Genomic DNA, 57,671 nt, shown 5'->3' on the forward strand with positions numbered 1-57,671 from the left:
TATTTTTCTTTCAAAATGTGTTTTCTTGAAATGTTACTTTAGTGAACTATTATAGTTTACTATCATCATTTCATTTTGTCAAGTGTTTTGTAAAACTTTTTTTATTTTCGTTTTACATGCATTACTTTGTTTTAAGTAATTTAAAAAGCACTTAACTCAAAGTGCTTTTATATAATATCAATATAAAAGCTAATTGTCAAGTGCTTTATAAATTTACTTTATATTATTTTAAGAATGCGTGGTATGCTTTGCTTGTCATGTAGCAGTCAGCTTTTGATAATAATTCTACTGGTGCATGCATTGATAGCATAGCTGTTCCGATGTCAACTACTTCTGCTCCTTGGTTTGCAAGTATGAAGGCTATTGTTCCTCCACCACCTTGGTCTATTTTACCAAGTTCAGTTGTTTGCCACATTACTTTTTCTTCTTTGAATAATTGTCTTAATTCATTTAAGAATTCTGGGTTGGCATCATTTGAGCTGAACTTTCCACCGTGTCCTGTGAATTTTGCCAATGAAATTCCACATCCACTTAAAGCTGTATTAGAATCTTCTGTTGCATCAGCATACAATGGATCGATCGCTGCTGTTACATCTGCTGATAACACTTTTGAATTAGCCATAATTCTTCTCATTGTTAAATCACTGTAATTTTCATGTTGGTTATTAGATATTTCTGCAATCATGTTTCCCATGTATGGTGCATTCATTGATGTATTACCAACTGAACCTATTTCTTCTTTATCTACGAATAAAGCTACTGCTGTTCTCTTAGGATTTTCAACTTTAAGAATTGCTTCTAATGTTGCGTAAGCACATACTCTGTCGTCATGACCGTGAGATGCAATCATAGCACCGTCAAATCCAACGTCTCTTGCTTTAGTAGCTGGTACAATTTCTAATTCTGCTACTTGGAAATCAGATTCTGTTATTCCATATTTTTCGTTCAAGTATTTTAAAATACATTTTTTGATTGGGTTTTCTTTTTCATCTTTAAAATTATAGCTATCATGACCTGCTATTATAGCTAATTTTTCACCTTCAATTGCTTGACCCAATGTTTTTGAGTTCAAATCTTTAGATAAGTGAGCTAATAGTTCAGTGATGTAGAAAACTGGTTCGTCTTCTTTTTCGCCGATTTTGATTTCAACTCTTTTGCCTTCATTTGTAAAGATTACTCCATGCATTGCCAATGGGATTGTAGTCCATTGATGTTTTTTGATTCCGCCGTAGTAATGTGTCTTCATCATTAAGATGTTTTTATCTTCTGAAAATGGTACAGCTCTAACATCTAATCTTGGGCAATCTAAGTGTGATCCAACTATATTAAGTCCTTCATTTATATCATCACCAATAACTACTAATACGCATGATTTGTCCTTATTATTTATATAAATTTTATCGCCTTTTTTGATTTGTCCTTTTAACGCTTCATTCAATTCAACAAATCCGTGTTCTTTTGCTTGATTAACTATAAATTCTGTAGCTTCTCTTTCAGTTTTGCAACTATCTAAGAAGTTTTTGTATCTTTCGCCATAAGCGTAGATTTCGTCGTGTTCTTTTTCATCTACAACTTCCCAGATACTTTTCTTTTCGTAATTCAATTCCATAAAATCACTCCATTTCTGTAACTTTTTCTATAGGTTGTCCTATAATTTTAGATCCATTAATTTTAAAATCAAATGGATTTTTTGTGACAAAATATTTTGTGTCACATATATTTTGATAGTTCCCGCAAATCTCATAAATATCTTCACTTAGTAAATCTGCAGGATCTACAAATGTAATATTATCTCCTGTATATTGTTTAAGGTATTCAATTAGAACAGGATAATGTGTACATCCCAAAATTATGGTGTCTGCGCCAAAATCTACAATAGGTTTCAAATATTCTTCGACTTTTTTTAAAATCTTTTCTTTATCTTTGCAGTTTTCTTCAACAAATCCTACAAAATCAAAACACGCAGATTGGCAAACTTCAATGCCTTTTTGTTCTAATAATTTTTTATATAAACCATTGTCTACTGTAGCTTTAGTTGCTATTACTCCTACTTTTTTATTAGAAGTAGTTTTTAAAGCAGATTTAACACCGTATTCAACAACTCCAATTATATCAAAATTTGCAATTGATTTCATATAATCCAATGCAATTGATGTTAACGTATTACAAGCTACGACAAGTAAATCTATCTGTTGTTCATTGAAAAACCTCACAATATTCTCAGAAATCTTAAGCATTTGTTCTCTGGTTTTAGAACCGTAAGGGACATTTGCACTATCAGCAAAATATATATATTCCTTATTAGGCATAATCTTCTTAACTTTTTTGAATACAGTAAGCCCGCCCAAACCAGAATCCACGAATCCTATTTTGTTATAAGGTTTTTGTTTTGAATACATACTTATATTTGTCCTTTAATTTATTGTAGCAATTTTCAAAGTCGTTATAGTTTTCAAAAATACCAAAAACAGTTGGTCCTGATCCACTCATAAGTGCCAAATTCGCTCCCAATTCATATAACTGTTCTTTTATAATTGAGATTTCTTCTACTAATTTTTCTGATACACTTTCCATCGTGTTAAATGCTTCCCTATAAAAAGTTTCATAATCACGACTATCAATAGCAACGGAAACTTTACCAAGACCACCATTTGACTCTTTCAAATTATCATACACATCTTTCGAAGATATGCTCATTCCATTATTTACAATTATTATATTTTTATTAGAAAAATCAGATAATCTGACAAACTCATTTCCTATTCCCTTTGCTCTGACACATTTTTTGTTAGTAAAATAAAAAGTATCCGCCCCTGTCAATCTACAGATTTCTTTGATTTCTTGATCAGAAAGATTAAGTGATAAATCATCATTCACATACATCAAAAACTCACATGCATTGGAACTTCCTCCAGCAAGACCTGCTGATATAGGAATTTGTTTGTCGACGAACACATCATAACCACAGTTTATTTCTCTGAACTTTTTTAAATTCTCAAATAATTTACATATCAAATTAGTTTTATCAGTTGGAAAATCAGGATTATTGGAGCTTAAATTCAATTCGTAAGTACTATTACGATTTATATCCATAATATCGTGAAGATCTATCAGATTCATAACTGTATCGATATTATGATATCCATCTTCCCTTAAACCAAGAACATCCAATGACAGATTTATCTTGGCATAGCTATTAACCTTCATCAAATACTCTTAAATCTTCTAATTTTTCAAAAAATACTATCTTTTCGCCATCAGTTATCATAGGAACACCTACTTTGTTATCCTTAACAATTGATTCAAATTCTTTTCTATTATCTCTATAAGTAAAAAATTCTTTGAGATTTTTCATAGAATCTGTAATATTGATTTCTTCATAATCAATATTGGCATTTTTTAAAATTTCGATTACATCTACGCAATCTGGGCATTTTTCTGACATATATAATTTTAACTTCATATTACACCTCTATTAATAAATTATACTATTGTTTAAATGTTAAATCAAACTAAAAAAACGACCTTCCGGTCGTTTTTTAACATAATTCTAACTTTACTGTTGATGTAAGTATATCTGAGTAAGTATATGATATTGTTCTTTCTGAATCATATTCGTTAGTTATTTTTATTGTAAATAAACTTGGGAACACTTGGCTGATAGTTCCTTTGTTTGTTACAATTTTATTTCGTCCTTTATCTGCCTCGACAATAACATCTTTTCCAATATTACTTCGCACCTGACTTCTAATCATGTTCAAATCGTTAATTTCCTTCACGTTATTCCTCCTAACAGATCGTCGTTAGTAGTATTATATCACTCTATCACTCTAAAGTCAAATTAAATAAAATATTTTACAGTAATATTAAAAATATGTCAATAGTTTTTGTTAATTTTTTCTAATTAGATCCCCAAAGCAATGTGTGCCATTTCAAAATAGATCAACAAACTCAATGCATCTACAACCGTAGTAATCAACGGTCCCGCCATAATCGCTGGATCTAATTTTAACTTTTTGGCAATAATTGGCAACATCCCACCGATTAATTTTGCAGTCACTATTGTAAATATCAAAGTCAAAGATACAACCAATCCGATAGGAACTGATACTTTATCGACAACCATAGTTTTTATGAAACAAACAATACTCATGACTACTGAGACTACTAACGCTACTCTAAATTCTTTAAAAAATACTTTTAGCCAATCTTTTGTGCTGATTTCTCCTGTAGCAAGTCCACGTATAATCAGCGTTGATGATTGTGAACCAGAGTTTCCACCCGTATCCATTATCATAGGAATAAATGCTGTAAGTATTATCGCTTGTCCCAATAATGATTCGTAGTGAGTCATTATTGAACCTGTAAATGTAGCAGAAACCATAAGTATCAAAAGCCAGGCAATACGTTTTTTTGCCAAATTAAACACGCCTTGATCCAAATAATCATCTTCATCTGGACTCATACCTGCCATGATTTGAAAGTCTTCTGTAGCCTCTTGTTCCATAACTTCCATGATATCGTCAACTGTTATGATACCAGTAAGTCTTTTTTCGTTATCTACGACAGGAAGAACAACGAATCCGTATTTTTTGAATACATCTGCTACTGTTTCTTGGTCATCATCAGTGTGAACGTAAATAACATCTTCGTCCATCAAGTCTTCAATCAACGTTTCTGGTTCATTAGTTACAATTGTTCTCAAAGAAACAAACCCAAGTAGTGTTTTCTTTTCGTTTGTTACAAAACATGTATAGACGGTCTGCTTGTCCACCCCTGTTTTCTTAATGACTTCAAGAGCTTTCCTTACAGTATAATAAGATCTCAATTCAATATATTCTATTGTCATCAAAGATCCCGCTGAATCTTCTGGATAATTTAAGAATTGATTAATCAAATTTCTTTCGCTTTTGTCGGTATGTCTTAGAACTTTTTTCACAATTCCTGCCGGCATTTCTTCGATTAAGTCAATCATATCGTCAAAATATAGTTCGTCTACTATGAATTTAACTTCTTTATCACTGAATGCTTCCAAAAGCCTTGTTCGATGATCCTTTTCCATATGAGAAAACACATCGATACAATCATCTTTGTTCAATAACCTGAACACAAGCATTGCACTTTTTAAATCCAATGATTCAATATAATCTGTAATATCTACCGGGTTGTATTTTTGAATTTGATTTTTAAGTTTTAAATAATCTTTGTCTTCTAGATATTTGTTAAGCAAATCCATATCTATTTCATGACGTTCAAATTTTTCATCCATCATATTCCTCACCACCTATATTTCTATTTCATATTAAATTATAACATAGATCATAAATAATTTTACTTGAATGAACTGAAAGCTTATATTATAATAAGAATATAAATGATGAAAGGGTGATTTTATGGAAATTACTAAAGATATGTTAATCGGAGATATTATTAGAAACAATCCAGATTCTGTAGAAGTTTTGTTTAGAAACGGATTATCTTGTATAGGTTGTCCAGCCAGCCAAATGGAAAGCTTAGAAGAAGCTTGTATGGTTCACGGACTAGATGTAAACTATCTATTAGAACAATTAAACCAAAACTAATATTATACCCGCTGATTAAAGCGGGTTTTTACATAAAAAAACTACCTGTCGATTGACAAGTAGTTTTTGTTTTTTATAATCCTAAAGCTTCTTTTAATTTAGCTTGATCAAATCCAACTATTTCTTCATCACCTATGATTGTAACAGGAACTCCCATGTGACCTTTTTTCATAAGTTCTTTTCTAGCTTCTTGATCTTGTGATATATTTTTTTCTGTATATTTTACGTTGTTTTCATCCATATAATCTTTTGCAGCGTGGCAATATTGACATCCATCACTTGTATAAATTACTACGTCTTTCATAAAAATACCTCCTTAAAAGTCTGTATTTTATATATACCCTTATTTGAAAATCCTAATCAATATCATTCAACTTCTTTACAATATTTTTGTAATCTTCCAATGACAAATTCTCAGCTCTCAAATTCTCTTTTAAACCTAACTCTTGAAGAATGGACTTTAATTTCTCCTTGTCAACATTCACAAACCCACTAGTAAAACTGTTTACTATTGTTTTTCTTCTTTTGCTAAAACCCGATCTGATTAATTGACGAAGAAGTTCTTGGTCGATGTCTTCATCTAATTTTTTAAGCTTCATATTTACAACTGCACTGTCTACTTTTGGCTGTGGCATGAACACAGTTTTTGGAGCATTAAGTATTATTTTAGCATCGCTATTTTGTTTTACAAACAAACTCAATGATGCGTAATCCTTACTTCCCACATCAGCTACCATTCTATTTGCCACTTCTTTTTGAACCATAACAGTGATTGATTCAATAATATCTCTGTAATTAAACAAATGCTCAATAATTGGTGTTGTGATGTAATAAGGAAGATTCGCAACCACTTTGAATTTTTTATCTCCATGATTAAGTTCATTCAAATCTACCTTCAACACATCTTCGTTTATTATTTTAAAATTATCTCTATCTCCAACAGTGTATTTCAAAACATCCATAAGTCTTGAATCTATTTCTATCGAATACAAAAAATTGCATTTGTCGACAAGTCTTTCTGTTAATGTTCCAAAACCAGGGCCAATCTCAATAACGTAATCATCTTCTGTGATATCAGAATAGTCGATAATATTTTCAATCAAATTTCCATCGATTAGAAAATTTTGCCCCAAAGCCTTTGAGAACTTAAATCCAAATTTGTCCAATATTTCTTTAATGTAGGAAGGTTGATGTAGTCTATAACTCATCTTTTAATAGCCTCCTCTAATTTTTCTCTTGAAATATTGTAATTATTTAGCATTCTAAGAAAGGCTTTTGCATTGCCGTAACCAATATTTAAAATTTTACCGACTTTTATTCTAAGCGATTTGGATCCTTCTCCTACTAATCCATAGTAAATCATATCATCCATCGTGTATTCATTCTTAGAATCAATCATTGAAGGATGAGCGTTTTCTATGGCTATTATAATGTCTTCTTCTTTTGCATTTTCAATTCCGATATCCTCATCTTTGATACACAAATCTTGTGCTATAAATGCGTTTTTAGCGTTTGGAATAAAATCATTAATTCTTTTTCTGATTTTATTTCCTGCATAGTCTGGATCCGTTAGGATTATTATCCCTCTATCTTGGTCGATTTTTTTGAGTCTTTTGAGTAATTTGTCGCTAAAATAAATCCCACCAGTGCAAATCACTTCACAATCTAATGCTCTCTTGACTCTTTGCTCATCGTCTCTTCCTTCTACAACTATTATTTCTTTTATCATAATTTACCATCCAAAAATATCATCAGCATTATTGCAAATGATTTGTGCCGCTTCTTTTTCCGACATTTTTTTCAACAAACTAACCTCTTGTAAAACCAAATTCACATATTTAGGTTCATTTCTTTTCCCACGATATGGATGAGGCGTCAGATAAGGAGAATCCGTTTCTACTAAAATTTTATTGATAGGTAATCTCTCACAAGTTTCCTTGACATTTCTAGCATTCTTAAAAGTTACAACTCCACTAAATGAAATATAATATCCCAAATCAATAAATTTCATTGCCATTTCATAACTTCCAGAATAAGAGTGCATTATTCCTCTAACATTAGGATATTTCTTCAAGATATCGTATGTGTCTTGGATTGCATCTCTTGTATGAATAATTACAGGCAAGTTTTTTCTTTCGGCGATTTGCATTTGCTTTTCAAATAGATATTTTTGCTTGTCCTTGTCGTGTTCATAATGATAATCTAGCCCAATTTCTCCGATTGCTTTGCATTTTGGATTATCAGCCAACTCTTCTATCCTAGAAATATCTTCATCCGTAAATCTGCTATCTTCTTCAGGGTGAATCCCCACAGCATTGTACAAGAAATCATATTTTCCTGACAATTCTATGGCTTTAATGGAGTTTTCTACATTGTCACTTGGAAGCATAGCTTTTACAACAGAATTAGATTTTAGGTTTTCAATTATTTTATCCCTATCAAAATCAAATTTTTCATCTGTCAAGTGACAATGTGTATCGTATATTACATAATCTCCCATTAGGATACAGTCGCTCCATCTTCAAATTCCGAATCAAGTAAGCTTACCATAGTCAATTTATCGCCCTTACTTGCCGCAAGAAGCATACCTTGAGATTCTACTCCTCTCAATTTTACAGGCTTCAAATTGTACACTACAATAACCTTTTTGCCTATCAAATCATCTGGTTCGTACCAGTTTTTGATACCAGAAACTATTTGTCTTGTTTCTTCTCCGATTTTAACCTTGAAAACCAAAAGTTTATCGGCATCTGGATGTTGCTTTGCTTCTACAATTTGTCCAACCCTCAAATCAAGCTTGTCAAAATCATCTATAATGATTTCTTCTTTTGTCTTAGCTTTCTTTGATTTTTTCTTAGATTCTTTAGGAGCTTCTTCTTTGTTATTGTCTCTTAGTTCAGAAACTTTTTTACCAGTTCTTTCTTCGATTAATTTGTCGTTAACTTCGTTCAATCGTTCAGTTTCTTTCTTGATGTCTAATCTATTGAACAAGTTTTCTCCTCTTTGAACCTTAGTTCCAGCGATAGTTTTACCAAACACTTTTCCATCTTCCCATTTGATTTCAGAAATACCGATTTGTTCTTTGATTTTTTCGCTAGTTTCTGTGATAAATGGAGAAGTTAATATACAAATAACTCTTATTGCATCCATCAAATTATACAGAACAGTTTTCAATCTTTCTGGGTCTTCTTTAATCAAAATCCATGGAGTTGTTTCATCAATATATTTATTAGCCCTTCTAACAACTTTCCAAATTTCTTCAAGTGCATTTGAAAAATCAAGTTCTTCCAATAACTCTTCAACTTTTCCTTGGCATCCTTCGACCACAGATATTAAACTCTTGTCAATATCGTTGTTGTCATTTGGTTGTGGGATAACACCATCAAAATATTTTTCAACCATTGAAACTGATCTACTTACAAGATTGCCCAAATCATTTACCAAATCTGAATTAAATCTGTTCATAAATCTTTCTGTCGTAAAGTTACCATCATTACCAAAAGTAAAATCTCTTAAAATGTAGTATTTCAAAGCATCTACACCGTACAAATCAATGATTGGCTCTGGATAGTATACATTTCCCTTTGATTTACTCATCTTATCTTCATTAAATAAAATCCATCCATGAGCGAAAACTCTCTTTGGCAATGGAAGATCCAACGCCATCAACAACGCTGGCCAAATAATTGTGTGGAATCTTACAATTTCTTTTCCAACCAAGTGAATATCGCACGGCCAGAATTTATTAAATAATTCTTCATCTTGTCCATATCCAATCCCTGTCAAATAACAGCTAAGCGCATCAATCCACACGTAAATAATATGCTTATCATCAAATGGAACCTTAACTCCCCAGTCAAAGCTTGTACGAGATACTGATAAATCTTCCAATTCACCACTTAAAAAGTTATTCACCATTTCGTTCTTACGAGATTCTGGCTTCAAGAAATCTGGGTTGTCTTTGTACAATTGTAATATTCTATCTTTGTATTTTGATAATCTGAAAAAGTACGATTCTTCTTCGTGATAGTGAACATCACGTCCACAATCTGGACACTTTCCATCCTTTAGTTGTGATTCTGTCCAAAAAGCTTCACAATCGACACAATAATGTCCCTTGTAAGTAGACTTGTAAATATCTCCCTTATCGTATAATTTTTGAAAAATTTCTTGAACATTTTTTTCGTGAGCCTTGTCTGTACTTCTGACAAAACTATCTATGTCTATGTCTAGCTTTTTCCACAAATCCTTGGCACTTTGTACAATTGGATCAATATAATTTAATGGATTATCACCCATATTTTTTTCTTTTGCTTTTTCATACAACTTTTGACCGTGTTCATCAGTACCTGTAGTCAAGAACACATCGTAGCCTTGGATTTTTTTGAATTTCTTCAAAGTGTCCGCAATGATTGTTGTGTAAGTATGACCCAAATGTAAATTACTACTTGGATAATAAATCGGAGTAGTAATATAATATGATTTCTTTTCTTCTGACATAATTTCCCTCCTAAATAAAACTACAATAAAATAAAAAATCCCTTATATGACATACATCATATAAGGGCGAAAATCCGCGTTACCACCTTAATTTTAGAATATAAAATATTCTCTCATTGTTTGGCACTTTAATGCCTAGCATTTGATAACGGATGCTCCCGGAAAAATTTAAAAGCATAAGCTATTCAACTTTTCAAACTCAAAGACCATATTCTGCAATAATCTAATATCCTATTCCACCAAACTAAGACTCTCTTTAAAAAAATTATTACATACTCATCTCATCATAGTCATTTTATCAATATATTTAAATAATATCATAATCAAATGATTTGTCAAGCAACCAAAAAAGAGAGGCTATTATACATAACCTCTCCATAATTTATCGACTATTTTAATTCGATAGTAGCTCCAACTTCTTCAAGTTTAGCTTTTAATTCTTCAGCTTCTTCTTTAGAAGCGCCTTCTTTAATTGCTTTAGGAGCTTCGTCTACGATAGCTTTAGCATCTTTTAATCCTAATCCAGTTAAGTCTTTAACTGCTTTGATAACTTTCATCTTAGCGTCACCAACTGATGCTAAAATTACATCAAATTCTGATTTTTCTTCTTCTGCTGCTCCACCTGCTGCTGGTGCTGCACCTGCTGCTGCTACAGGAGCTGCTGCTGATACTCCAAATTTTTCTTCTGCTTTTTCTACTAATTCATTTAATTCAAGAACAGTTAAGCCTTCAACTGCTTCTAAGATTTCATCTATTGACATTTTTTACCTCCAAATTTTATTTTAATTAATTATTCTTCTACTGTTTCAGTAGTTTCGTTTGATTCAGCTTCTTCTGAACCTTCTTTTTTTGATTTAGCAATAGCATCTGCTAAATATACAAATTTTGATACTGGAGCTTTGAAGCTTCCAAGCATTTTTGTAAGAAGAACTTCTCTTGAAGGGATAGATGCGATTTTCTTCACACCTTCAACATCTAAGAATTTGTCTCCTAAATAACCTGCTTTAATTTCTAAATTTTCGTGATCTGCTGCGAATTCTTTAGCTATTCTAGCTGCAGCGATTGGATCATCCATACTGAATGCAACCGCGTTAGGACCAGATAAGTAATCTAAGAATCCATCAAATCCCAATTCTTTAAAAGCAAAATTCATCATTGTGTTTTTGTATACTTTGAATAATACATTTTCATTTCTGAATTTTTCTCTTAATTCTGTTGCTTCGCTAACATCTAATCCTCTATAATCAACGATAACCATTGATTTAGCATCATTAATGTGTCCTTTAATTTCATCAACAACAGCTTTCTTTTGATTTAAAACGTGTTCTTTCATTATTTCACCTCCATGAAAAAGGCTACACTAAAAAAGTCTTTCCATCCAAAGACAGAAAGACTGATAAACTCATATCTTATGCTCCTCTGTAGGATGATTAAACTTTAATAGTCCCTACTGTCTTCGGTAGCCCAAATTAATTACTTGATTATTATATCATATTCTATGAATATGTCAACACTTTTTTATTATTTTTCTTCAATAATACAGATGTTTTTATCTTTCAATTTCTTTTTCTTATATCTGTACAATAATTCATAGATTGTTGCAAATATCGGAACAAAAATAAGCATTCCAACAATACCGCTTAATGCTGCACCTATAGTAACTGCAACTAGCACCCAAATAGATGGTAGCCCTACAGACGATCCCACAATTCTAGGATAAGTTACATTGCCATCAAATTGTTGAAGAACAATTATAAAAATCACAAACATAATAGCTTTTGAAAAAGATTCGATTAAAATAATCAAAGCTCCCAATGCAGCTCCTAGTATAGCTCCAACCAATGGAATTAATGCTCCAAAACCAATTAGCACACTAACAGTTGCAGCGTTTGGCATCTTCAACAAATACATTCCTATAAAGCACATAAATCCAAGCATAAACGCTTCGATAAATTGACCTTTAAAAAAGGAATAAAATTTTTCGTAAGCCACCTTAAAGAAAATTAAAATCTTGTTTGCAGTTTTTCCACTGAAGAAAACATACGCCAATTCTGTAAATTGTCTTCTCAAAGTTTCTTTTGAAAATAATAAATAAATAGCAAATGTGAACGACACTACAAAACTAAGTACAACAGAAAACACTGTGCTAATTCCAAAAAACACATTGTTCAATATATCCAATCCATTTTTGGTTAAGTAAGGTTTCAATTTTACAACCAAATCATGAGTATTTGTGATAGCGTATGTGTCGTAAATTTTATCTAATTGTTTTGCAACCTCTGGATATTTTCTTAGCTTTTCAACCAATACCGGAATTCCTTGGATTAGTGATTTAATAGCTTCAAAAAAATTAGGAATTATAAGTATCACTACAAATGCTATTATTGCACTAACTATTACTAAACTTATTAACAGGGATATTGCTCTTTTTAGACCCGGTTTCGAAGTCCATTTTTTTAAAACTTTATTCTCAATAAAATTCATAGGCATATTTAGGACAAAAGCTAATGCCGCACCAATAATAAATGGGGATATAATCGCCATAAAAGTGCCCAATGCATTTCCTATTGATTTCCCATTGAACAAAAGATATGCCAAAATGACAGGAACAATTAATATTATTATCCCTATTTGAATTTTCTTTTTATCTTCTTTTAATAATTTCATTTTTCCCTCTGTATTTAAGAAAAGCCACCTTAACGGTGGCTAATAAATTCTTGTTTATATTATTCTTTCGCAAATTGTAATGGATTAACCTTGATTCCAGGGCCCATTGTTGAAGCAATTGTTAAAGATCTAATATATTTACCTTTTGATGAAGCTGGTTTTGCTTTCAATATTGCTTGCATTAACGCATTGATGTTTTCAGCAATTTTTTCTTCTCCGAAAGAAACTTTACCAACTGGAACGTGAATAATATTGCTCTTGTCAGTTCTATATTCAACTTTACCAGCTTTGATTTCTTTGATTGCACTTGTAACATCCATAGTTACTGTACCAGCTTTAGGGTTTGGCATTAAACCTTGAGGTCCTAAGATTCTACCAATTCTACCTACTACACCCATCATGTCTGGAGTAGCTACTGCAACATCAAATCCTAACCAACCTTCTTTTTGGATTTTTTCTGCTAAATCTTCTGCTCCTACAAAATCTGCTCCTGCAGCTTTTGCTTCTTCAGCTTTTTCACCTTTTGCAAATACAGCTACCTTTTGGTCTTTACCTGTACCATGAGGAAGTACGATAGTACCACGAACTTGTTGGTCAGCGTGTCTACTATCTACACCTAATTTTGCGTGTAATTCTACTGATTCGTCAAATTTAGCTTTAGCAGTTTCAACAACTAATTTACTTGCTTCGTCTAATTTATATTCAACTGTTCTATCAATTAATTTTGCACTTTCTTGATATTTTTTACCTTTTTTTGCCATATAATCCTCCTTGTGGTTCTAACGAACTAAATCTCCCACTATTCTTCTACTGTAACTCCCATACTTCTTGCTGTACCTTTAATCATACTCATAGCAGATTCTAAGTTTGCTGCATTTAAGTCAGGCATTTTAATTTCAGCAATTTTCTTAACTTGTTCTTTAGTTAATTGTCCAACTTTAGTTTTATTAGGTTCTCCTGAAGCAGAATTTAATCCTAATTCTTTTTTAATAAGAACTGGTGCTGGTGGAGTTTTTGTTATAAATGTGAATGATCTGTCTTGGTATACAGTCATAACAACTGGAATAATCATTCCCATTTGGTCTTGAGTTTTTGCGTTAAACTCTTTTGTAAATTGCATTATATTAACACCGTGAGGTCCAAGTGCTGTACCTACTGGTGGTGCAGGTGTTGCTTTACCTGCAGGAATTTGTAACTTTACTATTGCTTGTACTTTTTTAGCCATATTAGTTCCTCCTTAAACTATTGTGGTTATCGGGGCTAACCTCCCACATCGATCTATATGAAATTAATTAAATAACTTATATTCAAATTTATATTTTTTCGATATCATCAAAGCTAATTTCAACAGATGTGTCTCTGCCGAACAAGGAAATTAAAACTTTACAGATAGCTTTTTCAGTATTTATTTCTTCAATAATACCTACTTGATCGCTAAATGCTCCAGAAACAATATTCACATTGTCTCCCACATTAACATCAATTTCTTTTTTAGAGTAAGATTGATTTTTAAGAGCGAATTTTTTGATTTCCTTTTCACTAACTGCTACAGGTTTGGATTCTGGTCCTACAAATCCTGTAACACCTCTGGTATTTCTAACTAAATACCATGAGACATCGGTAATTGTCATCTTAACGAAAACATAACCGGGGAAGATCTTTCTTTCTTTTAACTTTTTAGCTCCACCGACCTCTGAAACATATTCTTCAGTAGGTACTACTACTTCAAATATATCGTCGATATAACCACGATTTTCTACCATTTTTTCAATATTAACTTTTACTTTACCTTCGTGTCCAGAGTAAGTATGTACTACATACCATTTTCCCTCTTTGGCACGTTCCTTAAAATCTTCAGTTGCATTTTCAATAAATGTGTTATTTTTTTCGGTCATTGTGGATACTGTTCCTTTCTAAATAAATAGTCCAATTAAACGTTGGAACACAGTATCTAATCCGTATACGATTAATGCAACTATAAAGGAAATTATAACTACTACTATTGAGTATTCTAAAGTTTCCTTTGGTGTCGGCCAGACAATTTTATTCCATTCAGTCTTCACGCCTTTCAAAAATCCTTGATTTTTTTGGGCTGATTTTTGATTAGAATTTTGCGTATTTTTCGCTGCCATAAGCTCCTCCTATCTTGTTTCCTTGTGTAGAGTGTGCTTTTTACAGAATTTACAATACTTGTTAGTTTCCACTCTATCAGGGTGAAGTTTTTTATTCTTTTTAGTAGTGTAATTTCTGCTCTTGCATTCAGTACATTCTAAAATTACTTTATCTCTCATATTAGACCTCCTCTATTAGTATGGACAAAATCCACCGTACTACTTTATCATAAACGCCTTTAAAAGTCAATAAATACTAAACTCTTGACAAATATTCTCCAGTTCTTGTATCTATTTTAATTTTATCTCCTTCATTTACAAATAAAGGTACGTTAACTGTAGCACCTGTTTCTACAGTAGCTGGTTTTGTAGCTCCTGTTGCAGTGTTACCTTTAATACCAGGTTCTGTTTGAGTGATTTCTAACTCAACAAAGTTTGGTGGAGAAACTTGGAATGCTTTACCTTTGAAAAATTTGATTGTTGCCATATCATTTTCCTTTATATAAAGAATAGCTTCTTCAACACTAGCTTTATCAATTGGTAATTGTTCATAAGATTCTGGGTCCATGAAATAATATAAAGTTCCATCGTTGTATAAGTATTGCATTTCTCTTGTTTCAATTCTAGCTTCTTCATATTTTTCGTTAGGATTGAATGTCATGTCTCTGTTTGAACCAGTCATAACTGATCTGATTTTTGTTCTTACAAAAGCTGCACCTTTTCCTGGTTTAACGTGTTGGAAATCTATAATTTGCCATACATCTCCATCCATTTCAAAAGTTGTGCCTTTTCTAAAATCTCCTGCTTGTATCATATATACCTCCTACAATTATCTATCATATATTATACATTACTAATTAATTATGAACAACTATTTTCTCGCACATTCTGATGCATCGCCTTGTAAAATTTTCAAAGCGTGATCTAACGTATCAATTATGTATTCCAAACTTTCTTCAACAGCCTTAGGACTACCCGGCATATTTATTATAAGGGAGTTTTTTCTAATAACTGAAACAGCTCTTGAAAGCATTGCTCTTTTTGTAATCGTCATCGAATAATTTCTAATCGCTTCACTAATTCCCAAACAAAGTTTTTCTGAAACTTCTAATGTAGCCTCAGGAGTTACATCTCTTTTTGAAAATCCAGTTCCACCCGTAGTCAAAATCAACTCAATATTTTCATTGGAATACTCGATTAATTTTTCTTTTATAAGTTCTTTTTCATCTGCTACAATATCATATTTTTCTAATTTATAGCCGTTTTTTTCGATAATTTCTATAATTTTTTTACCACTTAAATCTTCTCTTTTGCCTTGAGAGCCCTTGTCTGATACTGTAAGCACTGCTACTTTATACATATTAAAACCTCTTTGTGTCAATATATTTGCTTGACCTTGATATTATATAAAAATACTAGCCCATTGTCAATATTAAAATGCGTCAATATAGTGATTTAATTTGAAATTATCCAAATAAATTTCTATCACATCAAATCTAGGCTGATAATCGTACAAATCATTTTTGTCGATATAAATTTCTGTCGTTTTTCTTATTCTGTCTTGTTTCCCAAAAGTTACAAAATCAGAAGGAGCACCGAACTTGTCATCAGTCCTTGCTTTTACTTCAACTATTACCAAATAATTTTCGTAAGTGCAAACTATGTCTAGTTCCCCAATTTTCTCGGAATAATTTCTGTCAATAATTTCGTAACCTTTTTCTATTAAATATTCACAAGCGTAATCTTCGGCAAATTTACCTCGGTTTTTTTCCATTTTCATATAATTTCCTCAAAAAAGTTTTTCTGTGAAGCGGACACTCTCCATATTTAAGTATCATTTCTCTGTGAAGTTTAGTTCCATATCCCTTGTGTTTTTCAAAACCGTATTGTGGATAGATAGTAGCCATATCCTTCATGTACTCATCTCTTATAACCTTTGCTACAATTGATGCACAAGAAATCGGATACAATTTTTCGTCACCTTTGACAAATGACATTTGTTTAATATCTGTGTCAATAATTTCTGCATCAATTACAATCAAATCAGGTTTTATGAATTTATTGTCCTTTGTTTTCAAACTTTCTACAGCTCTTTTCATGGATAATCTCGTGGCTTGCTTGATGTTAATCTCATCAATCACACTTTGATCCACAAAATTTACACTGTATGCCAAAGCTTGATTCAAAATCATATCCTTGAATTTAATTCTCTTTTTTTCAGAAAGCTTTTTTGAGTCGGTGACTCCTTCTATTATCTCACAATTTTTAGGCATAATAATTGCACATGTCACAACAGGACCTGCTAATGGTCCTCTTCCAACTTCATCTACGCCACAAATTAATTCTTCCTCAAATTCGTTATAATCAATCGCAAACATCTTCTAATGAAATTCTTCCTAACTTTGTTTTTCTAAATTCATCTATTACTATTGATGAAACTTTAGAATAGTCAATATTTTTTCCTTTTAACAAACAGCCACGTCTTATAGCAATATCATCCATTATTTCGATTGTTTCCTTGCTTTGTGTATCAATCGAATATCTTTTTTCTAAAATTTGTGGATCAATACTCATTAGTTTCTCAATGAGTTTATACGCTAAGTTTTCTTCATCCAAAATTTCATCTTTGATAGCTCCAGTAAACGCCAAGTTTAAGCCTATTTCATTATCTTCGAATTTTGGCCACAAAACACCTGGTGTATCCAACAATTCCATCTTACCTTTTATTCTAATCCACTGATTAGTCCTTGTAACACCTGGAGTGTTTCCTGTTTTAGCAGATTGTCTATTGGATAATTTGTTGATTATAGTAGATTTTCCAACATTTGGAATACCTACTATCATCATTCTAATAATTTCTGATTTTATGTTTTTGTCTTTTCTATTAGCAAGTACATCTTCTAAAATCTTTTTAGCTGTTGGCTCAATTTTATCCAAATTTTTACCGTTTTTGCTATCAATTGGAAGTGCTGTTATATTTTTCTTTGCAAAATAATTAATCCAGTTTTGTGTGATTTTAGGATCTGCCATGTCCATCTTGTTCAACAAAATCAATTGCGGCTTATTCTTTAAGATATCTTCTATAACTGGATTCATGGATGATTTTACAATTCTGCTATCCACAAGAACCAAAACTATGTCGACAAGTTTCATGTTTTCTTTTATCTTGTCGATAGCTTTTTTCATGTGCCCTGGATACCAGTTTATATTATTAATGTCCATGTTATTTCCTTTCCATCTAAAAAAAGTACTGAGAAAACCTCAGCACTCAATTTAGAATTTTTGTTTTTCTTTAACTTTAGCAGCTTTACCTTCTCTGTGTCTTAAGTAGAATAATTTTGATCTTCTTACTTTACCTTCTCTAACTAATCTTACGTTAGTTACTCTTGGTGAGTTGATTAAGAAAGTTCTTTCTACTCCTACACCGTAAGCTAATCTTCTTACTGTGAAAGTTCTTCTAAGTCCAGTTCCTTGCATTTTAATTACAGTTCCTTCATAAACTTGAACTCTTTCTTTGTTACCTTCTTTTATAAGGTAGTCTACTTTTACAGTATCGCCAACATGAAAGTCGAACTTATTTTCTCTTAATTGTTCATCTTCTAATGTTTTTATAATATCCATTATGATCCTCCTTGGTTTTTTTCTTTCAGATATTTCTGATATATATCTTCTCTTTTAAGTTTAGTGTTGTTTAGTCTTGATTTTTCTCGCCACTGTTCGATTTTTTCGTGATTTCCTGATAATAAAACTTCAGGAACTTCATATCCGTTAAATACTCTGGGTCTTGTGTAGGAATCTTCCTGTAGCAATAAATTGTAGTGCGAATCTGTTTTATAACTTTCATCATTTCCCAAAACATCGTTAATCATTCGGCTTACACAATCTATAAGAACCATAGCTCCTAATTCTCCACCAGTCATCACATAATCTCCAATAGAAATCTCCTCATCACAATAATGATTGATGATTCTACTATCGACACCTTCGTAATGGCCACAAAGAATGACTATTTCTTTTTCTTTTGAAAGTTCTATACACTTTTGTTGATTAAGAACTTTCCCTTGAGGAGACATAAACACAACTTTTGATTTGTTTTTGTTCACATCTTCCAAGCAGTCATAAATTGGTTGGCAAGTCATAAGCATCCCAGCTCCGCCACCATATATCTCATCGTCTACCTTTTTGTGTTTATTTTTAGTGTAATCCCTAATATTAACCACTTCAAGTTCAATGAGATTGTTTTGGACTGCTTTTCCTATGACGCCGTATGATTTTAAGTAATCAAAACTTTCTGGAAATAATGTGAGAATTATAAATTTCATCACATACCCTCAATTATAACTACATCGATTAATCCATTTTCTAAATCTATTTTTTTAATGAACTCTTTTACAGCAGGTATCATAAATTCTTTTTCATCATTTTTTATTACATATACATCATTACTATAAACGCTCAAAACTTCAACCAAATCTCCGATGTATTCACCATTACTATAAGCTTTCAATCCTATCAAATCGTCAATGTAAAAGCTTCCATCTTTCAATTCGTATCTGTCTTTTTCATCTATATATAAAAACTGTTTTTTGAATTCAAGAACTTCATTAATATCGTTAAATTCTTCAAAATCGATGTACAAAAAACCCTTGTACATTCTGTAATTTTGAATATTGACCTTAACTTTTTTATCTCCAAGATAATAACAAATATCTTCGTCAAATCTTTCGATATTATCAGTCAACGGTCTCATTTTAAGACATCCTTTAATACCGTGAGTATTGAGCACTTCTGCTACAGCTATATATTCCATTATTGCAAAATATCTACGACAACTTTTTCGCCACTCTTAATAGCCGCTGCCTTAGTAATAGTTCTAATTGCCTTGGCAATCTTCCCTTCTTTTCCTATAATTTTCCCCAAATCTTTGGAATCTGCTTTAATTTCTATAATAACCGTATGTTTGTCTTGTCTTGATGTTACTTCAACTGCTTCTTTATTATCAACTAACGCAGTAGCAATTGTTTTAACTAATTTTTCCATGACAACTCCCAACTTGTATTATTATTTTGCTTCGTAAACTCCATTATTTTTGAATAATCTGTCTACTGTATCTGTAGGTTTTGCACCATTTTTAATCCATTGTTGAACTTTTTCGCTATCAACTTTAACAGTTTTTTCTTCAACTAATGGGTTGTAATATCCGATTTCTTCGATGAATTTACCATCACGAGGACATCTTGAATCTGCGACAACTATTCTATAAAATGGTTTCTTCTTTGCTCCCATTCTTTTCAATCTAATTTTTACTGACATAATTTACCTCCATAACTTATTATCTAAAAAAAGGCATTTTCATTTTACCTTTTTTACCAAATTTCTTTTGTAGCGCTCCCATATTTTTCATCATAACTTTCATTTCTTTAAATTGTTTCAAAAGTTTATTAACCGCTACTTGATCTTGACCGCATCCTTTAGCAATTCTTTTTCTTCTAGATATGCTAATGATATCTGGATTTTCTCTTTCTTGTTTGGTCATAGATTTGATAATCGCTTCAATCTTGTCAAATTCTTTATTGTCGAAATTAACTTGTTTAAGCATTTTGCTATCTACGCCCGGAATCATTGCAAGAATATCTTGCATAGGTCCCATTTTTTTGATTTGCTGCATTTGGTCAAGAAAATCATTAAAGTCAAAACTTTGAGCTTTAATCTTTTCTTCTAATTCTTTTGCCTTCTTCTCGTCAAATTGATTTTGTGCTTTTTCGATAAGGCTAAGAACATCTCCCATACCCAAGATACGAGATGCCATTCTGTCCGGATGGAACGGCTCTAAATCTCCAAGTTTTTCTCCGACACCTATAAATTTAATAGGCTTATCAGCTACTTGTCTGATTGATAAAGCAGCACCACCTCTTGCATCACCGTCTAACTTAGTAAGGATAATTCCTGTAATATCCAAATCCTCGTTAAACTTAGCTGCAACATTCACTGCATCTTGTCCAGTCATCGCATCTACAACTAACAAAATATCTGAAGGATTCACTTCTTGTTTAATATTTTTCAGCTCATCCATCAAAGTATCGTCAATATGAAGACGACCGGCAGTATCTATAATTACATAATCAATGTTCTTTTTCTTAGCTTCTTCGATTGCTTTTTTTGAAATTTCAACGGGATTTGTTTGTCCCATTTCAAATACTTCTACCCCAACTTTTCCACCAACAACTTGAAGTTGTTTAATGGCAGCAGGTCTATAAATATCACACGCTACAAGTAAGACGCTTTTGTTTTTGTTTTTCAAATTCAATGCAAGTTTTCCGGCATGAGTTGTTTTACCTGCCCCTTGCAAACCACAAAGCATAATTACCGTAGGTTTCATTGGTGAAACGTTAAGTTTTTCTTCTTTTTCACCCATCATTTTAGTTAATTCTTCATTAACTATTTTGATGACTTGTTGACCTGGAGTAAGACTTTCTAAAACAGAAGAATCGATAGCACGTTCTTTTACTTGAGATATAAAATCTTTAACAACTTTATAGTTAACGTCCGCTTCCAATAAAGCAAGTTTAACTTCTCTCATTGCAACATCTATATCTTTTTCTGTTAGCTTTCCTCTATTGGTCAATTTTGACAAGGCATTTTGTAATTTATCGGACAAATTTTCAAATATCATTTTCCACATCCTCTAAATCATTTAAGAAATTTTCTATATCTATAATGATATTTTCAATTTCTTTGCTTTTGATTTCTGGTGACAAAGAGAAAAGATCATTTCTGATTTTTCTAAGAAATTGATGACTCTTTTTTGATTTTTCGATCAAGCCAAGTTTTTGTTCGTATTCATAGAGCTTGTTTTCAGCTCTTTTCAAACTATCACTTACAGCTTGTTTTGAAATATCACAAATTTGAGCGATTTCATTTAATGACAAATCCTCATTGTAGTATTTGTCAATTACATCGTATTCTCTTTTCGTAAGCAATTTACCATAATAATCAAACATCATGGTAATATTTAATAATTTTTCCATTCAATCACCGTCAACCTTTTTACTTGACTTGTATATTATATAAACTTAAAATCCATTTGTCAAGCATTTTAATCAAAAAAAGAAGTGCTTTTTTGCACTTCTAATTTGTTTTTCATTAATAAAATTCTTTTTTCAAACTTCTACTGAATAATTTGTCGATTTCTTCTTCGCATTTTGAATTTTCGTACAAAACTTTGTACACTGCATTGTTAATCGGTAAATCCAAATTCATTTTGTCCGCTTGTAATTTAATAGCTTTTACAGTGTAGTATCCTTCAGCTAATTTATCGTATTTTTCTGATTTCGCATACATTTCTCCAAACATTCTGTTGTGAGAGTATTGTGAGAACACTGTAGCCTCATAATCTCCCAAGTGACAAAGTCCGTACGCGCTGAGCTCTTTACCTCCCGAAGCTTTAATAAACCTTGCAACTTCTCTACAACCTCTGCTCATTAAAGCTCCCTTCAAAGAACTTATTTTCATTCCATCCAACATTCCCGCAGCAATTCCAATTACGTTTTTATAAGCTGCGCCGATTTCATTTCCAATCAAATCTTGGCCATAATAAAATCTAATCAAATCTGAACTGTAATTTTCAATCAACAATTCTTTCACATCTTCATCTTCCGAATCAATTACCATACAATTTGGAACATTGCGGTAAAATTCTTGTGGATGACCTGGACCGATCCAAGCTGCAACTTTGTTAGATCCATCCATAATTTCTTTGCAGACTTCTGATAATCTTTTGCCAGTAGAAATCTCAATTCCCTTCATATTAGTAACGATAATTTTATTCTTAATTCCAATAGACTTAAGTTCTTCACACACATTTCTAAAACCTTGTGCATTTATACTAACATGAATAACATCACATTCTTTTGCTCTTGTGATATCATCGGTTAATTCTAAATCATCTTGCAAAGTAATAATTCCATTGCTACGACTTTTCTTAAAGTTTTCGAAATCTTCAGTTCCATTCAAACCATACAACAAAACTTCATGACCAATTTTTTTCAAATACCAAGCGATGAAACTTCCCCATCTGCCAGGCCCTATAACCATAATTTTCATCATATACCTCTTTATTTCTTCTTATTAGATTTCTTATTATTTTCTTTATTAATAGCTCTCATTCTAATCATATTCATCCACAAAAGTGTGTTGTAAATTAAAAATGTAAAATATGTTAAGAACACATATACCTTATTAGGATGGTAATAAATCAACATAAAACCTATTAACAAAACGATAAAACTTCCGTATTCGAATTTTGTTCTTTTTCTTTCAAGACTTTTTGGTAAAATCATTTTATTTTGCGACGCATAAACTGCCCACGCAAGTAAAATTAACAACGATATTATGTTGTGGCCTCTAAGCAAAGTAGATACGAAAACCACCATCAAAACATTTGATATAGCCAATATAACATTGTCTGCATTTTTAGTATTATTTTTCATCATATCACCTAGATAAATTATAACATATTACCAAATTTAAAATAATGTAAAACTTTTAGTTAGTAATAAAAAATCCTGTTATCAAATACTTGATAACAAGATTTTGTCAACATAAATTTATTTCTTTGCTTTTTGTTCCTTGTCTTCTTGTTTCTTTTTTTCGATGTAGGCTTGTTGTTTTTGTTTAATCAAATACTCAGCTGCAATTCCTGGCATAGTCATGGCAATCGGATCCAAGATTTCTTTCAATTCATCTTCTGTTAGGATTTTTTCATCCAATACGATATTTCTAACTGTGATTCCTGTACTCAATGCACGTTTTGCGATTTCAGCAGATTTTTTGTATCCGATATGAGGAACAAGTGCTGTAACTATTCCTACAGATTTTTCGACGTCGTTTGAAAGTTTTTGTCTGTTTGGTTTGATACCAATTATGCAGTTTTCTCTGAAAGTTTTCACTGCATTAGTCAATATAGATATAGATTCAAATAAACTATCGAACAAAACCGGTTCGAATGCGTTAAGTTCCAATTGCCCGTGTTCTGCACACATTGTAATTGTATTATCGTTACCAATAATCCTGAATACAACTTGGTTAACAACTTCTGGAATTACAGGATTTACTTTTCCTGGCATAATTGATGAACCATTTTGTCTAGCTGGAAGTTCAATATCTCCTACCATTGTTTTTGGTCCTGAACTCATTAATCTCAAATCACTTGCCATTTTTGACAAACTTACGGCTGTTGATTTTACTGCTGAAGATATTTCTACAAGACCATCAAGGTTATTAGTTCCATCTATTAAATCTTCTGCTTGATGCAAATCAAATCCTGTTAATTCTGCTAGAATAGGAACTATATTTGTGAAGTAAACTTTGTCTACATTTACTCCTGTACCAATCGCAGTTGCTCCCATATTTATCGATTCAATTTGATCTGATGATCTTCTAATTCTTTTTATATCTCTTTTGATTACTGAATAATATGCATGGAATTCTTGTCCCAGTCTAATTGGAACTGCATCTTGAAGTTGAGTACGTCCCATTTTAAGTACATCATCAAATTCCACAGATTTATTTAACAAAGAAATCTCTAATTGCTTTAATTCATTTAAAGCTTTTATTAGTAGTCTTAAGGTTGCAATCTTGCCCGCAGTTGGAAAAACATCGTTTGTAGATTGACTCATATTAACGTGATCGTTTGGATGAACATATTCATAAGTTCCCAATCCGCCGCCAAGTTTTTCGTTGGCAATGTTTGCAATAACTTCATTGGCATTCATGTTAGCAGTTGTACCAGCTCCACCTTGAATTGGATCAGTCAAAAATTGATCGTGATATTCTCCTTGAAGAATTTTGTCGCATGCGTAAACGATTGCGTTTTTGACATCTTCTCTCATGATTCCTGCTCTGTGATTTGCTATAGCACAAGCTTTTTTAACTATTGTCAATCCATAAATTAATTCTTCATGTAAAGTTCTTCCTGTTATTGGGAAATTTTCCATTCCTCTTAAAGATTGCACACCGTAATATGCATCTTTTGGAACTTGCTTTTCACCAACACTATCAGACTCTAATCTGTAATCCATATTAACCCCCAAAAAACGTTTATTTATTACATTACAAATTGATATTAACACTTTTAAAATCCATTGTCAAAAATTTATAAAAATTGATTTTAAAAATAAAAATCAGCCGATATTTCAAAGTCCGAAAAACTTTTTATCGACTGATAATAAATTTATTTTTTAATTTTATAATCCCAATTCATCTTGTCTCTTACGAAGTTTTGTAATTATATGATCTTCATCCAAATTAACCATATCGTAAGTAATCAATGTGTCTTTTGGTATATCAACTTTTGCTGTTGTTTTTTCTGTTATGATTGGCATTGGTAACAAATTATTTTCCATTTGGTGTTTGTGGGATGTAATTTTACCGAAACAATCGTGTCCACCAATACCTTCGATTCTTTGACCTTTTTTGATATCTCTTTTTGCAACTGTAATTGTATCGGAAACCTGTCCATATTTTGGATAAATTGTAGGCTCTTTTTCTACGATTGCATCGTAAATTGTAAGAGGAGTTTCCAAACTTGTCAAATGATATGGTCTGTACAAAGTATAGTTAGGTCCTTTACCCATTGACAAATATTCCATTAAATCGTGAACTTCGTTAGTATCGTGAGTTACAATAGCAAAAACTCCAGGCGCAACCCCAAATGCAAAATCAACTATATTGTAATTATTTAAAATTCCGCCTTGTTCTTTTAATTTGAATTCATCGGCGATATCGTGAATATTTGTTGTAATTCCATGGCAACCCAAAACATCCGGAGTAAATCCCAACGCATTTGCCACAGCAGTAAGTTCGATCATAGTATTAGTTCCATCTACAAATGATGTCAACATTTTTGGAACCAATCCTTTTGACAAAGCTTCTTCTCTTAAAATATCTTCATTAGTGTAATTGTCCAATGGATTATTCTTGCCTTTACCTACAGCTAATAATTTAAATCCCAATCCAAGCGCAAAATCTGACAATTGAATTATAGCGCCTGGTTCATCTCCTGCAGATCCTGTGTACACAACACCTTTTTTCTTCGCCATTTCATTTAAAATTGGTCCCACAACAGCGTCACATTCTACATTTAATAAAATAGTATGCTTTTCGTGTTCAATACTTTCAACTGCAAGTTGTGTTCCAAATGGAGGATTTCCTGTCGCATCGATTACTCCATCAATCATATCTAATTTGTAACTCAAAGTATAATCATCACTTACTACAAACGAATTATTTTTAATAGCATTTTCTGCAACCTTCAAATCGGTTGTTTTGATAATATCCACATCTTTTACACCTGCTTTTCTCAAAGCAGTTACGCACTTGTCGACGTGTCTATCTATAATAACAGAAGGTCTCATTCCTTTGATTCTACTCAACTGACTCACAAGACCCGATCCCATTTTGCCACAACCAACCAAACCTACTCTAACTTTTTGACCGTGGTTATCTAAGTCAACAAGTTTTCTTTGCATTTTATTCATTTAGTTCTCCTTTTTAATTATAGACATCGCACAAGAATATGCAGACGAAAAAGCCCATTGAAGATTGTATCCACCACAATCTCCGTCGACATCCATAATTTCACCAATAATATACAGATTTTTAATTTTTTTTGATTCCATAGTAGAAGGATTGATTTCATCTGTGTCGACTCCTCCGCAAGTTATCTGACCAGAATCTTCATCCTTGTATCCACTAACACTAAATTCCAAATTTTTAAGAGTGTGTGCTAATTTGTAGATTTCTTCCTTACTAAGTTCACACACATTAATATCATATTCGATATTCGCTTGATTCAAAACTTCTTCAATCAAATTATCGTTAATCAAACCGACCAACAACTCATTTATTTTCTTATAATAATTTAAAGATATTATGTAGATTAAATGCTCATACAATTTGTTTTCATCCAAATCTACAGTGTCAATTCTTATTTTGACATCTAATCCCTTGTTTTTAGCTCTGATTGCCTCTCCTGATAATTGCAAAATAGTTGGTCCACTAATTCCATAATCAGTGAACAAAACATCATGATAAAATTCGAAAACTTCCCTATCATCTACAACTAACTTTGCATTAGCCTTGAACTTCGTACCGCTCATTTTCTTGAAACTATCTCCATTAAGTCTCAATTGCACAATTCCTGGATGAGTTTTCACGATATTATGTCCCAATTTCTCCATCAGAATGTATCCGTTTCCATCAGAGCCACTTTTTTTGTAAGCCTTCGACCCACAAGCTATTATCAAATAATCAAACTTGTAAATCGAATCATTGGATTTTACTTCAAAAACATCGCCGTCTTTTCTTACATCATCAACAAAACTATCGTAGATGAATTCTACCTCCAAATGATTTGCCAAGCACATCATTTGTTTCACTATTGATGAAGCTTGCAAACTTTTTGGGAAAATTTTTCCATTTTCAAGCTCAACTTCAGGAATTCCCATATCATTGAAAAATTCTATAACATCATAATTATCAAACTTTTTAATAGCACTTATTGTGAATTTTGGATTTTCGCCATGATAATTCTTGTAAGATACATTTCTGTTAGTAAAATTGCACCTACCATTACCAGTTGCATAAATTTTCTTCAAAGCGTTGGCGTTTCTTTCAATAACAGTCGTGTCTATGTAATTTTGTTTTAAAATTAATGCCGCAAAAACCCCACTAGCTCCTGCTCCAATAATTCCTACTCTCATATTCCCCTCAATTCCCTAAATCGTAATAAATTTGTAACTTATTAAGTTTAATTCTATGATATTATAATGATAAGAATAAATGGTTGTTCATCCTCCTAATATGAACTTGCCAATGTTATTTAAGTAGCAAATCTATCCCAAAGATTTGCTACTTTTTTTATTACGATATTTATTCTATCACAAATTATGTAAATTTTTAAAAATGACGATTAATTGTAATAATTTTTGATTTTGACAAACAAAAAGCTCCCACAAATGTGAGAGCAAAATTTCAGTTGTTCAAATGTTCAAAATTTTATTGGAATTTTTCATCCAAGAATTTTATAATATCCATTGATTCATACATTGGTTTGCCATCAATAAAAAGACAAGGTACTTGGTCTTGTCCACCTTTTTCGATGAGATATTTTTCATTAGCTTCGTCAGCTTTGATGTCTACTAATTCAACATCCTTAATTCCTTTTTTTTCTATAAATCTTAAAACCTTCTTGCAGAATGGGCAAGTTTCTTTGTAATACAATTTTAAATCCATAATAATCTCCTTTTCGTCTAATTCTTTGATACAATATATATACCCGAACGAAAAATATATAAACATGAACAAAAGGAGTTTTTATGATAACATATAAAATAGATGTGTACATACCAGAAGATTACATAGATTTGTTAATAAAAAAACTAGGTGATGAAAAAATTATAACCATAGGAAATTACGATTATTGTTATACTACATCGAAAATAAAAGGTCATTTTATGCCCAATGATTTAGCAAATAATTTTTCTGGAGAAAAAAATATTATCAACGAAGTTGACGAAATCAAATTAGAATTTCGCACGACAGAAAATAATATCAAAAAATGTATACAAATTATCGAAGATATTCATCCGTATGAAGAATGCGTGTATGATATTTTCGAAATAAAAAATTTTAAATAATAATAGGAGATGCAATGGGAAAAATTAAAACTATTTGTGGAATTTGTCCAGGTCAATGCCATGTAGAATGCGACATGGACGCTAGAAGGATAAAATCCATTAAAAAATCAGATGAAAAACCTTCCGCTCTTTGTTTGAGAGGATTGTATTCAGACGAAATCCTAAACTCAGAAGACAGATTGACTGATCCGTTGATCCGAACTGGTGAAAAAGGAACACTAGAATTCAAAAAAGCTTCATGGGACGAAGCAATGGAACTTATTAAAGAAAAATGTTCTAAAATAATTGAAGACTACGGCGCAAAATCAATCGCAAGTCATTTTGGTAGAGGTGCATTTGACACAACTACGAACGATTTTATTTCAATTCAAATGCCTAACGCTGATAACGGAGGATTCTTGTCTCCAATTGGAAGTCCGAACAACGGATCAGTTGGCTCATTATGTTTTGTATCGTTCGGTGTATTTGCTCCTCAAACAGTTTTTGGATTAAGTGCACCAAATCTAGTTTGCGATTTGCAAAACACTGAAATGCTTTGTGTGTGGGGTGCTAATCCTAAAACAGATTCCCCTCCATTTTTCTACAATAATATGGTAAAAAGAAAAAATGAAGGAATGAAAATCATAGCCGTTGACCATTATAATTCAGATATTATCGAATATGCTGATTACAAATACATCGTCAATAGCGGAACTGATATGGTACTAATCCTCGGAATACTAAATTACTTAAAAGATAAACTTGACCAAGATTTCATCGGAAAATACACTTACGGATACGATGAGTTCAAGGAATATTTTACACAATTTGATTTGGAAAAAACATCAGAAATCACAGGACTTGAAGTTGATAAGATAAAAGAGTTGGCAAATTTACTCTTTGACAACACAGTTGCTCTTAAATCATACACAGGACTCGAATATTCACACTGCGGAGTTCAAACAATACGTTCATTGTATATTTTATGGAGCTTATTGGGAAACTTAGATGTCAAGGGCGGACTTTTGATTAATAAGAACAAACCAATTAAAAGGGTACAAAACCCACCAAACAACGCACAAAATATCGAAAAAATCGGTTCAAAAGAATTCCCTCTTTTTGATAAATTACTCGGTCAACCACAATTTACGAAACTTCCACAAGCAATATTAGAATCCGATCCGTATCCAATAAAAGGATTAATTAATTTGGGTTCATGTATGTCTGTAAATTATCCAAACAGTCAACTTTTCAGAAAGGCATTAAAAAGCTTGGATTTCTTTGTAACTTGTGACAGATTTATGACAGAAGATGCATACTTTGCAGATGTCATCCTCCCTGCGACAACTTATTACGAAGAAGACCGCTACGCAATATATCCCGACCACATCGAAATCAAAGAAAAATTAGTCGAACCTTTGGGCAATTCTCTTCCAAATATTTTTATTTTGAAAAAAATTGCAGATGCATTAGGATTTGGTGAATATTATCCAGAAAATTTCGATGAATTATTAGATAAATCTTTTTATCACACACCAGAAATTTTAAAAGAATTGAAAGAAAATGGTGTATATCATTTCGACAAAAAACCTGAAGTGTCTTATGAAAAATACGATTCATTTAATACAGAAACTGGCAAGATAGAAATTCATTCAAAACTTTTAGAAAAGTATGGATTCTCACCTATTCCTGTTTATGACGACGGATTTGAAAATGAGCACGAAAAATCAGAAAAATTATCCAAATATCCATTTACTATGAACACAGGCGCAAGAATTCATACTACATTTAGAACACAACACTTAAATATCAATGGATTATTGGAACACCAAGAATATCCACAAGTTATAATGAATGAAGATGATGCGAAAGAATCGGGAATTGAAAATATGGATTTAGTTGAAGTCTACAACGATAGAGCAAGTGTAATCCTCCAAGCAGTTACTAATAATATGTCAAATCGTCACGATTTGGAAATAAATGTCGGCGGTGGTTCATTTATTCAAGATGACAAATGGAAAGATGCGAATATTAATATGTTAATCGACAACGAAATCTTTGATCCAATTTCAGGATTCCCAGTCTTCAAAAGACAATACTGTAATATTAGAAAAGTAAAATAAAAGAAAAAACCTTCTGAGGCTTGAATTTAAGCTACAGAAGGTATTTTTTTAGAAAAATTTTAAACAAACAAATGCTGTTAGAACTGCTAATATAATTGTTAGTCCAACATTTTCTTTCAAATAAGCTATAATAATCGCTACGATCGAAGCTACAATTGTAGGAATTAACATTTCACTTGAAGCTGTCAGAATTCCTCTTATAACCATAATACTTAATGATGTATATGGTATTATGTTTAAAAATTCGGCGGTTTGTCTAGAAAGTTGTTTTCCTTTTAAATATTTAAGAGGTATTATCTTAGGAACAGCTGTAACTAAGCTACATAATAAAATTAAAATTATATTATACATTTTGACCTCTTTTCATAATTACTTTCAATCCGATGTATGATGATAATAAAATTGCTAAGATTATATCCCATCCAGATGGTATAAATTTTAAATAAAAAATAATTGCATAAGTTACAACGCCTATCAAACTAACTACCAAACCATTGGAACTTTTCTTAATAGATGGTACTACAAGTGCGATAAACATCGCAGTAAGTCCTACTTCTAATGATGTTTGGACTGATTTTGGCATTAATTGTCCTATCAAATATCCAACCGGCGTAAATATTCCCCAAGCCAAATAAGGTCCTAATTCTACGGCCAACGCAAATTCTGTGTTGAGCTTTTCTTTATTAAAACTCATTACCGAAAATGCTTCATCTGTCAACATAAATCCTATTACAGGAAGTGCTTTCGGATTTATTTTTTGTGTATGAATCCCCAAAGAAGTCGACATTATGAACAATCTCAAATTTAATAAAAATACCGACAACACGATGGAAAACATACCTACTCCAGCACCCAATAATTCAACTGCCATGAATTGTGCTGCTCCAGAATAGAAAACAAAAGAAAACAAAGTCGAATCCAACATGCTAATGTTTTGACCTTTGCACAACAAACCAAAAGCCATCGCTATAGGAATATATCCCAACATAATTGGAGACGAAAATTTGATTGCTTCTTTAATTCTATTTGAATCCATTAAATTTTCCTCCATTCCATTTTTATTACAAACATTTAAACGTAAGAAATCATAATCTACAAGAATTGCAGATTATGATTATTTTATTTCTCTTCTATCCAAAATAGCTTTGTACAAGCTCATTTCGTCATAATATTCCAAATTAGCTCCCAATGGTACTCCCATCGCAATTCTGGAAACTTTTACGTTATATTCTTCATTTTTAAGAACTTCTATTATGAAGTTAGTTGTCAAATCTCCGTTAGTTGTTGGTGATAATGCTAGGATAACTTCCTTTACATAATCTTTTTTACATCTCAAAAACAAATTTGCCAAATTCAAATCCTGCGGAGCAATATTATCTCTTGGAGATAATAATCCTCCTAATACGTGATATTTCCCATTGTATTCGCCAGTTTTTTCAATTGATATTACATTCATTGAATCTTCAACTACAGTTATGACACTGTTATCTCTTTTTTGATCGGAACAAATATCACACAATTTTTTATCAGTAAGATTTCCACAATTAGCACATGGTCTAATATTAGTCTTCACATTTACAATACTTTCTACAAGCTCATCGACTTTCTTAGGATCCATATCTATAATTCTATAAGCTAATCTTTTCGCACTTTTTCTGCCAATAGTTGGCAAATTGGACAAGTTTTTAATCAATTCGTCCATTGCTTTAGGGTATAGTGACAAAATTATCCCCCCTTATTTAGAATCCTGGAATATTAATTCCTCCAGTGATTTTACCAAGTTCAGACTCACTCATGTCCAATACTTTTTTGATAGCGTCATTAACAGCTACCATAACCATATCTTGAAGCATTTCAACATCGCCATCTTTTACCAAATCTTCATCTATTTTAATAGAAACTATTTCTTTTTTTCCGTTTGCTACAACTTCAATAGCTCCGCCGCCACTAGTTGCAGTAACTTCAGTTTCTTCTAATCTTTTTTGAGTTTCTTCCATTTGTCTTTGCATTTTTTGCATTTGTTTCATCATGTTACCCATGTTTCCCATACCAGGCATTCCGCCTCTAAATTTATTTCCCATAATTCCTCCTATTTTTCGATTATTTGGAAATTATTTCCAAACAAATTTTGTAATTTTTTAACATTTTCATTTGCTTTTTTCTCTGCTTCATCATCAATTTGTAAATCTAAAACCTTGAAATCGTAATGAGGTTTTAGTAATTGTTCGATAACTTTTTTGTGAGGAAGCAAAGTGTACATATACAACTGGTTAGTTTTCAAAATCAACTTATCATTATCCAAACTAGCTTTAATATCATTAGCTAATTCTTTTGGAATTTTGTCGAAGTCTCTTAAAACTTCTCTTAGTTTTACAAATGAATCCTCATTTTTGACAATTTCGTCTTCATCCGTGTCGTCGATTTTTTCATCAGTCTTTATTATATCATTTTTATTGGATAATTCATCTGATTTTTCTGCTTTTTCTGAAGATTTTTGTGAAATTTCTATGTTTTTAGCGATTTTTTCATCAAATTCGACTAATTTTTGTGAAGAATTGATTTTTATCCCATTTTGTTCAATATTTTTGAGCTTATCTTCCAAAGTATTCACTCTGGCAATCAAATCATCGTAATCAATGTAATCTATTAGGCGCATAGCCAAAATTTCAAGAAGAGCTTTTTGATTGTCTGCCTGTTTAAGTTTTTTCTGATGCTCTATTATAATTGACATACTTTCGACTATTTGCCTATTCGTAATCAATTCAGATTGCGCATTATACTCAACATTGTATTGAGTGTTGTTCTGTCTGATGTTGTCAAGGCCATTTTTTGATAGCAACAAGTTTCTAAAATGGTTTAACAATTCATCCATAACATTTTCTACAGGCTTGTTGTGTGATATTGTATACAAATTATTCAAAACTTCACTGGCATCTTTTTTTATGATGCTATTTACAAGCTTGAAAATTCCTGTATTGTCGACAATCCCAAGTATATCATTTATATCTTGTTTTGTTATATTTTCTTTTTCAATGCTTAAGACTTGATCTAAAATAGATAACGCATCTCTCATTGCACCATCAGCTTTGTTTGCAATAAGTTCAATCGCATCATCGTCCATTTTTCTGTTCAAATCATTCAGAATATATTTGATATTGTCTGAAATATCCTTAGCATTAATCATCTTGAACTCATAGCGTTGACATCTTGATAAAATTGTTTGAGGAATTTTATCAATTTCTGTCGTAGCTAATATGAACACCAAATGTTTTGGTGGCTCTTCCATGATTTTAAGTAAAGCGTTAAATCCTTCATTAGTAATCATGTGTGCTTCGTCTATAATATAAACTTTGTACTTTAATTTTGTAGGTGGATAAATTACTTTATCTCGCAGTTCTCTAATATCGTCAATTCTTCTGTTACTAGCAGCATCCATTTCTACGATATCTAATGTGGATTCTTCCAAAGAACTCATACAATTCTCACATTTATTGCAAGGATTTCCATCTTGTAAATTCAAACAGTTGATAGCTCTTGCAAAGATTTTCGCACAACTAGTTTTACCTGTTCCTCTTGAACCAGAAAAAATATACGCGTGAGAAATATTTTTCGTTTCGATTTGATTTTTTAAAATATCAGTTATATGTTTTTGACCGTAAACTTTATCAAAAGTATCTGGTCTATATTTTCTGTAAATAGCTTGCATAAATACCTCGTTTCATTTTTCAAACTACGAGTAATTTTTTGAAATTTTTCATTCAAAAATATCCTAAATCTCTTAATATTATAACATATTTGATATTTCTTGAAATCATAGTAAAATAGTATTAGAAATTTTATTTTTAAAATTTTTGAAGGGGGATTTAATGATGAAAAATATTGACCCATTTTTATTGACAATGTTAGGGTTAATAGTTCCTGGTCTTCTAACCGGAGTAGGAGCAATCCCTGTTTTTTTCACAAGAAATGTAAGCCAAGGTAAGTTAGATGTATTTTTAGGGGCAGCTGCAGGCGTCATGCTTTCTGCAACTTGTTTTTCGTTAATTTTACCTAGTATTGAAGAAAACGGTGGAGGCTTTAGAGGAGTTATAATCTCTTCACTAGGAATTTTAGCGGGAGCTGTGTTTTTGGATATAATCGACAAATACTCTCCGCATGAGCATTTATTAGACAAAAGAGTTGAAGGAAATCCTTCAGATTCTTTGAAAAAAATATGGTTGTTTGTAATTGCGATTACAATTCACAATTTCCCAGAAGGTATGGCAACTGGAGTTGGATTTGGTGGAGATTCAATAGCAAATGGTCTTCCAATCGCAATAGGAATTGGTCTACAAAATATGCCTGAAGGTTTGGCTGTAGCTTTGTCTTTGGTTAGAGAAAATTACACAGTCAAAAAAGCATTCTTAATTGCATTATTTACAGGATTAGTAGAACCAATCGGTGCGTTTTTGGGTTACGGACTTGTAACTTGGTTCTCGCCTATTTTAGGATTTATTTTGGCTTTTGCCGGAGGCGCGATGCTTTTTGTCATTAGCGACGAAATTATTCCTGAAACTCACAGCAACGGATATGAACGCCAAGCAACTTATGGAATTGTAATTGGATTTATTATAATGATGATTTTGGATGTTGCTCTTGGCTAAATAAAAAAAGCGGCTACTAATTAAAGTAGTCGCTAATTTTTTTATTATAACGCTTGAATAGCTGCCATAGTTACATAGTTGTATGGTTGGTTGTAATGTGGCAAGAAGAATATATCAGTTAGAGCTAGTTTGTCGATTGTAACGTGTTCTTGAATTGCCAAGCTGAACATGTGAATCATCATTGAAATATCATATTCACTCATTATTTGACAACCTTTGATTTCACGTGATTTTTTATCGTAAACAATTCTGATAGTAACTTCTTTGTTATTTTCTTCCATAAATGGTGGCTTTTGTAAATCTGTGAAATCAGTGTATTCAACTTCCATTCCTAATTTTTCAGCATTTCTAACTGTCAAACCTGTTGATACCATGCACAAATCGTAAATCTTAATTCCGTTTGATCCTTGCACACCATTTGATTCTAATTTTGTTCCACAAACATTGTGACCAGCAACTATACCACTTCTTACAGCATTTGTAGCTAATGCAACGTATTCAAATTTTCCTGTTGCGTTGTTGAAAATAACTGTTGAATCTCCAACTGCAAATACATTTTCATCAGAAGTTTGTTGATGTTTGTCAGTGATTATTGCTTTTTTATCGTTTAATTTCAAATGATCTTTTGCAAGTGAACTGTTTGGTTTGAATCCTATAGACATTATTACCATGTCACAATCGTATTCACCTTTATCAGTTATAACCTTATTTACTTTTCCATCAGTTCCTTCTAGTTTTACAACTTCTTCATTAAATACTAAATTTACACCGTGATTCTTTAGGTTATCTTCCATTTTTTTGCAGAATTTATCATCGTAATAGCCTCTTAACACTGTATCTCCGTGTTCAATCAATGTAGATTCTTTTCCTAATCTCTTGAAAGCTTCTGCAAGTTCTGTTCCTATGTAGCCAGCTCCTACTACTACAACTTTTTTGATTTCTTCGTGATTTATCTTGTCGATGACTGATTGTGCATCTTGGAAAATTTTAACTTTTTGAACATTTTCCAAATCCATTCCTTCGATGTCTGGTAAAATTGGTTGAGATCCTGTAGCTAATACCAATTTGTCGTAAGATTCTTGAATTTCTTTTCCGTCTTTGTCCTTTGCATATACAATTTTTTTGTCGTAGTCAATGTTGTCTACTTTTGTTTCCATGTGAACCGTAGCACCTTTTTGTTCGAAAACTTCTTTGCTACAATAAAATAATTTTTCTGGACCTTTAATTTGTTTTCCAATCCACAATGCCATTCCACAACCTAAGAAAGAAATATTGGAATTTTGATCAAAAATTACTAATTCTTCATCTTTGTAATTATCCAATATTGTGTTCGCACAAGCTGTACCTGCATGGTTAGCTCCAATTAAAACTATTTTACTCATTATGTTTCCTCCTTTGTTTATTTCCTACTAATATTGTAGGATTAATAAGTAAAAAAATATTTGTTTGTTATTTAACAAATCTTTACGCTTATAATTATATCAAATTTGTAATCATTTTTCAATAGGCAAACTATTTCTTTTTTTCAAAGTTCATATATAATAGTATTATGGAGGTAGAAAATTGAACAATTTAAAATACTTGAAATTACTTGCAAAAGAATTTCCTACGATTGAACAGGCTGCTAACAAAATAATAAGTTTGACTTCTTTGTCTGTGTTGCCAAAAGGTACAGAGTATTTTTTATCTGATTTACATGGACAATACGATAGTTTCAATAGAATTATTAAAAGTGCTTCTGGTAATACCAGAATTAAAATTGACCTTGAATTCAAAGACAAATTATCTGAATCAAGAAAAAATCAGTTGGCCAATTTAATTTACGATCCTAAAACAATTATCAATATTACAAAGGAAAACGATGAATATACAGAAACATGGATTAGAGATACGATTTTTTATCTGATAAAAATAGCAAAAAGGGTTGCCAGTAAATATTCCAGACAAAAAGTCAGAAATCAAACTCCTTTTTACTACAGAGATTTGATAGATGAAATGCTTAACATTCAATACGAATCTTTGAATAAGAAAGAATATTTTAATCAACTTTTAGATAGCATCATCAAAATAGAAGTTAGTGAAGATTTTATAATAACTTTGTGTGAATTAATTCAAGATTTGAACATTGACTGGCTGCACATTGTCGGAGATATTTTCGACAGAGGAAAAAGACCGGACATTATTATGGATACTCTTATTGCTAAAAAAGATGTAGATATTCAATACGGTAACCACGATGTTACATGGATTGGAGCTTATCTTGGTAGTTATGTGAATGCCTGTAACGTAGTTAGAAATGCAATAAGTTACAATAATTTCCAATCTTTGGAAGATGGTTACGGAATTAATTTGAGATTATTGTCGACATTGGCAGATGAGTCATATTACGATGATCCATGTGAAAGATTCAAAGTTAGAATCTTAGATGATAATAAACACTCAGAAACTGATTTGCTTCACGCAGCAAGAATGCACAAGGCTATTTCTATAATTCAATTCAAATTAGAAAACCAACTTTTTAAGAGGAATCCAGAATTTGAACAATTAGACAGATTATATCTTGAACGAATTGATTTTAAAAATGGAATTTACAAGGATGCAAATGGCAAGCCTCATGCACTCTTGGATATTAAATTCCCTACAATTGATCCTGAAAATCCTCTCGAATTAACACCAAGTGAACAAGAAGTTATCGAATGCATTTCAAAATCATTCAGAACAAGTCACAGATTAAAAGAGCACATGGATTTTTTGTTCTCATACGGTTCAGTGTACAAAATCGCAAACAGCAATTTGCTTTTCCATGGATGTATCCCTATGAATAAGGACGGTAGTTTCGAAGAATTCACATATCAAAGCAATACCTACAGTGGTAAATCACTTTTGGATTTCTTCGAAGGAATTATAAATTCAGCGAAAAACATGGATGATAATGACCCAGACAGACAAACAGCGTTGGACTTTTTCTGGTATATGTGGTGTGGCCCAAAATCTCCTATGTTTGGAAAAAGTAAAATATCAACATTTGAAAACTTCTTCATAACTGACAAAGATGTTAGAAAAGAAGTAAGTAATCCTTATTTTAGTTTAAGTAAGATTGAAAAATACGCAGACAAAATATTTGAAGAATTCAATATGAATCCTGAAACATCTCACATAATTAATGGACACGTTCCTGTTAAAAGCATCAATGGAGAAAAACCAGTATCAGCTAATGGAAAAACTTATGTAATAGATGGCGGAATATCAGAGGCTTACCAAAAGAAAACAGGTATTGCCGGTTATACGTTGACATTTAACTCGCATCACCTAGCAATAGCAAAACACAAGAATTTCAAAGTGATGGAATCAGTTCACGGCGCATACACTCCAGAAGTTACAATAACAGAAGAATTTCCAAAAAGAATGCTTATAAAAGATACAGATGAAGGAGAAGAAATCCTAGAACTTATCGAAGATTTGGAAAGTTTAATTGAAGCGTACAGAAGTGGTACAATTCAACAAAATTCAAACTAATACCAATTAAAAAAACTAATCTTGGAAAATCCAAGATTAGTTTTTCTTATAATACACCGAATTTATTAAATGGAAAATATCTCAAAAAAGCTCTACCAACTATCGCCTTTTTCTTTATCGGACCGAATATTCTGCTATCGTTTGATTCTCTAGGGAGTCTGTTATCCCCCAATACAAAATACTCATCTTCTCCTAGTTCCCATTTTGTTTTACTTCCTGAAACAAGAGTCGTTTGACTACTTGTATAATTTTCATTCAATTGTTCATTATTAACATATACTTTATTGTTTTTTAATTCAACAGTATCTCCCGGTAATGCTACAATTCTTTTGATGTAATCACGACCAGATTTATCCGGTGCGTGAAGTTCTATAATATTACCTCGTTTTAATTTGTTCTTAAAAATCCCCATTCTGTTGACGAAAATTCGATCTCCATTCTCAATTGTAGGATTCATGCTATTTCCTTCAACATGAGTTGTACTAATTACAAAATTTCTAAGCAATAACGCCAACACAATGGCAATTCCTATTACAAATAACCACTCAAAAAAAGATTTTGCTTTTTCTGTCATATCTAAGATTCCCTTTCTAATATTTACTAATTTGATTATAATACTAATCAGTAAATGTGTAAAGGTTGCTAATTTATTATCGTAATATAAAATTATTTGTAAAAATTATGAATTAAAAACTTCTCTGTCTAATTCTCCCTCGCTTGCCGCAACTATAACTGCAGAAGAACCTGCTGCTGTAACATTTGTAGCAGTTCTACCCATATCTGCAAGCATAGAAATAGGGCTCATCAATACAACCATTTCAACAGGAAGACCCATTGCTGCGAATACTGCTGTAGTGGTAATTGTTGCAGTTCCCGGAACTCCAACTGTACCCAATGATACTGCTAACGCTACTAATATTAGCATTACATATTGTCCAAATGAATAGTGAATTCCCATAACATTAATTGTCAAAATCGCAGATAACACAGGCCAAAATCCTGCACAACCAGGCATACCAACAGTTGAACCGGTTGATGCAACAAATGTTGCTATCTTTTCAGAAACGCCTAATTTATCTTTTAAATTTTCAGTATTTGCTGGAATACATCCAACGGAAGATTGTGTAGAGAATGCAATCAGTTGAACTGGCCAGAATTTCTTGAAGAATTTGATAGGATTTACTTTTGCAAAAATCGCTAAAAGTGCACCAGTTATGATATATGAGTGAAAAATTGATGCAACATAAGTCAATATCAACACAACAATCAAAGGCATCATACTAGCCATATCAGTTCTGCTAACTGCGTTCGCCATCAAAGCTAATACAGCATATGGAGTAAAGTCTATAATCATTCCTGTAAATCTAAAAATAACTGCTGCAGCTGAGTCGATAAAACTTAAAAATGGTTTCGCTTTTTCTCCCTCTCCTCTTTCTTCTAATTGCAATATAGCTAATCCCAAAAGAACAGAAAATACAATTATAGGAACTACTTTTGCTTCTGCTGCATTTCCCAAAACATTATCTGGGAAGAAATTTACAAAAGTTTCTGCAAAAGTTGGAACTTCCTTAGCCTTCGCATCTGCTGCCAAAGTTAATGAACTTCCTTGTCCAATTTTAAATGCAACCCCTAAAATCAAACCTATAAGTGACCCTAAAACATTGTGTAAACTTAAAATTCCAATTGTTTTTGTTCCTATTTTCTTCATTTTTTCTATACTTTCCAAAGAAACTACAGTACTAACAATTGATGTAAACAGTAATGGAATTACAATTGCAAATAATAAATTAGCATATATAGATCCAAATACTTTTACATATTCTGTGTTTCCTTTGAAAATAAATCCTACTATAATACCTAGAATTGCAGCTACAATTGTTCTTGTACCGAAATTCATTTTCTTCTTAGCCATGAACATCAATAAAGCAAACAATACTAAAGTAACTGCTAATGCTACAAATTTCATCTAAACACCCCTTTTTTATTTTATAGTTATATATTATAGTTTATTGAGCACAATTTTCAAATTCAATTTTAACTTTTGTAAATTTTATTTAATTCACTATGGACATTATTCAGCAATTTTGATTTTTTACTAATTTTTTTCGAAACAATTTTTATATCGGAAAATACATTTCCCTAATATTACTAGTGAAAATCGTTTGATATTTTGTGAAAATATTATTAAATTTTTATTATCGAATTGTATATATAAATTGTTTAATTTTTGTAATATTTTCTCACAAAAAATCAGAGGCTATTAACCTCTGACCTAAATTCTATTCATACATTTTTAATAAAACATCTTCAGCTTTTATTGGAAGAGTATCAAAAGTGCAACCAAGTGCATTCAATATCGCTCCATTAATCGCTGGTGCAGGTGTGTTTGAAACTATTTCTCCAATTGATTTTGCTCCGAATGGACCTGTCGGCTCATAACTTTCACAAAAATCAACATGGATATTTCCGATGTCTTTTCTTGAAGGCAAATTATACGAAATAAATGAATGTTCTTTTAATCTTCCTTCATCATCCCACAACGAGTCTTCGTACAATGCATATCCTATCGATTGACCAATTCCGCCTTCGACTTGAACTGTAGCCAATTTAGTATTCATAACAGTTCCGCAATCGACAACTGCTGCATAATCTTCTACTTTGATTTCTCCTGTTAATTTGTCGATACTTATTTTTGCAAATCCAGCCATATATGGTGGTGGTGACGTTTTTGAATCGAAATTTCCTACTCCGATTAATTGCATACCATTTGGACCAGTTGACAAATCTCTCGCCAAATCTTTAATTGCAATTAATTTCTTATTTTGCAAATAAACTGCTTGATCTCTGATTTCTAACCATTCAACAGAAGTTTCAAATCTCATTGCAACACGTTTTTTGATTTTGTTTAACAAATTTTCGCAGGCACGAACAACTGCTCCACCAGTTATATACACACCACTTGATGCGTAACTTCCTGGATCAAATGGAGTTATATCAGTGTCCGCAATTATTGGAATAATATTGTCCATTCCGCATTGCAACACTTCATTTGCCAAATTCACCATGATTGAATCAGTTCCTTGTCCAACATCTGTAGGACTCATCAACAATGTATAATCACCTTGTTCATTTAATCTAACTTCAACTGTTGAAGTATCAACGTTTTGAATTCCACTTCCTTGTTGTGCAATAGCCATTCCAACTGAAATTATTTTGTCTTTTTCTTCTTTGAATGGATAATATTTATCCCATTCAATCATTTCTCTTGCCTTTTCAATGCATTCATTTAATTTGCAACTTTTGACATCTATTCCGTAAGCCAGAGTTTTTTCTCCTTCACGAACAGTGTTTTTAAGTCTTAGTTCAACTGGATCCATATTTAATTCTTTGGCTAATTTGTTTACCATGGATTCCAATGCAAATGTTCCTTGAACTGCACCGTAACCACGAAAAGCTCCACCAGGAAGTTTATTCGTGTATACAACTTGTCCGAAAAATCTCGCAGCTCTCATTCTACTGTATAGTGGAAGTGTTTTGTTACCAACTAAATTCAAAGTGGTAAACGCGTGATATCCGTAAGCTCCTTGATCGGATAACGCATAAATGTCACACGCTTCAATCGTCCCATCTTTTTTGGCACCTATTTTAACTTTCACTTTCATTTGATGACGTGAGTTTGAAGCTTCAAAAGTTTCTTCTCTGTCAAATACAAGAATCGATGGTTTTCCTGTTTTTAAAGTTACAAATCCTGGATAAATTTCTGTGACACTTGTTTGTTTTCCACCGAATCCCCCGCCTACTCTTGGTTTTATAATTCTTATTCTTGAATCACTTATTCCCAAAGCAACGGATAATTGTCTTTTGATGTGAAATGGAACTTGTGTAGATGTAATGCAACACAATCTATCGAATTGATCCATGTAACAATAAGATCTGTATGTTTCCATCATGCAATGCGCTTGTGCCTTTGTTGTAAAAGTATCCTCCAATACGACATCACATTCACTCATTACCTTGTCGACATCTTCTCCCCAAGATTCTTTCTTTTCACCAACCAAATTCCTTTTCGTATCGTAACCAAAAACTTTCGTTGGTCCATTAAAGAATACATCTTCTTCATGTACAACAATTTCGTTGTCGATAGCTTTTGTGTAATCAAGTAATGGTTCTTTAACATCGTATTTGATTTTAATTTTCTTGATAGCCTGATTACACACTTTTTCGTTAATTCCGACTACAATTGCCACAGGCTCTCTCATATATCTAATTTTTTTTGACAAAATCGACATATCATAAGGGCTAGGTTCTGGATAAGATTGTCCTGCCAAAGTGAATTTATTGTCGAAAACATCTTCATAAGTGTACACTGCCACAATTCCATCCATCGCTTCTGCTCTTGATTTGTCTATTTCTAATATTTCGCATCTTGCATACGGACTTCTCATAAGCTTAATTATCAGCGCATTAGGATCTTTCAAATCCTCTGTATAGACAGGTTTTCCAGTAACTAATGAGCTTGAATCTATTTTTTTGAAATCTTTATTTATCTTCATCATCAATCTCCAAATATTTCTTAATAGCTCTCATTTGAGAAGCATAACCTGTACATCTACATAAATTACCCATCAAATAATCTTCGATTTCTTCATCTGTAGGATTTTTGATAGTTTTCTTCAAACTCAAAACATTCATAATGAACCCCGGTGAACAAAAACCGCATTGTTCCCCACCTTCTTCAGTCAAAAGTTCTCCAAATTTTCTTTGGCTTTCAGATATTTCTTCCAAAGTTGTAATCTTTTTGCCTTCACATCTTAACGCCAAAACAGAACAAGAAAGTACTGGAACATCATCCATCCACACAGTACAAAGACCACAATTTGATGTTGTACAACCACACTTCACCGATTTATAACCCAAATCGCGAAGCACATTGTACAAAGTAGTATCGCAATCAACACTAGCTAAATGGTTTTTATTATTAACATTTAATTCTATAATCATTGCAATTCACCTAACGCTTTTTCCAATAATCCAACAAATAAAAGTTTCCTGTATTTTTTCTTCGCTTTATTATTTGACCCTATATATTCATCGATTAATTCCAATGTTTTTTCCCTGTCAAATCCTGTAGCATTAATTTCATCAGAAACATCTCTCATAACCATTGCTTTTTGAGGTCTCGCGCCAAATACTACCTTGTACTTCTCATCTATTTTAGAAACTGCTACAATAGCAATTGGAAAATCCTTGCAACAAATTCTTTGAACAATTTGAGTGCAGTGGACATCTTTATTAGGAATCATAACTTCAACTAATAAGTCCTTCTTTATATCAGAATTCAAAAATTCTTCAACACTCATTACACTATTATTGTACAATCTAACCTTTGCATCAAGTAATAATAAAATAGGCAAAAAATCAGAAAATGCATATCGTGAAAACACGCTTGCTCCAACTTGGGCAGTGTTTCTTAGTTGAGTTGACACAATTCTTTTCAAAGATTTAGGAATAATTCCATCGCAAAATTTTTTTAAGAAATCATTGTATTCCAAATCTCTGTATGTAGTAGTTGCTCCGATTTTTATTTCATCGTCTTCAACATTTATGTAATTTAAATCCAATTTTGACAAATCAATCCCTACATTGTAAGAACGACAGCCTGCTTTAAGAAAATGACATCCACCCAAAATTTTATTCATTTTTGATTTCATCAATAACTCATAAGCTTCATCCAATGTTTCTGGACTTTTGAAATCTCTTAATGTAAACATAACCACTCCTTAATTTTAATCAGTCTTTATTATATCACAAAAATAGTCGGCTATCTTTTGACAACCGACTAGCACATGTTATTCCAATCCTTTTAAAAATTTTTCTGCTAATTTGTGATAAGTGAAGTTTTCTTCAATGGCTTTTCTACCATTTTTGCCCATTTGATTTAATGTTTCTTCATCTAAATCCACAAACTTTTCTATTCCTTTTTTCAATTCTTCCAAGTTTTCAGACTCAACATTTATCCCACAATTATAATCTACAATATAATTATTAGGAGCATTAATTGCATAGATAATTGGCTTTGCACCCATCATGGAGTCAAATAATTTGTTCATACATACTCCATATCTGAACATATCATTATCCATCGCAGCAACATAAGTGGCATCAATGTAATTGAACAAATCTGGAATTGATGTCTTAGGTATGGAATCCAAGAAATAAATACTATCTTCGTATTTGGAGTATTTTTCCATCAATTCTTTCTTGTAAATTCCACCACCTATGAACACTGCTGCCACGTTCTCATTGTCAATAGCAGCTTTTGCCAAATTATCTAAACAATATGATTTGGTGTGACTTCCAAAAAAGCATATAACTTTCTTGCCTTCACTGTGGATTTTGTCGAAAATTTTGACATAATCTTCTGGAATTTTATCGTATTTTTCCCATTCAGATTCCACTATACCATTAGAAACGTGGAAAAATTTTTCAGCCTTCATTCCATGCTTAATCAAATAGTCCTTTGCTGCTGGAAGCAATGAGCACACATAATCCGAGTTCTTGCAAAAAGAATTCTCTCCTATTTGCATCATCACTACAAATGGATGATATTTGGGCATATTACCAACTTCTATCAATGTTATTGGCCACATATCGTGAATTTCGTGTACCAATTTTATATCCTTCTTGATTTTTTTCATCTTTTGACCAGCAAATGTATCCAATGGATAAGTTGAAGAAGTTATTACAACATCAGGATTTTCATTTTCGACAATTTCCTTAGCATTTTTTTTGAGTGTAGACACGAATCTGAACATACTCATAGCTCTTTTTACGCCATTTCCATCGTATTCTCCAGTTTTTATCCACATGTATTTTATGCCGTCGATAATTTTTGTTTGAAAATCTTCTGTAACTTCAGGATTTTTTCTTCTCAAATGCGAATAATCTCCCGCGATTATTGTCACATTATGACCCATTTTTACCCATTCATTAGCCAAATAATATGTTCTAAACTCCATCCCCATTTCTGGAGAACCAGCATAATGGTTAATATATAAAATATTCATTAATTTTCCTCTGATTGATTAAAGTAATTTTTGATACATTCGATAATTTTTCTGCTAGAATGACCATCGCCAAAAGGATAATCGTAGTTTTCGAAATCAACCTTTTCATTTAATAATTTCAAAATCTCATCCTTATTCGGTTTGGATAATTGATTTCTCTTTTCAGTCATAGTTTCTGGCCACACAATATGATCAAAAATAGTCACACATTGTTTTCTAGCAAAGTAAGCTTCTCTTTGTAATCCACCGGAATCAGTCACAATTTTTTTTGCGTGATTAACCAAGTACACACTCATCATGTATCCCACTGGCTTGCAGAAAATTATATTTGTATAGTTGTGTTTTTTAGAAAGCTCTTGTACCATTTTTTGGTTTCTAGGATGCACCGGATATATACATTTTTCGTCCAATTCTTCCATAGCAGCAAGTATTTCTGACAAAGGCTTTATAGATGCAGTATTTTCTGCTCTATGACAAGTTAAGTAGTAAAAACTTTCTGGAAGATCTACTTCTTCTCCATCCAAATCAATCATTTTTTCAGGAATTTCATCGCCAACTTGATTAGAATATTCCAAGAAAGCATCGTACATTGGATCTCCAACTAAAGTAGCTCGATCTTCCAATCCTTCTTTTTTCAAAAAATCAAGCGCAGATTCAGTACAACAGCATAAAACTTTAGAAGAATGATCAGTCATAATTCTGTTCACTTCTTCTGGATTATCAAGTGTACCCAATCTATTACCAGCCTCAACATGGCAAATCGGAATATGAAGCTTGACAGCTGACAATGCTCCTGCCAATGTGGAATTCGTATCTCCATATAATAAAACCATGTCTGGTTGTTCTTTAATCAATATTTTTTCGATTTCAATTAACATTTTACCAGTCATTTCGCCGTGGGTTCCCCCAGAAATTCCAAGATTATAATCTGGATAAGGAATATTCATTTCTTCAAAGAAAACTTCGGACATATTATAGTCAAAATGTTGACCAGTATGTATCATTACTTCATAATAATTTTTCCTTAACTCTTTTGATACCATGGCCGCTTTTATAAATTGTGGCCTAGCACCAACTACCGTAACAATTTTCAATTTTTTCTCCTATTTTTATTTTTATATTTATTAGTCTAAAATATTTAAATTTAAACATTTAATCTACTTCTAACAATTAATTATATCATATGTAATTTGTCAATTTCAATTGAGAAAATCTAAGATAAATCAACAATAAAAAAAGCCTCATTTAAAATTTTAAATGAAGCTATTTCTAGTTAGATTATAAAAATATTTTTAAATATTTTTAGCTTGTTCTTTTCTAGCAATTGATGGCAATATTAGTCCCAATCCCAACAAGACAACTGGAGTCAAAATGTTAAGCATCAATTTGAAATTCCATTGACTTGTGAATGGTTCTCCTTCTTTTGGAATCATACCTAATATACATGCAAATGCTGTGAATACAAAACACCAACCAGCGATAAATTTACCGAATGATTTTGATTTTGTAAATCTATATTCTACACCTTGTTTTTCATTTAGATAGTGTTTCAAAGCAAAATATGCTGCAAATACCCACATATAACGCATTGGCATTACTATAGAGTTCAAATCCAACAACCAGTTGTACAATTCATTAGAGTTTCCAATTCCCAAAGCTGGAATAATTATCAAAATACTAACCAAAATGGTAGTTAATTTGTATCCACCAACAGGAACTTTCTTGTCGTTGATTTTTCTCAAGAAGTTTGGAACGTATTTTGCATCTGCTTCACTCAATAAAAGTTTAAGCGGTGCATCGATACTCATAACCAAAGCTGCAGCTTGTCCAGCAAAATTTGTCAACGCGTAAATAATAACAAGTGATGAACCTATTCCATAATATTGTCCCAATTTTTCAAATGCGTAGTAAGCACCATTCATTTTTAAGTCGTTTGCAACATTTGTTGTATCGAACATCATCCCCATTGCAACTGAACCTAAAATCGCAGATACAGTTACCATCAAAGCCATAATTAACATAGCTTTTGGGAAGTTTTTTCCTGCATCTTGTGTATCATTTACATAAGGTGAAATCTTTTCACAACCACCTACGGCAAACACTAACATGGAAATTGTCGTCAAATAATGCAAATTAAAATTAGGCAGATAAGTCTTTATGCTTGTCATATTTGGAGATGCAACTTCTACTCCTCTTAATGCAGGAGCTGCCAACATTAATAAAATAAATAAAATACCCATCACAAAACTTGCAGTACCGGCAATTGAACCTAAAACTTTTATAGATTTAATACCATTTGCAGCTAAAAGCACAAATAATAAAAATATTATTAGTACTAATGCTTGTAGTACAATTGGATTTAATGATTTTACCATTTTAGGATTTCTAAAAATTGCCCATGAACCTGCAACCATTAAGTTTTGTGGTTTTTGTGCTAAATATGGGATATGTACTACCCAATAAGTCCAGCCGGACAAATAAGCTAGTAATGGTCCCATTGTTTGTTTTATCCAATAGCTAAGTCCTGATTGTCCTTCTTTGAAAGTTGAACCAAGTTCTCCAACCATCAATGAATAAGGAATAAAATACAAAGCCATTATGAATATCCAACTTGTAATAACTGCCAAACCTTGGTTGGCGTAGTTATTAACAACATTTCCAAAACCCCATACAACTGTGAATCCCATCCAAATTAGATTGGTCACTGTAAGAGATTTTTTCTTTTGATCGTCAATTAAAACATCGTTTTTCATATTTCCCTCCTAATTAGATTATAGCAAAATTTATTTTCATTTAAAACATTTTTCAATAAAAAAATAGCTTCCAGATTTACTAGAAGCTACTTGATATTTTATTTTGAATAATTTTCTATTATTTTCAAAACCAAATCCGATGCTTTTTTCATTTGGTCGATAGATAATAATTCGTGCTTTCCGTGGAATGCATATCCGCCAGTGAAAATGTTCGGACATGGAAGTCCTTTGTATGATAATTGTGCTCCATCAGTACCACCTCTGATTGGTTGAACCAATGGTTTAACTCCTACATCTTCCATTGATTTATAAGCCAAATCCACAATTTCCATTACAGGTTCTATTTTTTCTTTCATGTTGTAATAGCTATCTTTCATGTCAAGTTCAATAGCGTTGTTGTATTTCACATTCAAAAATTCAACTAATTTTTCCAAATAAGATTTCTTTTCTTCGAATTTTTTCTTGTCGTGATCTCTGATTATGAATTTCATAACTGTGTTTTCAACAGTTCCTTCAAATGATGTCAACAAATAAAAACCTTCGTAATGTTCAGTGTGTTCTGGTCTTTGAGCAACTGGAAGTTCATTAAATAATTCCATACCGATTAATTGTGAATTAATCATAGTATTTTTTGCACTACCAGGATGAACATTTTTGCCGTGAATAGTTATTGTCGCACCTGCTGCATTGAAGTTTTCGTATTCCAATTCTCCAATTGGGCCACCATCCAAAGTATATGCAAAATCAGCGCCGAATTTTTCTACATCGAACAAATCAGCTCCTCTGCCTATTTCTTCATCAGGAGTAAATCCAATTTTAATCGTTGGATGTTTAATATCTTTGTTTTCGCATAATTTATTCACAGCATCCATTATAATTGCAATACCAGATTTATCGTCAGCACCCAAAAGTGTAGTTCCATCTGTATGAATTAAAGTTTGTCCTTCCAAATCTTTTAAAAATGGAAAATCTTCCACAGTAGTAGTTACAGAATCGGATAATTTGATGTCTCCACCTTTGTATTCCAAAATTTGTGGTTTAACATTTTCACCTGACATATCCGGAGCAGTATCCATATGAGAAATGAAACCGATAGATTTAGATTCTCTATCCAAGTTTGATTCTAACGATGCATACACATATCCATTTTCGTCCATGTGAGCATTGTCAATTCCCATTTCTTTTAATTGCTTAACCAAAAGATTACCCAAATCTTTTTGTCTAGCTGTTGATGGACAAGTTTCGCTTGATTCATCACTTGTAGTATAAATCTTCGCGTATTCAATAAATCTATCAACTATATCTATCATAAATTTCTCCTATTTAATAACTTTCTTTTCTTCCCAAGATTTTTTAACTGCGTTTGCAACATTTCTTGCAACATCTTTGTTAAATGCTTCTGGCAAAATTCTTTCTTCTACTGGTTGTTCAACCATGTGAGCTATTGCATAAGCTGCTGATAATTTCATATCGTCAGTAATCTTGTCTGCTTTTGCATCCAATGCTCCTCTGAATATTCCAGGGAATACCAATACATTGTTAACTTGGTTAGGATAATCACTTCTACCTGTTCCAACTACTCTTGCTCCTGCTTCTTTTGCTTCGTCAGGATAGATTTCTGGAACTGGGTTCGCCATTGCTAAAACAATAGAATCGTGGTTCATTGAAGATACCATTTCTTTTGTTAAAATTCCAGGAGCGGAAACCCCGATAAAAATATCTGCATTTTCCATAGCAGTTGTCAAATCTCCTTTAACTTTATTAGGATTAGTTGTTCTAGCGATTTCTCTTCTAGCTTCGTCAAGTTTTTCATCATCTGGATCGATAATTCCACGGCTGTTTAAGATTAAATTATTCTTAGCACCTGCTAATGTTAACAAGTTAGAAATTGCAATACCAGCTGCCCCTGCACCACTGATTACGATTTTGACATCAGAAATATCTTTCTTAACGATTCTCAACGCATTGATAACTGCAGATAATACTATAACAGCAGTACCGTGTTGGTCGTCGTGGAATACTGGAATATCTAATTCTTCGATTAATCTTTTTTCGATTTCAAAACATCTTGGAGCTGCAATATCTTCAAGATTAATTCCACCAAATGAAGGAGAAATTGCTTTCACAGTTCTAATAATTTCTTCAGTGTCTTGTGTGTTCAAGCAAATTGGGAATGCATCAACATTACCAAATTCTTTAAATAAAACTGATTTACCTTCCATAACAGGCATACCAGCAATTCCACCAATGTTTCCCAAACCTAAAACTGCAGAACCATCAGTTACAACAGCTACCATATTTCCTTTATTTGTATATTTATATGCAAGTTCATTGTCTTCGTGAATTTTCTTACAAGGCTCAGCAACACCAGGAGTGTAAGCCAACGCCAAATCCATAGCGTCATTAACTTTTACTTTAGATACTACTTCTAATTTCCCTTGATTTTTTTCGTGAAGTTCAAGAGCTTTTTGTTTGATTTCTTCGATATTCATTTTTCACCTCATAAATTTTCATATAACTTTCAACAAAATTGTTGAATTACATTATTACAATATAATTTTAACACTAAAGCCCAACTATTCCAAACAAAAAGAGGTATTATTTAAAATACCTCAATTGATTTAGAAAAATATTGGAACCAAAACAGATGCCAATAAAATTATTAACGCTCCTCCCAAACGAGAAGATATTTGAGCAAAAGGCATAAGTTCCATTCTATCTGCAGCCGTAAGAACAGCAACATCACCAGTACCACCCATGTTAGCCATGCATAATCCTGCTGTAAGAGCTGTTTCTATTGGATAGAATCCTACGAAATATCCTACGATACCAGCACCAATGATAGCTCCTATGATAACTGCAAGAACAAGAATTACATAGCTTGGTGTAAATGCTTCGAAAATTTGTCCCAAATTAGTGTAAGCCATACCAATACCAAGCATAAGTGCTGCAGTGAAGTTTTTGGCAACGAAATTGTACCAACCTTCAGCAACGTGTTCAATTTTTTCAGGAACAATTCCTGCCGCCTTAACGATAACTACAGAAATTATCATCCAAGCATAAGAGTGGATTTTAATGCCGATTTTTTCGAACAAAAATGCTAAGATAGCACCAAATGTGAAAAATGCTGTTGCAATTACAATACCAGCGCCATAATCTTTAACATCTTCTAAGATTATATTTTCTTTCTTTTCAGCTTTCAAACTATCATCATTACTTCTAACTAATTGTCCATTACCAGTTAAGCTTGGTTTTGATTTTCCTAGTCTGTTCAATAAACCACCAGCAACAATTGCCGTAGCATTACCCAAAGCAACTGCTGGAACAAGTTTACTCAAAATAGTTTCGGACGGAATATTCAATGCTGATTCGAAAACTTTTGAAATAGGTACAGCACCTGCTCCCATTCCTCCGCCCATAATTGGGATCCCGATATAAGCGATAGACTCACCTACACTCTTTCCTAACAACAAACCTACACCACCTACTAAAAGTAATGCCATAATTACAGAACCCAAAATACATGGTAAATATCTAATAGCTGCTTTAATAAGCAACTTTCTATTCATACCAAGAATTGAACCTGTGATTAAAGCTGCGATGTAGAAATCTAGGAATCCTCCTTTAGTCATAAATGTATTTATACTTTTGATAGAATCAGCCGGTAACCATTTATAATAAGTTATAGCCGCACCAACAAATATAGATACAATAGCTCCACCGCCCAAATATGTCTTGATAATTGGTGTGTGATTTCCGATAAGGTTTAATAATTCGCCGAATACAATCAAAAATAAAAATGCTCCAACCATACCATTTGGTAGAACATCAAATATGAATGAAATAACGATTATTACGCATGCGATTATAAAATATGGAATTTTTAAACCTGCAATCTTTTTATCCATAACTTTCCTCCTTATTTAGTTTTTACATCTTATATTATCTCATTTAAAAAAACAAAAAGCAATCTAAATCAGCTTAATTAAAAGTAATAAAGTGAATAAATACAAAATTGTCGTACTCACAACATAGTAACCAGCCAATGAATCATCTTGTTTATATCTTTTAGCGAAAACATAAGTATTAACAGCCGTAGGAGCACCAAATAAAATCAACGCAACAACCTTTTGAATTTCAGACAATCCGAAAATTTTTCCAATAAATAATCCTGTCAAAGGAAGTACCAAAAGTTTTACAATGGAAACCTTCATAATCGATTTAATTTCTTTGAAATCTATTCTAAAATTCAAACCGTATCCCATAGTCACCAAAGCTAAGGTCCCTGCAATATCTCCCAAACTTCTCAAAGGAGTTTCCAAGAAAAACAAATTAACCTTAGTTACATACAAAAAAATTCCTACGAAAAGCCCAATCATCAAAGGTGTCTTCACCACATTTATGAACAGTTTTTTCTTAGAATTATTTTCTCCAACCAATCCTTCGTACATGCTTACAGTATAGAAATTATAGAAAAACTGACTAATTCCTGTGATAGCTCCAGCCATCACTATTCCCTTATCTCCGAATAAAACACTCAAGATAGGAAACGACATTATTATAAAATTGCCCCTACTCATTCCATTAGCTTCCAAAACAGCGATTGATTTATTTCTGTTAGTAATTTTTGCAAAATAAAATGTCAAAAAAATGTGAAACAAAAACATAACATTCAAGTACACAAAATATTTCAAGCTCAAATCATTTCCGAAATTCACATTATAAAAACTCATCATAATCTTAACCGGAAAAAGCACATTAAAAATCAACTTGTTAAGTCCCGTCATCGTATTTTCATCTACTAAATTGAACTTTCTGAGCAAAAAACCAATAAAAATCAAAGAAAACAAATTAATTATAGTCAAATACAACTGCGAATAATTTACCAAAAAACCACCTTTTTCTCATAAAAATATAGGTAAATGAAACCACTTACCTATACCACAATACTATTTATTTAGCAAAAAATCAAATTATTTTGTGTACAATTCAATGTATCTGTCCTCTGTAGTATAATCTGATTTTTCTATCGAATCGATGATTAAACCATCAGCCACAAATTTCTTCAAAGAATCGTCCAAATCATTCTTAGCCACAATGTTGACGACTTTTTTGTTTTCATTATCAGACGTTACAACTTTGTATTGTTCCTTTGAAATCTCAGACAAATTCTCAAAAGCTATTTTTTTATCCACCAAAAACATTACATCTTCTGTTAACTTGTCAACCTCTGACAAAGTGTGTGATGATAACACAACTATCTTGCCATCATCTTTTAGTTTCAGAAGATAATTTCTAAGCAAAATAACGCTAGTAGGATCCAATCCCGTTACAGGTTCGTCCATAATGTAAATATCATAATCCCCCATGAAAAAATACGTCAACAAAGTTTTTTGTTTTTGACCAAGAGAATAAGTGCTAACTTTCCTCTTCATAAAATTATGAACCTTAAATATATTCAACACCTCTTCAAACTTTTCATCAGAAACACGGCGTGTATTCTTTGCAAAGATAAAATGATCCAACCCTGTCAAGTTATCATACAGCATATCCAAGCTTCTTGCATAGGATAAATACTTGAAAATCTCCGGATTTTTATTATCTATATCATTAACCTTAATCTCACCTGAATCGTACTTCGTCAAATCAGAAATTATATCCATAAGAGTAGTCTTACCAATACCATTTGGTCCAACTAACGCGTAAATCCCTGGTTTATCTAATTTCAAATTCAAATCCTTTAACACTTCGTTTTCACCGTAAGATTTGTGCAGACCTTTAATCTCAAGCATTAATATCCCCCTTCATTCTTTTCATTGATATCAAATTAAACACTATAATATAAAATACAATCATTATCACATTATATATCGGATTAGAAAAACTAAACTTATTCAAATAATTGTATCCGCCTTTCAAAATCATCAAACTATCCAACGAACTAAAAGGATTCAATAAGAAAAACTTACCCAAAGTTCCAAAATAGCTTATAATTATTCCCAAAACAATCAAGAAAGTTGTAGCAATTATATTCACAGTTTCATTCTTGATGAATGTGGTCATCATATTTGAAAAACTAACCACAAGTAAAATTATTAAAATATTTATTAAAATCATTGGCAAAATGAAACCACTGGATGCCCTGAACACACCCTCCACTACACCGTTATAACTGTAATCGTAGCAGAATACTGGATACAACTTCTCACCAAGTCCTCCGTTAAACAATCCAATTATCATACTAATTGCCAAAATCACAACATACATTCCGGCAGATAATACAAACGAATTGATCTGCTTTGATTTCCAGACATCTTTTTTCCATTCATTAACAAAAGCCAACTTCAAAGTTCCATTTGACCTTTCCTTTTTAAACTCAAGGGTAAATATCAAGCAAATAATCAACGTAATGGCTGGAATAATCCCATTTTCATACATAGATATTACATTACCTATAAGTCCTTTTTGTTCAGTAGGAGAATGTTGTTTTGTTTTATACAATCTTAGCTTTTTATTTGATAATAAACTTTGTTCAATCTCATTACTAACAATATCATAACTTGAATCGGGCTTTAAATTGTTATCCATAAAATAATTCACCCTATTCTCATTAGATCGAGAAGTACTTGGATCTATCCATTCTACATCAAATCCCCATTTAGAATTCAAATAATGGAACATATTACTGTAATATTCTGTGGGATTATTAGCTCTGTTAACATAAGATTTTTTGAAATTTTCCAAATTAATTAGTGTTTGCTTGAATCCTTTGTCTTTTGGATTGTTGTGAACATTAATCTTTGCACTTTCAATCTCACTGTCAATAGTTTGTAAATCATCCCTTGATTTTATGTTTTTGTATTTTATAGTATTAAAACAGAAAAACACAGCTACCACTACAGTTAGTACACAAAAATACTTATATAATTTGCTTCTCATAATTTTGGCAAAATCTAATTGCAAAATATTTTTGATATCGATTTTCGAGTATGTTTTTGAAAAATTGTGATAAATAAACTTGTATCTGTTATTGTTTACAATGATTAAACAAAAAGTCATTAATAGAAATAAAATTGGCACTAATATTGAAAGATTGCCGAAATTATGAAAACTATTTAGACTAAACGATAGATTATATCTTCTACATAGCAATGAAATTATCCAATAAATTGATAAAACAACAATAATTGATAGACTTTGTTTCATGTACCTTCTGAAAATCTCATACAAAATCATCGTAATGCTGTAAATTAAAAACCCCGTACCTATGTATTTTAAAGCAAGTACCACTGAGTTTACATTCATGGTTATAAGCGAATCGGTCTTTAAGTTTGTTACAGTTTTCAATATCATATCATGCGAACTTCCCATTGGAAATCCATTGACTACAGAATAAATAATATTGCCCAAAATCATCGAAAATATTACAATAGCAAAAAATACTACATACTTTACAAGCCTTGCATACACTAATTTTTTGGAGCTTACTGAAATAGTATCTAATTTAAGATTTTTGAAATTCATCTCATTAGTAAATACAGCTACCAGAAAAATCACACACAAGAAAATATCATTCATGACATTTTCCATTAGGAAACCAAATGATTTAAAAAAACTAAAATTGTTGGAGGTTGTGTAGAACCCATATCTGTTAATTTCATCACGAACCAAATTAAAATAAGAATCTAATTCGTTATACATTCCATAACTAGGCAACTTGTTTAAGTTGTTTTGCCTTTTGAACGATTCTATCTCATCATATTGGCTCAATAATTCATTGTAGAAATTATGCTCTGTTTTTGAAGAATACTTTGCAGCTTTTGTCTCTTCCATCAACATACTCACATCGTATTCTAATGGTTTTATGTATTGCAAAGAATTAAAATTCATCTTGCTAAAATCTAAATATTTCTGCTGTTCTTCTTTATTATCCGATGATTTTGATAATGCAAAAGACTCCATCATTGTGTCTTCAAAACGATCTCTAATTTGCATAAAATAAGCATAATCTTGATTATAATAATCAAGATGTAGGTTTTTCAATGTTATAAAAGAGTACACACACAATATAATAACTATAATAGGTATTATCAACGACTTGTAAAGTTTTTTCAGTTCGAACATATTGTCTCCTTTCATTGAATTTCAAAAATATTATTTGCTAATTTCTCCCGAATAATACCAAGTCTCAGTATTATTGGTTACATCAATAGTAATTAATCTCTGTCTGTAAAGTTTCCCACTGTAACCGTCATTATACACATCTTCATACTTCAAATGTACAGGTGATTTTCCCCTCACAAAAGTAAAATTCTCACCATATTCATTTTTTTCAACATTTTCTAATCCATAATAACTTGCCGAACTAACAGCAGATGAAACGTTTGCATTTATTGTACCAACCACTGTCAAACATGCAATCATAACGATAAATAAAATTTTTTTCATTTTCATGTCTCCTTTCATAATATTCTTATTTATTACATACCCTATTTTTTATTTTTTAATCTATTTTTCTAAAATTTTAATTTGTTTTTTTTAGTGTATTTCATATACATTTTTAAGAAATTATTTTCTAATTTAATGCAAAAAAATCTTCCACACTGTTTAGTGCAGAAGACTTTTCGCAATTATTTATCGCTTAAATGAATAAATAGTAGTTAGGAAATAAATTTAATCATTTGAAACGCTTTTTATTAACTTAGATTTAATTAACAGTCGCTGAGAATCGTATGGATATGGATGACAAGACATTAAATACAACTTTGATTTATCAGGTTCTTTAATAAATCTACTCCAATCATCTGGTTCTATTATTTCGTATCCATATACTTCGTAATACAAAATTTGAGTCTTTGTTGTAATTTTAATTACAGAGCCATCCTTTAGTTCATTTATTTTTTTAAATGTAAAATCTTCGTTTCTACCACCTCTATGAGCTGCTAAAACAGTCATTGTATTATTTTTATTTGATGGCATGTCTGTATCTGTCACAATTCCACATCCATTTGATAATGCTTTTCTTGAAGTATT

General features: G+C 31.9%; 64 protein-coding genes and 2 other annotated features (1 of these 66 running past the window's edge). Of the genes, 5 read left to right on the forward strand and 59 right to left on the reverse strand.

Features of this window, described 5'->3' with window-relative positions; all coding sequences use genetic code 11:
• Window positions 1-223: 223 nt before the first annotated feature.
• From ABDJ34_RS09135 to mgtE, 6 genes are all read right to left on the reverse strand, one after another.
• A complete protein-coding gene (locus tag ABDJ34_RS09135; protein WP_412702148.1) occupies window positions 224-1,609 on the reverse strand; it encodes an aminopeptidase in 1,386 nt (461 codons plus the stop codon).
• A 4-nt stretch (window positions 1,610-1,613) separates the two neighbouring features.
• Window positions 1,614-2,399: a glutamate racemase gene (gene murI / locus ABDJ34_RS09140; RefSeq protein ID WP_102164532.1), complete on the reverse strand. Its 786-nt coding sequence runs from the start codon at window positions 2,397-2,399 to the stop codon at window positions 1,614-1,616.
• Window positions 2,374-3,207 carry a 4-(cytidine 5'-diphospho)-2-C-methyl-D-erythritol kinase gene (ispE, locus tag ABDJ34_RS09145; RefSeq protein ID WP_412702149.1) on the reverse strand — a complete coding sequence of 278 codons (834 nt, stop codon included), beginning with the start codon at window positions 3,205-3,207 and terminating at the stop codon, window positions 2,374-2,376. Before ispE ends, murI begins: the two co-directional genes overlap by 26 nt.
• On the reverse strand, window positions 3,197-3,463 hold the full coding sequence (locus tag ABDJ34_RS09150; RefSeq protein WP_412702150.1) for a glutaredoxin domain-containing protein: 267 nt from the start codon (window positions 3,461-3,463) through the stop codon (window positions 3,197-3,199). Before ABDJ34_RS09150 ends, ispE begins: the two co-directional genes overlap by 11 nt.
• A gap of 76 nt (window positions 3,464-3,539) precedes the next feature.
• Complete coding sequence (locus ABDJ34_RS09155) at window positions 3,540-3,779, reverse strand: Veg family protein (RefSeq protein WP_002835303.1); 240 nt, start codon at window positions 3,777-3,779, stop codon at window positions 3,540-3,542.
• Between the two features lie 125 nt (window positions 3,780-3,904).
• The gene (gene mgtE / locus ABDJ34_RS09160; protein WP_094206970.1) at window positions 3,905-5,272 is read right to left on the reverse strand and encodes a magnesium transporter; all 1,368 of its coding nucleotides are present in this window, start codon (window positions 5,270-5,272) and stop codon (window positions 3,905-3,907) included.
• 121 nt (window positions 5,273-5,393) lie between these two features.
• On the opposite strand from mgtE, the gene ABDJ34_RS09165 reads away from it, so the two are divergent.
• On the forward strand, window positions 5,394-5,582 hold the full coding sequence (locus tag ABDJ34_RS09165; protein ID WP_002835305.1) for a DUF1858 domain-containing protein: 189 nt from the start codon (window positions 5,394-5,396) through the stop codon (window positions 5,580-5,582).
• Window positions 5,583-5,655: 73 nt separating this feature from the next.
• On the opposite strand, the gene ABDJ34_RS09170 is transcribed toward ABDJ34_RS09165, so the two are convergent.
• The 31 genes from ABDJ34_RS09170 to ABDJ34_RS09320 all read right to left on the reverse strand — a co-directional run bounded on the left by ABDJ34_RS09170 (window position 5,656) and on the right by ABDJ34_RS09320 (window position 28,153).
• Window positions 5,656-5,886 carry a glutaredoxin family protein gene (locus ABDJ34_RS09170; protein WP_002838618.1) on the reverse strand — a complete coding sequence of 77 codons (231 nt, stop codon included), beginning with the start codon at window positions 5,884-5,886 and terminating at the stop codon, window positions 5,656-5,658.
• Between the two features lie 52 nt (window positions 5,887-5,938).
• Complete coding sequence (gene rsmA, locus ABDJ34_RS09175) at window positions 5,939-6,790, reverse strand: 16S rRNA (adenine(1518)-N(6)/adenine(1519)-N(6))-dimethyltransferase RsmA (RefSeq protein WP_412702151.1); 852 nt, start codon at window positions 6,788-6,790, stop codon at window positions 5,939-5,941.
• Window positions 6,787-7,311, reverse strand: a complete 525-nt coding sequence (rnmV, locus tag ABDJ34_RS09180) for a ribonuclease M5 (protein ID WP_412702152.1) — start codon at window positions 7,309-7,311, stop codon at window positions 6,787-6,789. Before rnmV ends, rsmA begins: the two co-directional genes overlap by 4 nt.
• 3 nt (window positions 7,312-7,314) lie before the next feature.
• Window positions 7,315-8,082 carry a TatD family hydrolase gene (locus ABDJ34_RS09185; protein WP_412702153.1) on the reverse strand — a complete coding sequence of 256 codons (768 nt, stop codon included), beginning with the start codon at window positions 8,080-8,082 and terminating at the stop codon, window positions 7,315-7,317.
• A complete protein-coding gene (gene metG / locus ABDJ34_RS09190) occupies window positions 8,082-10,082 on the reverse strand; it encodes a methionine--tRNA ligase (RefSeq protein WP_412702154.1) in 2,001 nt (666 codons plus the stop codon). Before metG ends, ABDJ34_RS09185 begins: the two co-directional genes overlap by 1 nt.
• Window positions 10,083-10,141: 59 nt before the next feature.
• Window positions 10,142-10,379, reverse strand: a binding site (T-box leader).
• A 92-nt stretch (window positions 10,380-10,471) separates the two neighbouring features.
• Complete coding sequence (gene rplL / locus ABDJ34_RS09195) at window positions 10,472-10,843, reverse strand: 50S ribosomal protein L7/L12 (protein WP_094206965.1); 372 nt, start codon at window positions 10,841-10,843, stop codon at window positions 10,472-10,474.
• A 29-nt stretch (window positions 10,844-10,872) separates the two neighbouring features.
• Complete coding sequence (gene rplJ / locus ABDJ34_RS09200; protein WP_094224531.1) at window positions 10,873-11,415, reverse strand: 50S ribosomal protein L10; 543 nt, start codon at window positions 11,413-11,415, stop codon at window positions 10,873-10,875.
• Window positions 11,416-11,435: 20 nt separating this feature from the next.
• Window positions 11,436-11,560: a sequence feature (ribosomal protein L10 leader region), on the reverse strand.
• A gap of 43 nt (window positions 11,561-11,603) precedes the next feature.
• Window positions 11,604-12,749 carry an AI-2E family transporter gene (locus ABDJ34_RS09205; RefSeq protein WP_412702155.1) on the reverse strand — a complete coding sequence of 382 codons (1,146 nt, stop codon included), beginning with the start codon at window positions 12,747-12,749 and terminating at the stop codon, window positions 11,604-11,606.
• 59 nt (window positions 12,750-12,808) lie between these two features.
• Window positions 12,809-13,510 carry a 50S ribosomal protein L1 gene (gene rplA, locus ABDJ34_RS09210; protein WP_002838605.1) on the reverse strand — a complete coding sequence of 234 codons (702 nt, stop codon included), beginning with the start codon at window positions 13,508-13,510 and terminating at the stop codon, window positions 12,809-12,811.
• Window positions 13,511-13,548: 38 nt separating this feature from the next.
• Entirely contained in the window at window positions 13,549-13,974 is a 426-nt protein-coding gene (rplK, locus tag ABDJ34_RS09215) for a 50S ribosomal protein L11 (protein ID WP_002835316.1), read from the reverse strand.
• Window positions 13,975-14,062: 88 nt separating this feature from the next.
• A complete protein-coding gene (gene nusG / locus ABDJ34_RS09220; protein WP_094209594.1) occupies window positions 14,063-14,644 on the reverse strand; it encodes a transcription termination/antitermination protein NusG in 582 nt (193 codons plus the stop codon).
• A gap of 18 nt (window positions 14,645-14,662) precedes the next feature.
• Window positions 14,663-14,881 (reverse strand): preprotein translocase subunit SecE, encoded by a 219-nt coding sequence (gene secE, locus ABDJ34_RS09225; RefSeq protein WP_094205471.1) that lies wholly within the window; start codon window positions 14,879-14,881, stop codon window positions 14,663-14,665.
• A 9-nt stretch (window positions 14,882-14,890) separates the two neighbouring features.
• Window positions 14,891-15,040, reverse strand: a complete 150-nt coding sequence (gene rpmG, locus ABDJ34_RS09230; protein ID WP_002835319.1) for a 50S ribosomal protein L33 — start codon at window positions 15,038-15,040, stop codon at window positions 14,891-14,893.
• 76 nt (window positions 15,041-15,116) lie between these two features.
• Window positions 15,117-15,674 carry an elongation factor P gene (gene efp, locus ABDJ34_RS09235; RefSeq protein WP_094209593.1) on the reverse strand — a complete coding sequence of 186 codons (558 nt, stop codon included), beginning with the start codon at window positions 15,672-15,674 and terminating at the stop codon, window positions 15,117-15,119.
• Between the two features lie 57 nt (window positions 15,675-15,731).
• Window positions 15,732-16,220: a MogA/MoaB family molybdenum cofactor biosynthesis protein gene (locus tag ABDJ34_RS09240; RefSeq protein WP_002835321.1), complete on the reverse strand. Its 489-nt coding sequence runs from the start codon at window positions 16,218-16,220 to the stop codon at window positions 15,732-15,734.
• A gap of 72 nt (window positions 16,221-16,292) precedes the next feature.
• Window positions 16,293-16,634 (reverse strand): YraN family protein, encoded by a 342-nt coding sequence (locus ABDJ34_RS09245; RefSeq protein WP_412702156.1) that lies wholly within the window; start codon window positions 16,632-16,634, stop codon window positions 16,293-16,295.
• Window positions 16,615-17,238, reverse strand: a complete 624-nt coding sequence (locus tag ABDJ34_RS09250) for a ribonuclease HII (protein WP_412702157.1) — start codon at window positions 17,236-17,238, stop codon at window positions 16,615-16,617. The genes ABDJ34_RS09245 and ABDJ34_RS09250 overlap by 20 nt, the downstream gene beginning before the upstream one ends.
• The gene (gene ylqF / locus ABDJ34_RS09255) at window positions 17,225-18,082 is read right to left on the reverse strand and encodes a ribosome biogenesis GTPase YlqF (RefSeq protein ID WP_412702158.1); all 858 of its coding nucleotides are present in this window, start codon (window positions 18,080-18,082) and stop codon (window positions 17,225-17,227) included. The genes ABDJ34_RS09250 and ylqF overlap by 14 nt, the downstream gene beginning before the upstream one ends.
• A gap of 51 nt (window positions 18,083-18,133) precedes the next feature.
• Window positions 18,134-18,481 (reverse strand): 50S ribosomal protein L19, encoded by a 348-nt coding sequence (gene rplS / locus ABDJ34_RS09260; RefSeq protein WP_002835325.1) that lies wholly within the window; start codon window positions 18,479-18,481, stop codon window positions 18,134-18,136.
• Entirely contained in the window at window positions 18,481-19,182 is a 702-nt protein-coding gene (gene trmD, locus ABDJ34_RS09265; RefSeq protein ID WP_002835326.1) for a tRNA (guanosine(37)-N1)-methyltransferase TrmD, read from the reverse strand. The genes rplS and trmD overlap by 1 nt, the downstream gene beginning before the upstream one ends.
• Window positions 19,182-19,670, reverse strand: coding sequence for a ribosome maturation factor RimM (gene rimM / locus ABDJ34_RS09270; RefSeq protein ID WP_002835327.1), 489 nt, complete (start codon window positions 19,668-19,670; stop codon window positions 19,182-19,184). Before rimM ends, trmD begins: the two co-directional genes overlap by 1 nt.
• Entirely contained in the window at window positions 19,670-19,900 is a 231-nt protein-coding gene (locus ABDJ34_RS09275; RefSeq protein WP_002835328.1) for a KH domain-containing protein, read from the reverse strand. Before ABDJ34_RS09275 ends, rimM begins: the two co-directional genes overlap by 1 nt.
• A 21-nt stretch (window positions 19,901-19,921) precedes the next feature.
• Window positions 19,922-20,173 carry a 30S ribosomal protein S16 gene (gene rpsP / locus ABDJ34_RS09280; RefSeq protein ID WP_002835329.1) on the reverse strand — a complete coding sequence of 84 codons (252 nt, stop codon included), beginning with the start codon at window positions 20,171-20,173 and terminating at the stop codon, window positions 19,922-19,924.
• Window positions 20,174-20,192: 19 nt separating this feature from the next.
• A complete protein-coding gene (ffh, locus tag ABDJ34_RS09285) occupies window positions 20,193-21,533 on the reverse strand; it encodes a signal recognition particle protein (RefSeq protein ID WP_035109224.1) in 1,341 nt (446 codons plus the stop codon).
• Window positions 21,523-21,888 (reverse strand): YlxM family DNA-binding protein, encoded by a 366-nt coding sequence (gene ylxM, locus ABDJ34_RS09290; protein ID WP_060790005.1) that lies wholly within the window; start codon window positions 21,886-21,888, stop codon window positions 21,523-21,525. Before ylxM ends, ffh begins: the two co-directional genes overlap by 11 nt.
• Window positions 21,889-22,003: 115 nt before the next feature.
• Complete coding sequence (locus tag ABDJ34_RS09295; RefSeq protein ID WP_274983791.1) at window positions 22,004-22,963, reverse strand: NAD(P)H-dependent glycerol-3-phosphate dehydrogenase; 960 nt, start codon at window positions 22,961-22,963, stop codon at window positions 22,004-22,006.
• 11 nt (window positions 22,964-22,974) lie between these two features.
• Window positions 22,975-23,349 (reverse strand): hypothetical protein, encoded by a 375-nt coding sequence (locus ABDJ34_RS09300; RefSeq protein ID WP_412702159.1) that lies wholly within the window; start codon window positions 23,347-23,349, stop codon window positions 22,975-22,977.
• A gap of 117 nt (window positions 23,350-23,466) precedes the next feature.
• A complete protein-coding gene (locus tag ABDJ34_RS09305; protein ID WP_094223325.1) occupies window positions 23,467-24,939 on the reverse strand; it encodes an aspartate ammonia-lyase in 1,473 nt (490 codons plus the stop codon).
• Window positions 24,940-25,104: 165 nt separating this feature from the next.
• A complete protein-coding gene (locus ABDJ34_RS09310; protein ID WP_412702160.1) occupies window positions 25,105-26,397 on the reverse strand; it encodes an NAD(P)H-dependent oxidoreductase in 1,293 nt (430 codons plus the stop codon).
• Window positions 26,398-27,621 (reverse strand): BaiN/RdsA family NAD(P)/FAD-dependent oxidoreductase, encoded by a 1,224-nt coding sequence (locus tag ABDJ34_RS09315; RefSeq protein WP_412702161.1) that lies wholly within the window; start codon window positions 27,619-27,621, stop codon window positions 26,398-26,400.
• 295 nt (window positions 27,622-27,916) lie between these two features.
• Window positions 27,917-28,153 carry a glutaredoxin family protein gene (locus tag ABDJ34_RS09320; RefSeq protein ID WP_035109230.1) on the reverse strand — a complete coding sequence of 79 codons (237 nt, stop codon included), beginning with the start codon at window positions 28,151-28,153 and terminating at the stop codon, window positions 27,917-27,919.
• Window positions 28,154-28,236: 83 nt separating this feature from the next.
• Between ABDJ34_RS09320 and ABDJ34_RS09325 the strand changes: the two genes are divergently transcribed.
• Together ABDJ34_RS09325 and ABDJ34_RS09330 are read left to right on the forward strand one after the other, a co-directional pair.
• On the forward strand, window positions 28,237-28,557 hold the full coding sequence (locus tag ABDJ34_RS09325) for a YqfO family protein (protein ID WP_412702162.1): 321 nt from the start codon (window positions 28,237-28,239) through the stop codon (window positions 28,555-28,557).
• Between the two features lie 14 nt (window positions 28,558-28,571).
• Window positions 28,572-30,659: a molybdopterin-containing oxidoreductase family protein gene (locus ABDJ34_RS09330; RefSeq protein ID WP_412702163.1), complete on the forward strand. Its 2,088-nt coding sequence runs from the start codon at window positions 28,572-28,574 to the stop codon at window positions 30,657-30,659.
• Window positions 30,660-30,707: 48 nt separating this feature from the next.
• On the opposite strand, the gene ABDJ34_RS09335 is transcribed toward ABDJ34_RS09330, so the two are convergent.
• From ABDJ34_RS09335 to dnaX, 5 genes are all read right to left on the reverse strand, one after another.
• The gene (locus tag ABDJ34_RS09335; RefSeq protein ID WP_002838595.1) at window positions 30,708-31,010 is read right to left on the reverse strand and encodes an AzlD domain-containing protein; all 303 of its coding nucleotides are present in this window, start codon (window positions 31,008-31,010) and stop codon (window positions 30,708-30,710) included.
• A complete protein-coding gene (locus ABDJ34_RS09340; RefSeq protein ID WP_110058348.1) occupies window positions 31,003-31,695 on the reverse strand; it encodes an AzlC family ABC transporter permease in 693 nt (230 codons plus the stop codon). Before ABDJ34_RS09340 ends, ABDJ34_RS09335 begins: the two co-directional genes overlap by 8 nt.
• A gap of 78 nt (window positions 31,696-31,773) precedes the next feature.
• On the reverse strand, window positions 31,774-32,382 hold the full coding sequence (gene recR / locus ABDJ34_RS09345; RefSeq protein WP_412702164.1) for a recombination mediator RecR: 609 nt from the start codon (window positions 32,380-32,382) through the stop codon (window positions 31,774-31,776).
• A 16-nt stretch (window positions 32,383-32,398) separates the two neighbouring features.
• On the reverse strand, window positions 32,399-32,740 hold the full coding sequence (locus ABDJ34_RS09350; protein ID WP_002838638.1) for a YbaB/EbfC family nucleoid-associated protein: 342 nt from the start codon (window positions 32,738-32,740) through the stop codon (window positions 32,399-32,401).
• A gap of 8 nt (window positions 32,741-32,748) precedes the next feature.
• A complete protein-coding gene (dnaX, locus tag ABDJ34_RS09355) occupies window positions 32,749-34,365 on the reverse strand; it encodes a DNA polymerase III subunit gamma/tau (RefSeq protein ID WP_412702165.1) in 1,617 nt (538 codons plus the stop codon).
• 160 nt (window positions 34,366-34,525) lie between these two features.
• Between dnaX and ABDJ34_RS09360 the strand changes: the two genes are divergently transcribed.
• Window positions 34,526-35,302 (forward strand): ZIP family metal transporter, encoded by a 777-nt coding sequence (locus ABDJ34_RS09360; protein WP_094205455.1) that lies wholly within the window; start codon window positions 34,526-34,528, stop codon window positions 35,300-35,302.
• A 44-nt stretch (window positions 35,303-35,346) separates the two neighbouring features.
• Here the strand turns inward: ABDJ34_RS09360 and nox are convergent, their stop codons facing one another.
• On the reverse strand, window positions 35,347-36,684 hold the full coding sequence (nox, locus tag ABDJ34_RS09365) for a H2O-forming NADH oxidase (RefSeq protein ID WP_412702166.1): 1,338 nt from the start codon (window positions 36,682-36,684) through the stop codon (window positions 35,347-35,349).
• Window positions 36,685-36,865: 181 nt separating this feature from the next.
• Here nox and ABDJ34_RS09370 point away from each other — a divergent pair, with 181 nt between their 5' ends.
• Window positions 36,866-38,818, forward strand: a complete 1,953-nt coding sequence (locus tag ABDJ34_RS09370) for a fructose-1,6-bisphosphatase (protein ID WP_412702167.1) — start codon at window positions 36,866-36,868, stop codon at window positions 38,816-38,818.
• 46 nt (window positions 38,819-38,864) lie between these two features.
• On the opposite strand, the gene lepB is transcribed toward ABDJ34_RS09370, so the two are convergent.
• The 16 genes from lepB to ABDJ34_RS09450 form a co-directional block, all read right to left on the reverse strand.
• Entirely contained in the window at window positions 38,865-39,392 is a 528-nt protein-coding gene (lepB, locus tag ABDJ34_RS09375) for a signal peptidase I (RefSeq protein WP_094206946.1), read from the reverse strand.
• A 105-nt stretch (window positions 39,393-39,497) separates the two neighbouring features.
• Window positions 39,498-40,784 (reverse strand): dicarboxylate/amino acid:cation symporter, encoded by a 1,287-nt coding sequence (locus tag ABDJ34_RS09380; RefSeq protein WP_412702168.1) that lies wholly within the window; start codon window positions 40,782-40,784, stop codon window positions 39,498-39,500.
• 313 nt (window positions 40,785-41,097) lie between these two features.
• Window positions 41,098-43,371 (reverse strand): xanthine dehydrogenase family protein molybdopterin-binding subunit, encoded by a 2,274-nt coding sequence (locus ABDJ34_RS09385; RefSeq protein WP_412702169.1) that lies wholly within the window; start codon window positions 43,369-43,371, stop codon window positions 41,098-41,100.
• Complete coding sequence (locus ABDJ34_RS09390) at window positions 43,358-43,819, reverse strand: (2Fe-2S)-binding protein (RefSeq protein WP_412702170.1); 462 nt, start codon at window positions 43,817-43,819, stop codon at window positions 43,358-43,360. Before ABDJ34_RS09390 ends, ABDJ34_RS09385 begins: the two co-directional genes overlap by 14 nt.
• On the reverse strand, window positions 43,816-44,589 hold the full coding sequence (locus tag ABDJ34_RS09395; protein ID WP_412702171.1) for an FAD binding domain-containing protein: 774 nt from the start codon (window positions 44,587-44,589) through the stop codon (window positions 43,816-43,818). The genes ABDJ34_RS09390 and ABDJ34_RS09395 overlap by 4 nt, the downstream gene beginning before the upstream one ends.
• Before the next feature lie 78 nt (window positions 44,590-44,667).
• Window positions 44,668-45,885: a glycosyltransferase family 4 protein gene (locus ABDJ34_RS09400; RefSeq protein WP_412702172.1), complete on the reverse strand. Its 1,218-nt coding sequence runs from the start codon at window positions 45,883-45,885 to the stop codon at window positions 44,668-44,670.
• Window positions 45,885-46,979: a non-hydrolyzing UDP-N-acetylglucosamine 2-epimerase gene (gene wecB, locus ABDJ34_RS09405; RefSeq protein WP_412702173.1), complete on the reverse strand. Its 1,095-nt coding sequence runs from the start codon at window positions 46,977-46,979 to the stop codon at window positions 45,885-45,887. The genes ABDJ34_RS09400 and wecB overlap by 1 nt, the downstream gene beginning before the upstream one ends.
• A 198-nt stretch (window positions 46,980-47,177) precedes the next feature.
• Window positions 47,178-48,638, reverse strand: coding sequence for an APC family permease (locus tag ABDJ34_RS09410; RefSeq protein ID WP_412702174.1), 1,461 nt, complete (start codon window positions 48,636-48,638; stop codon window positions 47,178-47,180).
• A 98-nt stretch (window positions 48,639-48,736) separates the two neighbouring features.
• Window positions 48,737-49,948 (reverse strand): peptidase T, encoded by a 1,212-nt coding sequence (gene pepT / locus ABDJ34_RS09415; RefSeq protein WP_412702175.1) that lies wholly within the window; start codon window positions 49,946-49,948, stop codon window positions 48,737-48,739.
• A gap of 9 nt (window positions 49,949-49,957) precedes the next feature.
• Window positions 49,958-51,130, reverse strand: a complete 1,173-nt coding sequence (locus tag ABDJ34_RS09420; protein WP_412702176.1) for an NAD(P)-dependent malic enzyme — start codon at window positions 51,128-51,130, stop codon at window positions 49,958-49,960.
• Between the two features lie 129 nt (window positions 51,131-51,259).
• Window positions 51,260-52,546, reverse strand: coding sequence for a 2-hydroxycarboxylate transporter family protein (locus ABDJ34_RS09425; RefSeq protein ID WP_412702177.1), 1,287 nt, complete (start codon window positions 52,544-52,546; stop codon window positions 51,260-51,262).
• Between the two features lie 63 nt (window positions 52,547-52,609).
• Window positions 52,610-53,527, reverse strand: coding sequence for an AEC family transporter (locus tag ABDJ34_RS09430; RefSeq protein WP_412702178.1), 918 nt, complete (start codon window positions 53,525-53,527; stop codon window positions 52,610-52,612).
• An 84-nt stretch (window positions 53,528-53,611) separates the two neighbouring features.
• On the reverse strand, window positions 53,612-54,430 hold the full coding sequence (locus ABDJ34_RS09435; RefSeq protein WP_412702179.1) for an ABC transporter ATP-binding protein: 819 nt from the start codon (window positions 54,428-54,430) through the stop codon (window positions 53,612-53,614).
• Complete coding sequence (locus tag ABDJ34_RS09440; RefSeq protein ID WP_412702180.1) at window positions 54,423-56,762, reverse strand: hypothetical protein; 2,340 nt, start codon at window positions 56,760-56,762, stop codon at window positions 54,423-54,425. Before ABDJ34_RS09440 ends, ABDJ34_RS09435 begins: the two co-directional genes overlap by 8 nt.
• A 30-nt stretch (window positions 56,763-56,792) precedes the next feature.
• The gene (locus ABDJ34_RS09445) at window positions 56,793-57,086 is read right to left on the reverse strand and encodes a hypothetical protein (RefSeq protein WP_412702181.1); all 294 of its coding nucleotides are present in this window, start codon (window positions 57,084-57,086) and stop codon (window positions 56,793-56,795) included.
• Between the two features lie 225 nt (window positions 57,087-57,311).
• Window positions 57,312-57,671 carry the 3' portion of a class C sortase gene (locus ABDJ34_RS09450; RefSeq protein ID WP_412702182.1) on the reverse strand. It continues 240 nt past the right edge of the window, so the window shows 360 of its 600 coding nt (coding positions 241-600); the start codon falls outside the window, past its right edge; it ends in the stop codon at window positions 57,312-57,314.

Source organism: Finegoldia dalianensis (genome assembly GCF_046255015.1).
Taxonomy (GTDB): Bacteria; Bacillota; Clostridia; order Tissierellales; family Peptoniphilaceae; genus Finegoldia; species Finegoldia magna.

Bases quoted from the DNA above. Each gene is read 5' to 3' on its own strand.
- ABDJ34_RS09245 (WP_412702156.1), bottom strand. From the start codon at position 16,634: ATGGAAAAAAACCGAGGTAAATTTGCCGAAGATTACGCTTGTGAATAT.
- secE (WP_094205471.1), bottom strand. From the start codon at position 14,881: ATGGCAGCGAAAAATACGCAAAATTCTAATCAAAAATCAGCCCAAAAA.
- lepB (WP_094206946.1), bottom strand. From the start codon at position 39,392: ATGACAGAAAAAGCAAAATCTTTTTTTGAGTGGTTATTTGTAATAGGA.
- ABDJ34_RS09350 (WP_002838638.1), bottom strand. From the start codon at position 32,740: ATGGGAAATAAATTTAGAGGCGGAATGCCTGGTATGGGAAACATGGGT.
- ABDJ34_RS09380 (WP_412702168.1), bottom strand. From the start codon at position 40,784: ATGAAATTTGTAGCATTAGCAGTTACTTTAGTATTGTTTGCTTTATTG.
- ispE (WP_412702149.1), bottom strand. From the start codon at position 3,207: ATGAAGGTTAATAGCTATGCCAAGATAAATCTGTCATTGGATGTTCTT.
- ABDJ34_RS09205 (WP_412702155.1), bottom strand. From the start codon at position 12,749: ATGAAATTATTAAAAGAAGATAAAAAGAAAATTCAAATAGGGATAATA.
- rpsP (WP_002835329.1), bottom strand. From the start codon at position 20,173: ATGTCAGTAAAAATTAGATTGAAAAGAATGGGAGCAAAGAAGAAACCA.
- ABDJ34_RS09445 (WP_412702181.1), bottom strand. From the start codon at position 57,086: ATGAAAAAAATTTTATTTATCGTTATGATTGCATGTTTGACAGTGGTT.
- rnmV (WP_412702152.1), bottom strand. From the start codon at position 7,311: ATGATAAAAGAAATAATAGTTGTAGAAGGAAGAGACGATGAGCAAAGA.
- ABDJ34_RS09435 (WP_412702179.1), bottom strand. From the start codon at position 54,430: ATGCTTGAGATTAAAGGTCTGCACAAATCTTACGGTGAAAACGAAGTG.
- ABDJ34_RS09315 (WP_412702161.1), bottom strand. From the start codon at position 27,621: ATGAGAGTAGGAATTATTGGAGCAGGAGCTAGTGGGGTTTTTGCGGCA.
- pepT (WP_412702175.1), bottom strand. From the start codon at position 49,948: ATGATAGATATAGTTGATAGATTTATTGAATACGCGAAGATTTATACT.
- ABDJ34_RS09360 (WP_094205455.1), top strand. From the start codon at position 34,526: ATGATGAAAAATATTGACCCATTTTTATTGACAATGTTAGGGTTAATA.
- ABDJ34_RS09385 (WP_412702169.1), bottom strand. From the start codon at position 43,371: ATGAAGATAAATAAAGATTTCAAAAAAATAGATTCAAGCTCATTAGTT.
- ABDJ34_RS09330 (WP_412702163.1), top strand. From the start codon at position 28,572: ATGGGAAAAATTAAAACTATTTGTGGAATTTGTCCAGGTCAATGCCAT.
- rplS (WP_002835325.1), bottom strand. From the start codon at position 18,481: ATGGATATTATAAAAACATTAGAAGATGAACAATTAAGAGAAAATAAG.
- ABDJ34_RS09395 (WP_412702171.1), bottom strand. From the start codon at position 44,589: ATGTTTACATTAAGAGATTTCAAAAGTCCAGAAACATTGGATGAAGCT.
- rplL (WP_094206965.1), bottom strand. From the start codon at position 10,843: ATGTCAATAGATGAAATCTTAGAAGCAGTTGAAGGCTTAACTGTTCTT.
- ABDJ34_RS09295 (WP_274983791.1), bottom strand. From the start codon at position 22,963: ATGAAAATTATGGTTATAGGGCCTGGCAGATGGGGAAGTTTCATCGCT.
- metG (WP_412702154.1), bottom strand. From the start codon at position 10,082: ATGTCAGAAGAAAAGAAATCATATTATATTACTACTCCGATTTATTAT.
- ABDJ34_RS09135 (WP_412702148.1), bottom strand. From the start codon at position 1,609: ATGGAATTGAATTACGAAAAGAAAAGTATCTGGGAAGTTGTAGATGAA.
- ABDJ34_RS09250 (WP_412702157.1), bottom strand. From the start codon at position 17,238: ATGTTTGCGATTGATTATAACGAATTTGAGGAAGAATTAATTTGTGGC.
- ABDJ34_RS09420 (WP_412702176.1), bottom strand. From the start codon at position 51,130: ATGAATATCGAAGAAATCAAACAAAAAGCTCTTGAACTTCACGAAAAA.
- ABDJ34_RS09400 (WP_412702172.1), bottom strand. From the start codon at position 45,885: ATGAATATTTTATATATTAACCATTATGCTGGTTCTCCAGAAATGGGG.
- ABDJ34_RS09300 (WP_412702159.1), bottom strand. From the start codon at position 23,349: ATGAAAAATAATACTAAAAATGCAGACAATGTTATATTGGCTATATCA.
- ylxM (WP_060790005.1), bottom strand. From the start codon at position 21,888: ATGGAAAAATTATTAAATATTACCATGATGTTTGATTATTATGGTAAA.
- ABDJ34_RS09390 (WP_412702170.1), bottom strand. From the start codon at position 43,819: ATGATTATAGAATTAAATGTTAATAATAAAAACCATTTAGCTAGTGTT.
- ABDJ34_RS09240 (WP_002835321.1), bottom strand. From the start codon at position 16,220: ATGTATAAAGTAGCAGTGCTTACAGTATCAGACAAGGGCTCTCAAGGC.
- ABDJ34_RS09170 (WP_002838618.1), bottom strand. From the start codon at position 5,886: ATGAAAGACGTAGTAATTTATACAAGTGATGGATGTCAATATTGCCAC.
- ABDJ34_RS09305 (WP_094223325.1), bottom strand. From the start codon at position 24,939: ATGGATTACAGATTAGAGTCTGATAGTGTTGGTGAAAAGCAAGTTCCA.
- nusG (WP_094209594.1), bottom strand. From the start codon at position 14,644: ATGACCGAAAAAAATAACACATTTATTGAAAATGCAACTGAAGATTTT.
- rplK (WP_002835316.1), bottom strand. From the start codon at position 13,974: ATGGCTAAAAAAGTACAAGCAATAGTAAAGTTACAAATTCCTGCAGGT.
- nox (WP_412702166.1), bottom strand. From the start codon at position 36,684: ATGAGTAAAATAGTTTTAATTGGAGCTAACCATGCAGGTACAGCTTGT.
- rplJ (WP_094224531.1), bottom strand. From the start codon at position 11,415: ATGAAAGAACACGTTTTAAATCAAAAGAAAGCTGTTGTTGATGAAATT.
- ABDJ34_RS09275 (WP_002835328.1), bottom strand. From the start codon at position 19,900: ATGGAAAAATTAGTTAAAACAATTGCTACTGCGTTAGTTGATAATAAA.
- ABDJ34_RS09440 (WP_412702180.1), bottom strand. From the start codon at position 56,762: ATGTTCGAACTGAAAAAACTTTACAAGTCGTTGATAATACCTATTATA.
- ABDJ34_RS09185 (WP_412702153.1), bottom strand. From the start codon at position 8,082: ATGGGAGATTATGTAATATACGATACACATTGTCACTTGACAGATGAA.
- ABDJ34_RS09410 (WP_412702174.1), bottom strand. From the start codon at position 48,638: ATGAAAAACGATGTTTTAATTGACGATCAAAAGAAAAAATCTCTTACA.
- ABDJ34_RS09325 (WP_412702162.1), top strand. From the start codon at position 28,237: ATGATAACATATAAAATAGATGTGTACATACCAGAAGATTACATAGAT.
- rplA (WP_002838605.1), bottom strand. From the start codon at position 13,510: ATGGCAAAAAAAGGTAAAAAATATCAAGAAAGTGCAAAATTAATTGAT.
- dnaX (WP_412702165.1), bottom strand. From the start codon at position 34,365: ATGCAAGCTATTTACAGAAAATATAGACCAGATACTTTTGATAAAGTT.
- rpmG (WP_002835319.1), bottom strand. From the start codon at position 15,040: ATGAGAGATAAAGTAATTTTAGAATGTACTGAATGCAAGAGCAGAAAT.
- ABDJ34_RS09320 (WP_035109230.1), bottom strand. From the start codon at position 28,153: ATGGATTTAAAATTGTATTACAAAGAAACTTGCCCATTCTGCAAGAAG.
- ABDJ34_RS09165 (WP_002835305.1), top strand. From the start codon at position 5,394: ATGGAAATTACTAAAGATATGTTAATCGGAGATATTATTAGAAACAAT.
- ABDJ34_RS09150 (WP_412702150.1), bottom strand. From the start codon at position 3,463: ATGAAGTTAAAATTATATATGTCAGAAAAATGCCCAGATTGCGTAGAT.
- trmD (WP_002835326.1), bottom strand. From the start codon at position 19,182: ATGAAATTTATAATTCTCACATTATTTCCAGAAAGTTTTGATTACTTA.
- ylqF (WP_412702158.1), bottom strand. From the start codon at position 18,082: ATGGACATTAATAATATAAACTGGTATCCAGGGCACATGAAAAAAGCT.
- ABDJ34_RS09335 (WP_002838595.1), bottom strand. From the start codon at position 31,010: ATGTATAATATAATTTTAATTTTATTATGTAGCTTAGTTACAGCTGTT.
- ABDJ34_RS09310 (WP_412702160.1), bottom strand. From the start codon at position 26,397: ATGAATAAAATGCAAAGAAAACTTGTTGACTTAGATAACCACGGTCAA.
- mgtE (WP_094206970.1), bottom strand. From the start codon at position 5,272: ATGATGGATGAAAAATTTGAACGTCATGAAATAGATATGGATTTGCTT.
- ABDJ34_RS09340 (WP_110058348.1), bottom strand. From the start codon at position 31,695: ATGGATTCAAATAGAATTAAAGAAGCAATCAAATTTTCGTCTCCAATT.
- rimM (WP_002835327.1), bottom strand. From the start codon at position 19,670: ATGGAATATATAGCTGTAGCAGAAGTGCTCAATACTCACGGTATTAAA.
- ffh (WP_035109224.1), bottom strand. From the start codon at position 21,533: ATGATATTTGAAAATTTGTCCGATAAATTACAAAATGCCTTGTCAAAA.
- rsmA (WP_412702151.1), bottom strand. From the start codon at position 6,790: ATGAGTTATAGACTACATCAACCTTCCTACATTAAAGAAATATTGGAC.
- ABDJ34_RS09425 (WP_412702177.1), bottom strand. From the start codon at position 52,546: ATGGATAAAAAGATTGCAGGTTTAAAAATTCCATATTTTATAATCGCA.
- efp (WP_094209593.1), bottom strand. From the start codon at position 15,674: ATGATACAAGCAGGAGATTTTAGAAAAGGCACAACTTTTGAAATGGAT.
- murI (WP_102164532.1), bottom strand. From the start codon at position 2,399: ATGTATTCAAAACAAAAACCTTATAACAAAATAGGATTCGTGGATTCT.